Source organism: Rhizobium sp. P40RR-XXII, assembly GCF_012641405.1.
Lineage (GTDB): Bacteria > Pseudomonadota > Alphaproteobacteria > Rhizobiales > Rhizobiaceae > Rhizobium.
In genome coordinates, this window is record NZ_JABAII010000025.1 from 1 (window position 1) to 57,671 (window position 57,671).

General features: G+C 59.7%; 52 protein-coding genes and 3 tRNA genes (1 of these 55 running past the window's edge). 14 read left to right on the top strand and 41 right to left on the bottom strand.

Annotated elements, in window-relative coordinates; genetic code table 11:
- Positions 1–189 precede the first annotated feature (189 nt).
- Positions 190–3,684, bottom strand: a complete 3,495-nt coding sequence (gene dnaE, locus HGP16_RS30520) for a DNA polymerase III subunit alpha (protein WP_168843695.1) — start codon at positions 3,682–3,684, stop codon at positions 190–192.
- 356 nt (positions 3,685–4,040) lie between these two features.
- Here dnaE and HGP16_RS30525 point away from each other — a divergent pair, with 356 nt between their 5' ends.
- Positions 4,041–4,634, top strand: coding sequence for a hypothetical protein (locus tag HGP16_RS30525; protein WP_168843696.1), 594 nt, complete (start codon positions 4,041–4,043; stop codon positions 4,632–4,634).
- 78 nt (positions 4,635–4,712) lie between these two features.
- Positions 4,713–5,180 (top strand): DUF5680 domain-containing protein, encoded by a 468-nt coding sequence (locus tag HGP16_RS30530; RefSeq protein ID WP_168843697.1) that lies wholly within the window; start codon positions 4,713–4,715, stop codon positions 5,178–5,180.
- 108 nt (positions 5,181–5,288) lie between these two features.
- Here HGP16_RS30530 and HGP16_RS30535 read toward each other — a convergent pair whose 3' ends face one another.
- The 25 genes from HGP16_RS30535 to HGP16_RS30655 form a co-directional block, all read right to left on the bottom strand.
- Positions 5,289–5,972: an ABC transporter ATP-binding protein gene (locus HGP16_RS30535; protein ID WP_168843698.1), complete on the bottom strand. Its 684-nt coding sequence runs from the start codon at positions 5,970–5,972 to the stop codon at positions 5,289–5,291.
- A gap of 14 nt (positions 5,973–5,986) precedes the next feature.
- Positions 5,987–7,297, bottom strand: a complete 1,311-nt coding sequence (locus HGP16_RS30540) for a lipoprotein-releasing ABC transporter permease subunit (RefSeq protein WP_168843699.1) — start codon at positions 7,295–7,297, stop codon at positions 5,987–5,989.
- 137 nt (positions 7,298–7,434) lie between these two features.
- Positions 7,435–8,757 (bottom strand): proline--tRNA ligase, encoded by a 1,323-nt coding sequence (gene proS / locus HGP16_RS30545; protein ID WP_168843700.1) that lies wholly within the window; start codon positions 8,755–8,757, stop codon positions 7,435–7,437.
- A 624-nt stretch (positions 8,758–9,381) separates the two neighbouring features.
- Positions 9,382–9,657, bottom strand: a complete 276-nt coding sequence (locus HGP16_RS30550; protein WP_168843701.1) for a DUF1467 family protein — start codon at positions 9,655–9,657, stop codon at positions 9,382–9,384.
- A gap of 201 nt (positions 9,658–9,858) precedes the next feature.
- The gene (mce, locus tag HGP16_RS30555; RefSeq protein ID WP_168843702.1) at positions 9,859–10,263 is read right to left on the bottom strand and encodes a methylmalonyl-CoA epimerase; all 405 of its coding nucleotides are present in this window, start codon (positions 10,261–10,263) and stop codon (positions 9,859–9,861) included.
- 30 nt (positions 10,264–10,293) lie between these two features.
- Complete coding sequence (locus HGP16_RS30560; RefSeq protein ID WP_168843703.1) at positions 10,294–11,967, bottom strand: ribonuclease J; 1,674 nt, start codon at positions 11,965–11,967, stop codon at positions 10,294–10,296.
- A 14-nt stretch (positions 11,968–11,981) separates the two neighbouring features.
- Positions 11,982–12,746, bottom strand: coding sequence for a biotin--[acetyl-CoA-carboxylase] ligase (locus HGP16_RS30565; RefSeq protein ID WP_168843704.1), 765 nt, complete (start codon positions 12,744–12,746; stop codon positions 11,982–11,984).
- Positions 12,746–14,188, bottom strand: coding sequence for an NADH-quinone oxidoreductase subunit NuoN (nuoN, locus tag HGP16_RS30570; RefSeq protein ID WP_168843705.1), 1,443 nt, complete (start codon positions 14,186–14,188; stop codon positions 12,746–12,748). The genes HGP16_RS30565 and nuoN overlap by 1 nt, the downstream gene beginning before the upstream one ends.
- 18 nt (positions 14,189–14,206) lie before the next feature.
- Positions 14,207–15,718 (bottom strand): NADH-quinone oxidoreductase subunit M, encoded by a 1,512-nt coding sequence (locus HGP16_RS30575; RefSeq protein WP_168843706.1) that lies wholly within the window; start codon positions 15,716–15,718, stop codon positions 14,207–14,209.
- Entirely contained in the window at positions 15,718–17,712 is a 1,995-nt protein-coding gene (nuoL, locus tag HGP16_RS30580; RefSeq protein WP_168843707.1) for an NADH-quinone oxidoreductase subunit L, read from the bottom strand. Before nuoL ends, HGP16_RS30575 begins: the two co-directional genes overlap by 1 nt.
- Before the next feature lie 7 nt (positions 17,713–17,719).
- Entirely contained in the window at positions 17,720–18,028 is a 309-nt protein-coding gene (nuoK, locus tag HGP16_RS30585; protein ID WP_120703848.1) for an NADH-quinone oxidoreductase subunit NuoK, read from the bottom strand.
- 31 nt (positions 18,029–18,059) lie between these two features.
- Positions 18,060–18,674: an NADH-quinone oxidoreductase subunit J gene (locus HGP16_RS30590; protein ID WP_168843708.1), complete on the bottom strand. Its 615-nt coding sequence runs from the start codon at positions 18,672–18,674 to the stop codon at positions 18,060–18,062.
- A gap of 151 nt (positions 18,675–18,825) precedes the next feature.
- Positions 18,826–19,317 (bottom strand): NADH-quinone oxidoreductase subunit NuoI, encoded by a 492-nt coding sequence (nuoI, locus tag HGP16_RS30595; protein ID WP_112803099.1) that lies wholly within the window; start codon positions 19,315–19,317, stop codon positions 18,826–18,828.
- A 39-nt stretch (positions 19,318–19,356) separates the two neighbouring features.
- A complete protein-coding gene (gene nuoH / locus HGP16_RS30600; protein ID WP_168843709.1) occupies positions 19,357–20,400 on the bottom strand; it encodes an NADH-quinone oxidoreductase subunit NuoH in 1,044 nt (347 codons plus the stop codon).
- 12 nt (positions 20,401–20,412) lie between these two features.
- The gene (gene nuoG / locus HGP16_RS30605) at positions 20,413–22,494 is read right to left on the bottom strand and encodes an NADH-quinone oxidoreductase subunit NuoG (RefSeq protein ID WP_168843710.1); all 2,082 of its coding nucleotides are present in this window, start codon (positions 22,492–22,494) and stop codon (positions 20,413–20,415) included.
- A 241-nt stretch (positions 22,495–22,735) separates the two neighbouring features.
- Entirely contained in the window at positions 22,736–23,494 is a 759-nt protein-coding gene (locus HGP16_RS30610; protein WP_409526873.1) for a 5' DNA nuclease, read from the bottom strand.
- Between the two features lie 6 nt (positions 23,495–23,500).
- Positions 23,501–24,805, bottom strand: a complete 1,305-nt coding sequence (gene nuoF, locus HGP16_RS30615) for an NADH-quinone oxidoreductase subunit NuoF (RefSeq protein ID WP_149636600.1) — start codon at positions 24,803–24,805, stop codon at positions 23,501–23,503.
- Positions 24,806–24,815: 10 nt separating this feature from the next.
- Positions 24,816–25,952 carry an NADH-quinone oxidoreductase subunit E gene (locus HGP16_RS30620; RefSeq protein ID WP_168843711.1) on the bottom strand — a complete coding sequence of 379 codons (1,137 nt, stop codon included), beginning with the start codon at positions 25,950–25,952 and terminating at the stop codon, positions 24,816–24,818.
- Between the two features lie 15 nt (positions 25,953–25,967).
- Positions 25,968–26,285, bottom strand: a complete 318-nt coding sequence (locus HGP16_RS30625) for a hypothetical protein (protein ID WP_168843712.1) — start codon at positions 26,283–26,285, stop codon at positions 25,968–25,970.
- Positions 26,285–27,475 carry an NADH-quinone oxidoreductase subunit D gene (locus tag HGP16_RS30630; protein WP_168843713.1) on the bottom strand — a complete coding sequence of 397 codons (1,191 nt, stop codon included), beginning with the start codon at positions 27,473–27,475 and terminating at the stop codon, positions 26,285–26,287. The genes HGP16_RS30625 and HGP16_RS30630 overlap by 1 nt, the downstream gene beginning before the upstream one ends.
- Before the next feature lie 67 nt (positions 27,476–27,542).
- Entirely contained in the window at positions 27,543–28,145 is a 603-nt protein-coding gene (locus HGP16_RS30635) for an NADH-quinone oxidoreductase subunit C (protein WP_168843714.1), read from the bottom strand.
- An 18-nt stretch (positions 28,146–28,163) separates the two neighbouring features.
- On the bottom strand, positions 28,164–28,745 hold the full coding sequence (locus tag HGP16_RS30640; protein ID WP_168843715.1) for a NuoB/complex I 20 kDa subunit family protein: 582 nt from the start codon (positions 28,743–28,745) through the stop codon (positions 28,164–28,166).
- Complete coding sequence (locus HGP16_RS30645; RefSeq protein ID WP_112344271.1) at positions 28,736–29,101, bottom strand: NADH-quinone oxidoreductase subunit A; 366 nt, start codon at positions 29,099–29,101, stop codon at positions 28,736–28,738. The genes HGP16_RS30640 and HGP16_RS30645 overlap by 10 nt, the downstream gene beginning before the upstream one ends.
- Before the next feature lie 257 nt (positions 29,102–29,358).
- A tRNA-Asp gene (locus HGP16_RS30650) sits at positions 29,359–29,435 on the bottom strand.
- Between the two features lie 51 nt (positions 29,436–29,486).
- Positions 29,487–29,563: transfer RNA gene (locus tag HGP16_RS30655), tRNA-Asp, on the bottom strand.
- 392 nt (positions 29,564–29,955) lie between these two features.
- Between HGP16_RS30655 and HGP16_RS30660 the strand changes: the two genes are divergently transcribed.
- Positions 29,956–30,031: transfer RNA gene (locus HGP16_RS30660), tRNA-Val, on the top strand.
- Positions 30,032–30,374: 343 nt separating this feature from the next.
- Here HGP16_RS30660 and HGP16_RS30665 read toward each other — a convergent pair.
- Positions 30,375–31,016, bottom strand: a complete 642-nt coding sequence (locus HGP16_RS30665) for a hypothetical protein (RefSeq protein WP_246703602.1) — start codon at positions 31,014–31,016, stop codon at positions 30,375–30,377.
- Between HGP16_RS30665 and HGP16_RS30670 the strand changes: the two genes are divergently transcribed.
- Positions 31,009–31,431, top strand: a complete 423-nt coding sequence (locus HGP16_RS30670; RefSeq protein ID WP_246703603.1) for a glycosyltransferase family 2 protein — start codon at positions 31,009–31,011, stop codon at positions 31,429–31,431. The two genes, HGP16_RS30665 and HGP16_RS30670, sit on opposite strands and share 8 nt — an antisense overlap.
- Before the next feature lie 22 nt (positions 31,432–31,453).
- On the opposite strand, the gene HGP16_RS30675 is transcribed toward HGP16_RS30670, so the two are convergent.
- Together HGP16_RS30675 and HGP16_RS30680 are read right to left on the bottom strand one after the other, a co-directional pair.
- Complete coding sequence (locus tag HGP16_RS30675) at positions 31,454–34,909, bottom strand: YhaN family protein (protein WP_168843716.1); 3,456 nt, start codon at positions 34,907–34,909, stop codon at positions 31,454–31,456.
- Positions 34,910–34,911: 2 nt separating this feature from the next.
- Positions 34,912–36,147, bottom strand: a complete 1,236-nt coding sequence (locus HGP16_RS30680) for a DNA repair exonuclease (RefSeq protein ID WP_168843717.1) — start codon at positions 36,145–36,147, stop codon at positions 34,912–34,914.
- Between the two features lie 224 nt (positions 36,148–36,371).
- Here HGP16_RS30680 and HGP16_RS30685 point away from each other — a divergent pair, with 224 nt between their 5' ends.
- Positions 36,372–37,358 (top strand): aldo/keto reductase, encoded by a 987-nt coding sequence (locus HGP16_RS30685; protein WP_168843718.1) that lies wholly within the window; start codon positions 36,372–36,374, stop codon positions 37,356–37,358.
- Positions 37,359–37,432: 74 nt separating this feature from the next.
- Positions 37,433–38,170 carry an SDR family oxidoreductase gene (locus tag HGP16_RS30690; RefSeq protein WP_168843719.1) on the top strand — a complete coding sequence of 246 codons (738 nt, stop codon included), beginning with the start codon at positions 37,433–37,435 and terminating at the stop codon, positions 38,168–38,170.
- Between the two features lie 152 nt (positions 38,171–38,322).
- On the opposite strand, the gene HGP16_RS30695 is transcribed toward HGP16_RS30690, so the two are convergent.
- Positions 38,323–38,841, bottom strand: a complete 519-nt coding sequence (locus HGP16_RS30695; RefSeq protein ID WP_168843720.1) for a helix-turn-helix domain-containing protein — start codon at positions 38,839–38,841, stop codon at positions 38,323–38,325.
- Between the two features lie 89 nt (positions 38,842–38,930).
- On the opposite strand from HGP16_RS30695, the gene HGP16_RS30700 reads away from it, so the two are divergent.
- The gene (locus HGP16_RS30700) at positions 38,931–39,572 is read left to right on the top strand and encodes a dihydrofolate reductase family protein (protein WP_168843721.1); all 642 of its coding nucleotides are present in this window, start codon (positions 38,931–38,933) and stop codon (positions 39,570–39,572) included.
- Between the two features lie 169 nt (positions 39,573–39,741).
- Here the strand turns inward: HGP16_RS30700 and hupB are convergent, their stop codons facing one another.
- The 4 genes from hupB to clpP all read right to left on the bottom strand — a co-directional run bounded on the left by hupB (position 39,742) and on the right by clpP (position 45,266).
- Positions 39,742–40,017, bottom strand: coding sequence for a DNA-binding protein HupB (gene hupB, locus HGP16_RS30705; protein WP_015339480.1), 276 nt, complete (start codon positions 40,015–40,017; stop codon positions 39,742–39,744).
- Positions 40,018–40,219: 202 nt separating this feature from the next.
- Positions 40,220–42,640, bottom strand: coding sequence for an endopeptidase La (lon, locus tag HGP16_RS30710; protein WP_168843722.1), 2,421 nt, complete (start codon positions 42,638–42,640; stop codon positions 40,220–40,222).
- Positions 42,641–43,060: 420 nt separating this feature from the next.
- Positions 43,061–44,338, bottom strand: coding sequence for an ATP-dependent Clp protease ATP-binding subunit ClpX (gene clpX / locus HGP16_RS30715; RefSeq protein ID WP_015339478.1), 1,278 nt, complete (start codon positions 44,336–44,338; stop codon positions 43,061–43,063).
- Between the two features lie 295 nt (positions 44,339–44,633).
- Positions 44,634–45,266: an ATP-dependent Clp endopeptidase proteolytic subunit ClpP gene (clpP, locus tag HGP16_RS30720; RefSeq protein WP_120663582.1), complete on the bottom strand. Its 633-nt coding sequence runs from the start codon at positions 45,264–45,266 to the stop codon at positions 44,634–44,636.
- Between the two features lie 403 nt (positions 45,267–45,669).
- Here clpP and HGP16_RS30725 point away from each other — a divergent pair, with 403 nt between their 5' ends.
- On the top strand, positions 45,670–46,923 hold the full coding sequence (locus tag HGP16_RS30725) for a GGDEF domain-containing protein (RefSeq protein ID WP_312862957.1): 1,254 nt from the start codon (positions 45,670–45,672) through the stop codon (positions 46,921–46,923).
- Positions 46,924–47,049: 126 nt separating this feature from the next.
- Here the strand turns inward: HGP16_RS30725 and pstB are convergent, their stop codons facing one another.
- The 7 genes from pstB to HGP16_RS30760 form a co-directional block, all read right to left on the bottom strand.
- Complete coding sequence (gene pstB / locus HGP16_RS30730; RefSeq protein ID WP_205926741.1) at positions 47,050–47,808, bottom strand: phosphate ABC transporter ATP-binding protein PstB; 759 nt, start codon at positions 47,806–47,808, stop codon at positions 47,050–47,052.
- A 107-nt stretch (positions 47,809–47,915) separates the two neighbouring features.
- Positions 47,916–48,770: a phosphate ABC transporter permease PstA gene (gene pstA / locus HGP16_RS30735; RefSeq protein ID WP_168843725.1), complete on the bottom strand. Its 855-nt coding sequence runs from the start codon at positions 48,768–48,770 to the stop codon at positions 47,916–47,918.
- A gap of 10 nt (positions 48,771–48,780) precedes the next feature.
- Complete coding sequence (pstC, locus tag HGP16_RS30740; protein ID WP_168843726.1) at positions 48,781–49,752, bottom strand: phosphate ABC transporter permease subunit PstC; 972 nt, start codon at positions 49,750–49,752, stop codon at positions 48,781–48,783.
- 75 nt (positions 49,753–49,827) lie between these two features.
- Positions 49,828–50,853 (bottom strand): phosphate ABC transporter substrate-binding protein PstS, encoded by a 1,026-nt coding sequence (gene pstS / locus HGP16_RS30745; RefSeq protein ID WP_168843727.1) that lies wholly within the window; start codon positions 50,851–50,853, stop codon positions 49,828–49,830.
- Positions 50,854–51,108: 255 nt separating this feature from the next.
- Positions 51,109–51,453 carry a cupin domain-containing protein gene (locus tag HGP16_RS30750; protein ID WP_168843728.1) on the bottom strand — a complete coding sequence of 115 codons (345 nt, stop codon included), beginning with the start codon at positions 51,451–51,453 and terminating at the stop codon, positions 51,109–51,111.
- A 140-nt stretch (positions 51,454–51,593) separates the two neighbouring features.
- Positions 51,594–52,877: an O-acetylhomoserine aminocarboxypropyltransferase gene (locus HGP16_RS30755; RefSeq protein ID WP_168843729.1), complete on the bottom strand. Its 1,284-nt coding sequence runs from the start codon at positions 52,875–52,877 to the stop codon at positions 51,594–51,596.
- Between the two features lie 166 nt (positions 52,878–53,043).
- Complete coding sequence (locus HGP16_RS30760) at positions 53,044–53,472, bottom strand: CoA-binding protein (protein ID WP_112344184.1); 429 nt, start codon at positions 53,470–53,472, stop codon at positions 53,044–53,046.
- 111 nt (positions 53,473–53,583) lie between these two features.
- On the opposite strand from HGP16_RS30760, the gene HGP16_RS30765 reads away from it, so the two are divergent.
- The 6 genes from HGP16_RS30765 to speB form a co-directional block, all read left to right on the top strand.
- Positions 53,584–53,910 carry a hypothetical protein gene (locus HGP16_RS30765; RefSeq protein ID WP_168843730.1) on the top strand — a complete coding sequence of 109 codons (327 nt, stop codon included), beginning with the start codon at positions 53,584–53,586 and terminating at the stop codon, positions 53,908–53,910.
- 836 nt (positions 53,911–54,746) lie between these two features.
- Positions 54,747–55,583 carry an EamA family transporter gene (locus HGP16_RS30770; RefSeq protein WP_168843731.1) on the top strand — a complete coding sequence of 279 codons (837 nt, stop codon included), beginning with the start codon at positions 54,747–54,749 and terminating at the stop codon, positions 55,581–55,583.
- Between the two features lie 237 nt (positions 55,584–55,820).
- Positions 55,821–56,285 carry a 50S ribosomal protein L13 gene (gene rplM / locus HGP16_RS30775; protein ID WP_168843732.1) on the top strand — a complete coding sequence of 155 codons (465 nt, stop codon included), beginning with the start codon at positions 55,821–55,823 and terminating at the stop codon, positions 56,283–56,285.
- A 2-nt stretch (positions 56,286–56,287) separates the two neighbouring features.
- Positions 56,288–56,755: a 30S ribosomal protein S9 gene (rpsI, locus tag HGP16_RS30780; protein WP_168843733.1), complete on the top strand. Its 468-nt coding sequence runs from the start codon at positions 56,288–56,290 to the stop codon at positions 56,753–56,755.
- A 467-nt stretch (positions 56,756–57,222) separates the two neighbouring features.
- Entirely contained in the window at positions 57,223–57,600 is a 378-nt protein-coding gene (locus HGP16_RS30785) for an antibiotic biosynthesis monooxygenase (RefSeq protein WP_168843734.1), read from the top strand.
- Positions 57,581–57,671, top strand: the 5' end (the start) of a protein-coding gene (gene speB, locus HGP16_RS30790; protein WP_168843735.1) for an agmatinase. 863 nt of this gene lie beyond the right edge of the window; only the first 91 of its 954 coding nucleotides appear in the window; the start codon lies at positions 57,581–57,583; its stop codon lies beyond the right edge, outside the window. The genes HGP16_RS30785 and speB overlap by 20 nt, the downstream gene beginning before the upstream one ends.

Below are 57,671 nucleotides of genomic sequence, written 5' to 3' on the forward strand. Positions count from 1 at the left end.
TGCGCTATCCGCGCCCACTGTTCGTCCCGAAGGATCAGACGATCCAAAACACCCATGACTGCCTCCAAAAGACAGTCTTGAATCTGATTCGCTCAGCCTTGGAAACCCAAGAGTCCACACCTCCTAGAGCCTTTTTGTTTTTACGCAATTCCGGACGGAAAACCGCTATACACTTTTCCTGGAATTGCTTCAGACCAGCTCCACATCGATCACGCCCGGTGCCGTGCGCAAGGCGGCCGCGATCTCCGGCGTGATCCGATATTTCTCGGGCAGCGCCACCTCGACCTCGCGCAACCCTTCCTCCTTGATGACGATGAAGGAGACGAGGCCGTCGCCCCTGGCGTTCAGATGCGCGGCAACCGCCTTCAGCGGTCCGGAATCACGGACATAGACGCGCAGCGCCTTCTGCATCTGCAGTGACTTTTCCTCCAGCGACTGCGCCGTCTGCAGACGCAGGCTGATACCTTCCGGACGCTCATCCGCCTGGGCTGTGATGACGAAGGATTTTCCGACTTCGAGCACATCGCGATATTGGTTGAGCGTCTCCGAGAAGAGCACGGCTTCGAACTGTCCCGACGCATCGGAGAAAACGAAGATGCCCATCTTGTTGCCGGTGCGCGTCTTGCGCTCCTGCTTGGAGATTACCGTGCCGGCCAAACGCCCGTTGCTGGCGCCCTGTTTCACCGCAGCCGAGAAATCGGCGAAGGGCTGCACGCGCATCTTGTCGAGCACGCTCTTGTAGGTGTCGAGCGGATGCGCCGTCAGATAGAAGCCCAACACCTGGAATTCGCGCAACAGCCGCTCCGAAGCGAGCCAGGGCGTATAGGTCGGGAACACGATCTTCTCCGGGCCTGACGCAGCACTTCCGAACATGTCGTGCTGGCCGCTGCGCTTATTTTCCTGCGCCACCTGGGCATAGCCCATGACACGGTCCAGACCCGCGATCAGCTGCGCGCGATCGATCTCGAAGCAGTCGAAGGCGCCAGCGCAGATCAGGCTTTCCAGAACGCGGCGGTTGATCTGCTTGGGATCGATGCGCAGGCAGAAATCCTCGATACCGGCAAAGGGCTGGTCGCCGCGCACTTCGACGATATGGTCCACGGCGGATTCGCCGACGCCCTTGATTGCGGCCAGCGCATAATAGATGCGGTTGTCACCCGTCTCGAAATGACGGAACGAGGTCTGCACCGAGGGCGCGATGACCTCGATGCCCAAGCGCTTGGCATCCTGGCGGAAGTCGTTGACCTTTTCGGTGTTGGACATATCGAGCGTCATCGACGCTGCGAGGAACTCCACCGGATAATGCGCCTTCATATAGGCGGTCTGGTAAGAAACGATGGCGTAGGCGGCGGCGTGCGACTTGTTGAAGCCGTAATTGGCGAACTTGGCGAGCAGATCGAAAATGACATCGGCCTGCCCCTTCGACACGCCGTTCTTGATGGCGCCATCGACGAAGCGCTCACGCTGCTGGTCCATCTCCGCCTTGATCTTCTTGCCCATGGCGCGGCGCAGAAGATCGGCTTCGCCGAGCGAATAGCCAGAGAGCACCTGGGCGACCTGCATCACCTGCTCCTGGTAGACGATAACCCCTTGCGTCTCCTTCAGGAGGTAATCGATCTTCGGGTGGATCGATTCGATCTCCTCCTCGCCGTGCTTGCGGGCGTTATAGACCGGGATGTTCTCCATCGGGCCGGGACGATAGAGCGCAACCAGCGCGATGATGTCCTCGATGCAGTCCGGGCGCATGCCGATCAGCGCCTTGCGCATGCCCGCACTTTCCACCTGGAACACGCCGACCGTCTCGCCGCGCGAGAGCATGTCGTAGGTCGTCTTGTCGTCGAGCGGGATGCTGGCGAGATCGATCGAGATGCCGCGCTTGGCGACGAAATCGACGGCCGTCTTCAGGACTGTCAGCGTCTTGAGGCCAAGGAAGTCGAACTTCACCAGGCCGGCCTGCTCCACCCATTTCATGTTGAACTGCGTGACCGGCATGTCGGAACGCGGGTCGCGATACATCGGGACCAGCTTCGAAAGCGGGCGGTCGCCAATGACGATACCGGCGGCGTGCGTCGAGGCGTGACGATAGAGGCCTTCGATCTTCTGGGCGATGTCGAGAAGGCGGGCGACGACCGGCTCCTTGTCCGCCTCCTCCTGCAGGCGCGGCTCCTCCTCGATCGCCTTGCTGAGCGGCGTCGGATTGGCAGGATTGTTCGGCACGAGCTTGCAGATCTTGTCGACCTGGCCATAGGGCATTTCCAACACGCGGCCGACGTCGCGAAGCGCGGCGCGCGCTTGCAGAGAACCGAAGGTGATGATCTGCGCCACCTGCTCGCGGCCATATTTGGCCTGCACGTAGCGGATCACCTCTTCGCGCCGGTCCTGGCAGAAGTCGATATCGAAGTCCGGCATCGAGACGCGTTCCGGATTGAGGAAGCGCTCGAACAGCAGCGAGAAGCGCAGCGGATCGACGTCGGTGATCGTCAGCGCATAGGCGACCAGCGAGCCCGCGCCTGAACCACGGCCAGGGCCGACCGGGATATCATGGCGCTTGGCCCATTTGATGAAGTCGGCAACGATCAGGAAGTAGCCAGGGAACTTCATGCGCTCGATGACGCTGAGTTCGAATTCCAGCCGCTCGCGATATTCTTTCTCCTCGTAGCCCGGCGCCATGCCGAGAGAGGCGAGACGCTGGTCGAGCCCCTCGACCGCCTGGGCGCGCAGTTCCGCCGACTCGGCGCGCTCGGCCTCCTCCGCATCATCGGTAGCGCCGGTGAAACGCGGCAGGATCGGCTTGCGCGTATTCAGGATGAAGGAGCAGCGGCGGGCGATCTCGACCGTATTCTCCAGCGCCTCCGGAAGATTGGCGAAAAGCTTCGCCATGTCGGCGCGGCTCTTGAGATAATGGTCCGGCGTCAGGCGGAACCGCGTATCGTCCGAGACGATGGCGTTATGAGCCACTGCCATCAGCGCGTCATGTGCATCGTAATCGTCACGCGTCGGGAAAAAGGCTTCGTTGGTCGCAACCAGCGGAATCCCATGTTCGTAGGCGAGCGCGATCATCTTCTGCTCGTGGCGGCGATCATAGGTGCCATGGCGCTGCAATTCGAGATAGAGCCGGTCGCCGAACAGCCGCTTCAGGGTCAGCAGACGGGAGAGCGCCTGCGCGGCATGTCCCTCCTTCAGCGCCATATCGATCGGCCCGCTCAACGAGCCGGTGAGCGCGATGATGCCTTCCGTGCCGATCTCATCCAGCCATGAACTGGTGATGTGAACAGCGCTGTTGCCTTCGCCGCCGAGATAGGCGCGGCTAACGAGATCGACGAGCCGCTCATAGCCCCGCTCCGTGGCGGCAAGCAGCACGATGGACGGCAGCTTGGCGAGCGCCTGCTGCGGCCCTCGCCTCTCGCCCTCGCCGCCATCTTCCATGTCGATCGATACCTGGCAGCCGATGATCGGCTGCAGACCTTCGTCCATCGCCTTCTGCGAGAATTCGAGGGCAACAAAGAGATTGTTGGTATCGGTGATGGCGATGGCCGGTTGGCTGTCGCTGGCAGCCTTGGCCAATATCTTCTTGAGCGGCAGTGCGCCCTCTAGCAGGGAATAGGCGGAATGAACCCTGAGGTGCACGAATTCCGGCATTTCGCCGACCGGCGCTGCTGCGCCGCTGTCACCCATATCCGCCATCTCAAACCCTTCCGCATGCCCAAATGAATCGGTAGCATTTTCGGCATTGCGGATCGTAAAGTCCAGAAGTTGTCCCCATCAAATATGGGAACAGCATGTGCATATGAGGGATAAAACTTACATCGCCATCATGATGAGGGAAAAGCTGGCAACGAACATGACGATGGAGGTGAATGCTGCAACGTCTCGAATGATATCGGTCATTTACGCGCTCCTTACTCGTTATGTTTTCTTTTTGTTCTATTTTTGTTCGAGAGTCAATAGGAGCATCAATAAATTTCATCATGCGACTTTTTCGTTCTCCGATAGACGCCGGAAGAGCCCGGCGCTATTGAGATGCGAACAGGGAGACCACGATGAGATCACTTGCCTGCGTTCTCATTTTGCTTTCTCTTGCAGGCGCGGCCCGCGCCGAAGACGCCGCCGCTACCAGCCGCATCATCGATGCCGCGATCGGTGACTGGAACGAGGACGGCAAGCCGGATCTTGCCCTTCTGATGGCGCCCGCCTCGGGCGATCAGGCCGACAATCAGATCGGCATCGATATCTACCTGCGCGACGACGAACACTCCCTGCTGAAGCTCGCCGCAAGCGCCCCGAACAAGATATGGGGCAGCGTCGAGCCCGGCGGCACCGTCGGCCAGGAGCCCTCGATCTCAGCCTTGCCGAACGGTTCGATCGCGATCGTCTCGCAGAACGACGCCATCGGGCGTGATCGCTGGCAACAGACGCTGACGCTTGCCTATCGCAGCAACAACTTCGTCGTGGCCGGCTATACCTACGACTCCTTCGATACGCTCGAACCGGACAACAGTCACAGCTGTGACTATAACGTATTGACCGGCAAGGTGACGAAAGACGGGAAGACGCTGAAGGCCGAAGCAAGGACCGTCAGCATTCAGGACTGGCAGGATGATTTCGGCCAGAAGGCCTGCGAAAACGGCCATTAATCAAGTCTGTTCTCTATTTGTTCTTTACAAGCTGCGCGATAAATGGCATCGTGCCCGCTCACCAAAATGGAGAGGGTCATGCCGGATCTTGCCGAGCTGAACGATTTTATTGTCATCGCCAAGGCGGAGACCTATGTCGGCGATGGCGAGAGGCTGCCGTCCTGCCGTAGCGGCTCGCATGACATCGGCTACGCAAGCGGCCGCTGGCGCTATCTCGACAGCTATTTCGGCGGCACGGATTTCGCCGGACAGGAACTGGTCTGGCATGACGAGGAGCCAGTCTGGGCCATGAATTATTTCGGCCATATCGTCGAGCCTGATCTGATCGACGGCAGACGCGCCGGCATGGTGATCAAAGCGGCGCTGCTGCGTCTTTATCTGGATGAAAAGCGCTTTCTCGGCGGCTTCGTATTCGAGCACGCATTTGGTCGCTATATCGATCGCAGCACTGGCAGCTGCGACCATTTCATCGGCCATGAGGCGATCATGGTCGGGGAGCGCAAGGCTTATGAGCTGGACTATCGCGGCGGCCTGATCGTCCCTTAGAGCGGTTCGGCTTTTCACGGAATCGCTGAGCCGCTCTATCTCATTGTTTTACGCAACTCCGGACGGAAAACCGCTCTGCACTTTTCCTGGAATTGCTCCAACGAGCGATCAGACCTCGACCACCTTGCCTTCGCTCAGCGTGACGCGCCGATCCATACGGGCAGCGAGTTCGTGATTGTGCGTGGCGATCAGGGCCGCGAGGCCCGATTGGCGCACCAGCGCTTCCAATGCATCGAAGACATAATGCGCGGTCGCCGGATCAAGGTTGCCGGTGGGCTCATCCGCCAGCAGCACCAGCGGCGCGTTGGCGACGGCGCGGGCGATCGCGACACGCTGCTGCTCGCCACCGGACAGCTCGGCCGGGCGGTGATCGGCGCGGTGACCGATGCGCATGTAGTCGAGGAGCTGGGCGGCACGCTCGCTCGCATCCTTGCGCGAAAGCCCGGAAATGAGCTGAGGCATCATGATGTTCTCGAGCGCCGAGAATTCGGGTAAGAGGTGATGGAACTGATAGACGAAGCCGATCTCACCGCGGCGTACGGCCGTGCGCTTGTCGTCGGACAAGGCTTCACAAGCCTGGCCATTGACGACCACCTCACCGCCATCCGGGTGCTCAAGCAGGCCGGCGACATGCAGCAGCGTCGATTTGCCCGTGCCCGAAGGGGCAACCAGCGCGACGATCTCGCCGCTGCGCAAGGCGAAATCGGCCCCCTTCAGGATCGACAGCCGCGTCTCACCCTGCCCGTAATGACGCTCCACGCCCGAAAGCTGGAGAACGACGTTGCCTTTCATCAAATGCGGATTCCTTATTCGTAGCGCAGCGCCTGCACCGGATCGAGCCGAGAGGCACGCCAGGCCGGAAAGATCGTAGCAAGGAAGGAAAGCGTGAGCGCCATCACCACAACCGAGACGGTCTCGCCGAGATTCATCTGGGCCGGCAATTTGCTGAGGAAATAGACTTCCGGGTTGAAGATCACGGTGCCCGAAATCCAGGAGAAGAACTGACGGATGGACTCGATGTTCAGGCAAACCACAACGCCGAGGATCACACCCGCAAGCGTACCGACGACACCGATGGCCGCGCCCGTCATGAAAAAGATGCGCATGATGGCGCCGGACGTCGCACCCATGGTGCGCAGGATGGCGATATCGCTGCCCTTATCCTTCACAAGCATGATCAGGCCGGAAATGATGTTCAGGGCTGCGACGAGGACAATCAGCGTCAGGATCATGAACATGGTATTGCGCTCGACCTGCAACGCCGAGAAGAAGGTAGCGTTGACCTGCCGCCAGTCGGTCAAGAAGATTTGCCGCCCAGCCGCTTCCTCGATCTTTGGCCGCAACTGATCGACATCATCGGGATTGGCGATGAAGAGCTCGATCTTCTCGACGATGCCTTCCGCGTTGAAAAAGACCTGCGCCTCCTCCAGCGGCATGAAGACGACGGAGGAATCATATTCCGACATGCCGACTTCGAAGATACCCGCGATCGTGTATGCCTTGACACGTGGATTGACGCCGAAGGGTGTGACATCGCCGTCCGGCGCCGTCAGCGTGATCTGGTCGCCGACCGTCAGACCCAATTGCCGCGCGAGACGGCTGCCGACCAGCACGCCCTGCCCGGACGCGAAGCCGACCATGTCACCGGAAACGATGTGATCGGAAACGGATTTGAGCTTCGTCAGATCCTCCGCGCGGATGCCGCGCACCAGGGCGCCGGTGCCGGAGCCACCGCGTCCGGAAGCAAGCGTCTCCCCCTCGACGAGCGGCAGGGCCATGGTGACGCCGGGTACGACGGAAAACTTCTTTGCCAGCTCGGCATAATCATTCAGCGGCGAATCGATGGGCTGCACAACGACATGGCCGTTGAAGCCGAGAATCTGCTTGAAGAGTTCTGCACGGAAACCGTTCATGACGGCCATGACGATGATCAGTGCCGCGACGCCCAGCATGATGCCGACCAGCGAGAAGCCGGCAATGACCGAAATCGAGGCTTCCTTGCGCCGGGAGCGCAGATAGCGCCAGGCGACGAGCCGTTCGAAACCGGAAAACGGTCGAGACGATGGGCCGGCCTTGAACGAATTTTCCTGCTGTTCCACTGCCGCGCTCACCGCCATTCGCCTTCCATCCTATTTGTCGCTAGAGCCGGATGATTTTAGGTCGATCCGATCTGAAATCATCCGGCTCTACAATCAGAGAAGTAGAGCATGATGTCGTCCGAAAACCGCACACACTTTTCGGCATCATGCTCTAGTCAGTCGGCCAGCCGCTTGATCGCTGCCTCGACCGTCATCGTCTCGCGAGCGCCGGTCTTGCGGTCCTTCACTTCCACTTCGCCGCTCGCGATCGAACGCGGGCCGACGATGATCTGCACGGGCACGCCGATCAGATCGGCCGTCGCGAACTTCGTTCCGGCGCGCTCGTCGCGATCGTCGTAGAGCACGTCGCTGCCGGCCTTCGACAGCGCGGCATAGACCGTTTCGCAAGCGTCATCACAAGCTTGATCGCCGGCCTTCATGTTGATCACCACGACATCGAACGGCGCGACCGAATCCGGCCAGATGATTCCGTTCTCATCATGCGATGCTTCGATGATGGCGGGAACAAGGCGGGTCGGGCCGATACCGTAAGATCCCATGTGGACAGCATGTTCCTTGCCGTCCGGACCCTGCACCTTTGCCCCCATCGGCTCGGAATATTTCGTGCCGAAATAGAAGATATGACCGACCTCGATGCCGCGCGCGGAGAGGCGCTCGCCTTCGGGAATGGCATTGAAGGCGGCTTCGTCGTGCATTTCGGAGGTGGCCGCATAAAGCGAGGTCCACTTGTCGAAGATGCCCTTGAGGCCGGCAACATCATCGAAATTCGTATCTTCGCCGGGAATGTCGAAATTGACGAAATCCTTGTGGCAGAAGACTTCAGACTCGCCGGTGTCGGCGAGAATGATGAATTCGTGGCTGAGATTGCCGCCGATCGGGCCGGTATCGGCGCGCATCGGGATCGCCCTGAGACCGAGGCGATTGAAGGTGCGCAGATAGGCGGCGAACATCTTGTTATACGCGTGAACCGCGCCTTCCAGCGTCAGATCGAAGGAATAGGCATCCTTCATCATGAATTCGCGCGAGCGCATCGTGCCGAAACGTGGGCGGATTTCGTCACGGAACTTCAGCTGTATATGATAGAGGTTCAGCGGCAGGTCCTTGTAGGACTTGACGGAGGACCGGAAGATGTCGGTGATCATCTCCTCGTTGGTCGGGCCGTAGAGCATCGGACGGTCCTGCCGATCCTTGATGCGCAGCATCTCCTTGCCGTAAGCGTCGTAGCGGCCGCTTTCCTGCCAAAGCTCGGCGGATTGCAGCGTCGGCATCGACAGCTCGATGGCGCCGGCACGGTTCTGCTCCTCGCGGATGATCTTGTTGACCTTGTCCAGCACGCGCTTGCCCAATGGCAGCCAGGAATAGATGCCCTGCGACTGCTGACGGATCATGCCGGTGCGCAGCATGAGCCGATGGGAAACAATTTCAGCCTCCTTGGGGTTTTCCTTCAGAATGGGCATGAAGTAACGAGACAGACGCATGACGCTTGTTCCAGATGGTTTGACGTTCCGCTTCCCGCGGAATCGTTAGCAAATTATGTACTGGAGGCAGTTCATAACTGCTTCGGCGTTGGAAGGAAACCCGCATTCGCAATAGAAGAATTTGGCAAACGCCCGGAAATACAGGCGATACAGCCAATTTCCGATGTTTCGAAAAAGCGCACGTTTATAAGGATTTACGACGGAAATCTGTCAACAGAAAAATTCTGCGCGACTGTAGCAAAAAAGCAAAAAAAAGGATGACAAAGCTCAATCTTTGAGCTAATTTTAGCTCACAAAAGAGGCAGGAAGGCTAAATTCTTGTCGTTTCGCGGTCAAGTCTTGGGAGGATCAGATCTTAGGCGCGCTCGTTCGCTGCCCCGGTAACGGATAAGGATCACGCGATACTTTAAAACAAGGCTTATAGCCTTGTTTTTTTTTGCTTTCTCGGCCCGATCTTCTATCGACGGTGCCCGCTCGCGACGAAGGTTTTACCGGCCTTCAGCCGAGATGCCACAAGCGCGAGCCGAACCTCTTTGCTCCCCCCACATGACAGGCGTGTGACGAATTGATGGCGATTGCAGGGCGCCCGTCTCGGCGCAACTTTTACTCTACTATTTCTATAGATCACTTATAGCTTGGAACAATCTGGGGAATGGAATCTATACTCACCCCGAAGTAATGCGAGGCAACATACCAGGCGCCATAGATGAGAGCCGACACCAGTGTCGTGACGAGAACTACCCGCCAGGCACGAAATTTCGTCGGCGCGCTTTCGACAGTACCGAGAACTACATGCTCGTCCTCGGCCTGGGTGCGCAGGCCAAACGGCAGGACGGCGAAAAGCGTAATCCACCAGATGACGAAATAAATGGCGAAACTGGCGACGATCTGCTGGGCCATTGTACTCCCTTCGAGACGACTTACTCGTCTCCTCCTCTTCCAAGCTGCTTATAGGGGCAAAGCAATCGTCTTTCAAAGCGCCGATCGGGGTTTTACTGCATAGTTCCTTAGCTTCGGATTGGTTTAAGGAAAAATTATGCAGCAAATTTATGGCATTACAGGGCGTTCAACGCGTCGCATCCGACGCGCGGCGCTGTAATGTCACACCTGCTCAAGCTCAATGAGCGTGCCGAAGAAATCCTTCGGATGCAGGAAGAGTACCGGCTTGCCATGCGCACCGATTTTCGGCTCACCATTGCCGAGCACGCGCGCGCCCTGGGCAATCAGCCGATCGCGAGCCGCCAGAATATCGCCAACCTCGTAGCAGATGTGATGCATGCCGCCATCGGGGCTCTTCGCAAGAAAAGCGGCAATCGGCGAGGCCTCGCCCAGCGGTTCCAGCAATTCGACCTTGCTGTTCGGCAACTCGACGAAAACGACGGTCACCCCGTGCTCCGGCAGTGCCTGCGGCGCAGACACCGTCGCGCCCAGCATATCACGATAGGCTTTGGAAGCCTTTTCTATATCCGGAACGGCGAGCGCGACATGATTGATGCGTCCAAGCATGATACCTCCTCCCCGATCAGCCCGCGAGACTCAGCCGCCGGTGCGTGTGATGAACACGGTCACGAGAGGCTTCTTCCCCCAACCTTGATTGGCGGCAGCACGCACCGCACGACGCGTGGCCTCTTGCATCATGCCCAGATCCTTGCGGCGAGCACGGGGAATGCTCTCGATGGCACTGACGATGGCGTCGAAGAGCGTATCCTCCATCTCCTCGCCTTCGTCATCATAGGCAGGCAGGCCGATCGACACGAGATCGGGATCGCCGACGATATCATAACGGGCATCGAGCACGACGTTGACGGCGACATGGCCGACATAGGAAAGCTTTTTGCGCTCGCCGATGCCCATCTCGTCGAAATCGCCGATCAATATGCCGTCTTTGAAAATGCGACCATGCGGCGCCTCGCCGATCACTTCGACCGGACCCGGCGCAAGACGCACGACATCGCCGTTGCGCACGCGGGGCACGGTGGCAATGCCGCTTTGCTCAGCCAGCTCCTTATGCGCGGTCAGATGCGTCGCCTCGCCATGGACGGGGATGACGACCTTCGGGCGCGTCCATTCATACATCTTCTGCAATTCGTTGCGCCTGGGGTGGCCGGAGACATGCACGAGCGCTTCCGCGTCCGTCACCACATGCACACCCTGTTCGATCAGGCCGTTCTTGATGTCCTGGATCGCCTTCTCGTTGCCGGGAATGGCGCGCGAGGAGAAGACGACGATATCGCCTGATGCCAATGCGACATTGCGCATTTCGTCGCGTGAAAGTTTGGCAAGCGCGGCCCGCGGCTCGCCCTGGCTGCCGGTCAGGATCACCACGACCTTGTCGCGTGGGATATAGCCATATTCGTCTTCGGCGATGAAGGGCTTGATGCCTTCCATGATGCCGATATCGCGGGCGACATCGACGACACGCTTCAGCGAACTGCCGAGCAGCAGTATTTCGCGGCCGGCGGCTTCGGCGGCCTCGGCAATGGTGCGGATACGCCCGACGTTCGATGAGAAAGTCGTGATCGCCACCCTGCCCTCGGCGTCTTCGATGATCTTGCGCAGGCTTTCGGAGACATCCTTTTCCGAAGGCGAAACACCATCGCGCAGAGCGTTGGTGGAATCGCACATCAGTGCCAGCACGCCCTCTTCGCCAAGCTGGCGGAAACGGGTCTCGTCGGTCAGCGGCCCGAGCGAAGGCTCATGATCGATCTTCCAGTCGCCGGTGTGGACGACATTGCCGAGCGGCGTGCGGATCATCAGCGACATCGGCTCGGGGATTGAGTGGTTGACGGCCACGCCTTCGATCTCGAAGGGGCCGACATTGATACGATCGCCGGCCTTGAAGAGCGTCACGGGGATCTCGCCCATCGACTTCTCATAGTCGCGCTTGGCTTCGAGAAGCCCGGCGGTGAAGGCGGACGCATAGATCGGAACATTAAGGCCCGGCCAAAGGTCGTTCAGCGCGCCGTAGTGATCCTCGTGCGCATGGGTGATGATGATGCCCTTGAGGTTCTTGCGTTCCTTGGCGAGGAAGCGGATATCCGGCAAGACGAGGTCGACACCAGGCAGATCCGGCCCAGGGAACGTCACGCCGCAATCGACCATGATCCACTGGCGTTGCTCCGCAGGACCATAGCCGTAGAGGGCGAGATTCATGCCGATCTCGCCGACGCCGCCGAGAGGCAGAAACACCAATTCGTCTTGCTTCGCCATCTGATCCCCAACCATCATCTAAAAAAAACGTCGCCCGCGGCGATCGGCATGATCCTGCCGTCCTCGGTCTCGAGCATTAACAAGCCATTATCATCGATTCCGGAGAAATGGCCCGAAATCGAGCGATCCGGCAAGTTTACCGTGATCTTTTCCCCGATCCCGCATGCGACTTCGCGCCAGCGCGCGGTGATCTCGCGAATGCCCTTGCCGCGGTTCCAGACATCGAGCGCTTCGGACATAGCGGCATAAAGATGGGCAAACAATTCCTCCGGCGAAACTATCGAGCCCTGCTGCCTGAGGCAGGTGACGGGATACATCGGATTTTCAGGCATTACAGCGATATTGATGCCGATGCCGATGACGAGCGCGTAACGGCCGTCGGGCAAGGCCTCGCCTTCGATCAGGATACCGCAGGTCTTCTTGCGGCCGATCAGGATATCGTTCGGCCACTTGATCTCGACTGGCTCGGCAGCCAACGGCAGCACGCTACGAACGGCCTGATGCACGGCGACCGCGACCGCGAGTGGCAGGGAGCCGAGGCGGTCCATGGGAGCGGGATCGACCAGAAGGAGAGATGCATAAAGATTGCCCGGTTCCGACACCCAGGGGCGCCCGCGGCGGCCGCGGCCGCCCGTCTGGCGCTCGGCGGTTACCCAAAGGTTCCCGGGGTCGCCTGCGCGCGCACGTTCGAGGCACACGCTGTTTGTGGACGAAGTCTCTTGAAGGGCATCATGCCGGAAGTCGGCGAGCGACTTCCGGCTGTTCATGTCAGACGCCATCAAAACAGCGTCGCGGCGGCCAGATCGGCAGCCCCGCCGATTACGCCGCCGAAGAAGACATAGGTGATGACGAACAGGCCGGAAAGACCGAAGACGAGGCGCAGCGAGCCGGCGGTGCGCGTGAACTCGTCCGTGGCCTCATCGAACCACATCACCTTGATGACGCGCAGGTAGTAGTAAGCGCCGACGACGGAGGCCAGCACGCCGATAATGGCGAGTGCATAGAGATGCGCCTGGATGGCCGCGACGAAGACGAAATACTTTCCGAAGAAGCCGGCGAGCGGCGGAATGCCGGCCAGCGAGAACATCAGCGCCGTCAGCACGACCGCCATAAAGGGATTAGTCGTGGAAAGGCCGGCGAGATCGTCGACGTTCTCGACCTGACGGCCATCCTTGCGGCGCATCGCCATGATGATGGCGAAGGAGCCGAGCGTCATGACCATGTAGATGACCATATATAGCATGACGCCGGAGACGCCAGTCTTTGTGCCGGCGGCGAGGCCGACGAGCGCATAGCCCATGTGGCCGATCGAAGAGTAGGCCATCAGTCGCTTGAAATTGCGCTGGCCGATCGCGGCGAAGGCGCCGAGCAGCATCGAGGCGATCGAGATGAACACGATGATCTGCTGCCAGTCGGCAAGCACCGGATGGAAGGCGGTGACGACGATGCGCGTCAGGATCGCCATGGCGGCAACCTTGGGTGCCGCCGCGAAGAAGGCGGTGACCGGGGTCGGCGCACCTTCATAGACATCGGGCGTCCACATGTGGAACGGCACGGCGGAGATCTTGAACGCCAGACCGGCAAGCACGAAGACCAGACCGAAGACGAGGCCGAGCGAACGGGTCTCGGCGTTGAGCGCCGTCGCGATGGCGTCGAAGGTCGTGTGGCCGGTGAAGCCGTAGACCAGCGACATGCCGTACAGCAGCATACCGGAAGACAGCGCGCCAAGGACAAAGTACTTCAGGCCGGCTTCAGTCGACTTGACGCTATCGCGGTTGATGGCGGCGACGACGTAAAGCGCCAGCGACTGCAGTTCCAGCGACAAATAGAGCGAGATCAGGTCGTGCGCCGAGATCATCAGCAGGATGCCGAGGGTCGCGAGCACAAGCAGAACCGGGAACTCGAAGCGATCGAGCTGTTGCTCGCGCGCATGCCCCATGCTCATGAACATGGCGACGATCGAACCGACCAGCGCTACGATCTTCATGAAGCGGGAGAAGCCGTCGGCGAGATAGGCGCCGCCATAGGCCAGCCCCTCACCCGGCACGAAGATGATCCAGAGACCGGCCACCGCGAGAAGCGCGATGGCAAGACCGGTGACCATGGGTCCCGACCGTTCGCCCGAGAAGACGCCGATCATGAGCAGCGCAAGCGCACCGACCGCGAGGATAAGCTCCGGAATGGAAAGATGCAGGCTTGCAAGAATTGTGTCAGCAGTCATGTCGAATAAGTCCCGTCATCAATTCATCGACAGCGCAACATTCTGCGCAGCGTGCAGGGCAGCGGTATAGTTGTTCACCAGCAGATCCACCGAAGCGGCCGTGGCATCGAAGATCGGAGCCGGATAGACGCCGAAGAAGATCGTGAGCGCGATCAGCGGATAGAGGATCAGCTGTTCACGCGGCGACAGATCCAGAAGCTTCTTCAGGTTTTCCTTCTCCAGCGCGCCGAAAATGACGCGGCGGTAGAGCCAGAGCGCATAGGCGGCCGACAGGATCACGCCGGTCGCGGCGAAAAGCGCAACCCAGGTATTGGCGCGGAAAACGCCGATCAGGGTCAGGAATTCGCCGATGAAGCCGGAGGTGCCGGGCAGGCCGACATTGGCCATGGTGAAGACCATCATGGCGACGGCGTATTTCGGCATGTTGTTGACCAGGCCGCCATAGGCCGCGATCTCGCGGGTATGGGTACGGTCGTAGATCACGCCGACGCAGAGGAAGAGCGCGCCCGAGACGATGCCGTGCGACAGCATCTGGAAGATCGCGCCCTGGACGCCCTGCTGGTTGGCAGCGAAGATGCCCATGGTCACGTAGCCCATGTGGGCGACGGACGAATAGGCGATCAGTTTCTTGATGTCATCCTGCATCATCGCAACCAGCGAGGTGTAGATGATGGCGATGACCGAAAGCGCGAAGACGAGCGGCGCGAAATATTCCGAAGCGTTCGGGAACATGCCGAGCGAGAAACGGATGAGGCCGTAGCCGCCGAGCTTCAGAAGGATGCCCGCCAGGATGACCGAGCCGGCCGTCGGCGCCTGAACGTGCGCGTCGGGGAGCCATGTATGGACCGGCCACATCGGCATCTTCACCGCGAAAGAGGCGAAGAAGGCCAGCCAGAGCCATGTCTGCATCTGCGGCGGGAACTTGTACTGCAGCAGCGTCGGGATATCGGTCGTGCCGGACTGCCAGTACATCGCCATGATGGCGAGCAGCATCAGCACGGAGCCGAGCAGCGTGTAGAGGAAGAACTTGTAGCTGGCGTAGACGCGATCCTTGCCGCCCCAGACGCCGATGATCAGGAACATCGGAATGAGGCCGGCTTCGAAGAAGACGTAGAACAGCACGATATCCAGCGACGTGAACACGCCGACCATCATCGTCTCGAGGACGAGGAAGGCGATCATATAGTCCTTCAGCCGCTTTTCGACCGAGAGCCAGCTTGCCAGCACGCAGAAGGGCATCAGGAAGGTCGAGAGGATGACGAACAGCATGGAGATGCCGTCGACGCCCATGTGATAGCTGATGCCGCCGGTCAGCCACTCGTGCTTTTCGATCAGCTGGAAGCCCGGATTGGCATTGTCGAACCAGATCCAGACGAACAGCGACACGATGAAGGTGACGATGGTCGTCGCCAGCGAGATGTTCAGGATATTTCGGCGACCGTTGGCCCCGTTCTCCTGCGTGAACAGCAGGAGAAGGACACCGACCAGCGGCAGAAACGTGACCGTTGAAAGAATAGGCCAATCGGTCATCAGAGGGAACTCCCGAGCATCATCCAGGTAACGAGGGCGGCAATGCCGAGCAGCATCGCGAAGGCATAGTGATAGAGGTAGCCGGTCTGCAGGCGCACGACACGGTTGGTGACATCGACGACGCGCGCGGCGATGCCGTTCGGGCCGATGGTGTCGATGACCCCGATGTCGCCCTTCTTCCAGAGGAAGCGGCCAAGCGCCTTGGCGGAACGGACGAAGAGGAAGTCATAGAGCTCGTCGAAATACCACTTGTTCAAGAGGAACTCGTAAAGCACGCGCTGCTGCTGGGCGAGCCGGCGCGGCGTTTCCGGCGACTGGATGTAGAAATACCAGGCGGTGACGAGGCCGAGGAGCATGGCGATGAAGGGGCTGAGCTCAACCCACAAAGGCGCATGTTCCATCTCTTCGAGGATCTTGTTGTCCGGGAGCGTGAACAGCGCATGCTTCCAGAATTCCTCGTAGGCATGGCCGACGAAATCGGCGTTGAAATACATGCCGGCGAAGACGGCGCCGATCGCCAGCAGGTAGAGCGGGATCAGCATGACATTCGGCGATTCATGCACGTGATGCATGACCTCGTGCGAAGCGCGGGGCTTGCCGAAGAAGGTCATGAAGATCAGGCGCCAGGAATAGAAGCTAGTGAACATCGCGGCGATGACGAGCAGCGTGAAGGCGAAGCTTGCGGCTGCATTGTGCGAGGCGAAGGCCGCAAGGATGATCGCATCCTTCGAGATGAAGCCGGCAAAGCCGATATGCGTGAGCGGGATGCCGACGCCGGTGATGGCCAGCGTGCCGATAACCATCATCCAGAAGGTCTTCTGGATATGCGGGCGCAGGCCACCCATATGACGCATGTCCTGCTCGCCGTCGACGGCGTGGATGACCGAGCCGGCGCAGAGGAAGAGCAGAGCCTTGAAGAAGGCGTGGGTGAACAGATGGAAGATCGCGGCGCCGTAGGCGCCGACGCCGAGGGCGACGAACATGTAGCCGAGCTGCGAACAGGTCGAGTAGGCGATGACGCGCTTGATGTCGTTCTGCACGAGGCCGACGGTTGCGGCGAAGAAGGCCGTAATCGCGCCGATGATGGTGACGACGGTCAGCGCATCCTGCGACAGTTCGAAGATCGGCGACATGCGGGCGACGAGGAAGACGCCGGCGGTGACCATGGTTGCAGCATGGATGAGTGCGGAGACCGGCGTCGGCCCTTCCATGGCGTCCGGCAGCCAGGTGTGCAGCAGGAACTGCGCCGACTTGCCCATCGCGCCCATGAAGAGCAGCAGGCAGACGGCCGTCAGCGCATGGCCGCGATCGAGATGCATGCCCAAGAAATTGAGCACGATGTCGCCCGGCTGCCCGCCCTGCCCTGCGGCAAAGCTCTGTGCGTTGCCGAAGATGACATCGAAATTGATCGAGCCGAAGAGGACGAAGACGCCGGCAATGCCGAGCACGAAACCGAAGTCGCCGACGCGGTTGACGATGAAGGCCTTAATCGCCGCCGCGGAGGCGGACGGCTTCTTGAACCAGAAGCCGATCAGCAGATAGGAGGCCAGACCGACGCCTTCCCAGCCGAAGAACATCTGGGCGAGATTGTCGGAGGTCACCAGCATGAGCATGGCGAAGGTGAAGAGCGAGAGATAGGCGAAAAAGCGCGGACGATGCGGATCGTGATGCATGTATCCAATCGAATAGACGTGAACCAGGGTCGAAACCGAGTTCACGACGATCAGCATCACCGAGGTCAGCGTGTCGACGCGCAGCGACCAGGAGGCGTCGATGCCGCCGGACTGGATCCAGCGCAGCACCTCGACTTTGATAGCGCCGTCGGTATGGCCGAGGGCCACGGTGAAAAAGACGGCCCAGGAAAGAACCGCGGCGACGATCATCAGGCCGGTGGTAACATATTCCGAAGCCTTGGCGCCGATCGCGCGGCCGAAAAGGCCGGCGATGATCGCACCGATCAGGGGAAGAAAGACGATAGCCTTATATAAAAACATAGCTGTATCAGCCCTTCATCATGTTGACGTCTTCGACGGCGATGGAACCGCGGTTACGGTAGAAGACGACGAGAATTGCAAGACCGATGGCAGCCTCGGCGGCGGCGACGGTCAAAATGAACAGAGCGAAAACCTGGCCGACGATGTCGTTGAGGAACGACGAGAACGCGACCATGTTGATGTTGACCGCGAGCAATATGAGCTCGATGGACATCAGGATGATGATGACGTTCTTGCGGTTGAGAAAGATACCGAAAACGCCGAGCACGAAGAGGATGGCGCTGACCGTGAGGTAGTGGGAAAGTCCGATGACCATGTTCTTGTTCCTTTGATCCCCGTGCCTCGCCTCAGACGCCCTGCCCCGGCTTGACCTTGACCACCTCGACGGCGGTCGCGGGCGTGCGGGCGACCTGTTGGGAAATATTCTGGCGCTTGATATGCGTGCGATGCCTGAGCGTCAGCACGATCGCGCCGATCATCGCGACCAGCAGAACGAGGCCTGCGATCTCGAAGAAGTAAACGTAGTTGGTATAGAGCACGTCGCCGAGGGCGGCGGTGTTCGTCCGGGTCGCCGGCGCCGGAATCGGCATGGCGACGGATTTGGCGATAGTGGGCGAAATCACGCTGCCGCCGATGACGACGATCAGCTCGGCGGCGAGGATGATGCCGATCAGCGCTCCGATCGGGGCATATTCCAGAATGCCTGCCCTGAGCTCGGAGAAGTCGATGTCGAGCATCATGACGACGAAGAGGAAGAGAACCGCTACGGCGCCGACATAAACGACCAGCAGGATCATCGCCAGGAATTCAGCCCCCATCAGCAGGAAGAGGCCGGCCGCGTTGAAGAAAACCAGGATGAGGAACAGGACCGAATGGACCGGATTCCGCGCCGAGATGACCATGAACGCCGACGCCACAGCGACAAAGGCGAAGATATAGAAAAAAAGAGCCTGCAGACCCATGTTGGTGCCTTTTTCGTCTTCCCCCGGGCAGCCGGGAGTTTCCCTGCCCGATGGAGCTCGACCGGACGATAAGTCCGGCAAAGCCCCGGTCTAGTTTCAACCGCAACGGCGACAATCGTGGTCGCCTGTCACGGCATATTCAAAATTCCGCTCAGCGGTATGGCGAATCGATCGCGATGTTTCGCGCGATTTCGCGTTCCCAGCGGTCGCCATTGTCCAAAAGCCGCGCCTTGTCGAAGTAGAGTTCTTCGCGGGTCTCGGTGGCAAATTCGAAGTTCGGCCCTTCGACGATAGCGTCGACCGGGCATGCTTCCTGGCAGAAGCCGCAATAGATGCACTTCACCATGTCGATGTCATAACGCACCGTGCGGCGGGTACCGTCGTTGCGGCGCGGCCCGGCTTCGATGGTGATAGCCTGGGCAGGACAGATGGCCTCGCAGAGCTTGCAGGCGATGCAGCGCTCTTCGCCGTTGGGATACCGGCGCAGCGCATGTTCGCCGCGGAAGCGAGGGCTGACCGGCCCTTTTTCGAACGGATAATTGATCGTCGCCTTCTGCTTGAAAAAGTAACGCATCGACAAAAAGAATGCGCCGACGAATTCCTTGAGGAACAGCGAGCTGACGGCGTTGGACAAACCGGCCATCTTAACCTCCAAAACTGCCAGAAGCGGGGAAAGACATCATCACGCCCATCCCGTCAGCTTCAGCACGAATGCAACGATAACGACCATGGCGAGCGACAGCGGCAGGAAAACCTTCCAGCCAAGGCGCATGAGCTGGTCGTAGCGGTAGCGCGGCACGAAGGCCTTGACCATCGCGAACATGAAGAAAACCAAGCACGACTTCAGTAGGAACCAGATGATGCCCGGAACCCAGTTCAGGATCCAGATGTCGACCGGAGGCAACCAGCCGCCAAGGAAGAGGATCGTCGTCAGCGAGCACATCAGGACGACGGCCGCATATTCGCCGAGCATGAACATCATGTAGGGCGAAGAACCGTATTCGACCATGAAGCCGGCAACCAGCTCCGATTCCGCTTCAGGAAGGTCGAAGGGCGGACGGTTGGTTTCAGCCAACGCCGAGATGAAGAATACGATGAACATCGGGAACAGCGACAGCCAGTGCCAATCGAGGAACGAGGCCGGCAGGCCGAGCTTGGTGCCGAGGCCGGTCTGCTGCGAGAGCACGATATCCGTCAGGTTCAGCGAACCGACGCAGAGCAGCACCGTGACGATGACGAAGCCGATCGAGACTTCGTAGGACACCATCTGCGCTGCTGAGCGCAGCGCGCCGAGGAACGGATACTTCGAGTTCGAAGCCCAGCCGCCCATGATGATGCCGTAAACTTCCAGCGACGAGATCGCCAGAATGTAGAGGATGCCGACATTGATGTCGGCGATGACCCAGTGCTGCGCCACCGGCACGACGGCCCAGGTGGAGAGCGCCAGCACCACGGAAACCAGCGGCGCCAGCAGGAACACGGCCTTGTTGGCGCCGGCCGGGATGATCGGCTCCTTGAACATGAACTTGAGCAGGTCGGCGAAGGACTGGAACAGGCCGAAAGGGCCGACCACGTTCGGGCCACGGCGCAGCTGGACGGCTGCCCAGATCTTGCGGTCGGCAAGCAGGATGTAGGCGATGAAAATCAACAGGCAGACCAGGAGCAGCAGGGACTGGCCGATCATGATCAGCGCCGGCCAGAGATAGGTCGAAACGAATGAATCCATAGTTCTCTGCCCTTACTCTGCCGCAACGCGGAAATTGTTGCGGGCCAATGCCGAGCACTCGGCCATGACAGCCGATGCGCGCGTTATCGGGTTCGTCAAATAGAAGTCTTTGATCGGCGAAGCAAATGCCGATTTGCCCATTGCGCCGGCTTTTTTCGCAAGTGCGGCAATTTGGGCGCTATCAGCTTCGGCAATCTCGTCGATGCCGGCGAAATGCGGGAAGGCTGCATAGAGCTTCGCGCGCAATTCCCTCAGCGAATCAAAGGGAAGCTTCTTGCCGAGGACGTCGGAAAGAGCACGGATGATCGCCCAGTCCTCGCGGGCGTCGCCCGGTGCGAAACCGGCGCGATTGCCCATCTGAACGCGACCTTCTGTGTTGACCCAGGTGCCCGACTTTTCGGTGTAGGCGGCTGCCGGAAGGATGACGTCGGCGCTCTGTGCACCGTTGTCACCGTGCGAGCCGATATAGACCGTCAATTTCGCGCCCTTGCGGCTGAAATCCAGCTCATCGGCGCCCAGCAGGAAGAGGACGTCCATCGACGACAGCATCGCCGCAGCGTTGACGCCCTTTGCGCCCGGCACGAAGCCGAGATCGAGGCCGCCGACGCGCGAAGCCGCCGTATGCAGGACGGCAAAGCCGTTCCAGTCTTCCTTGACGACCCCGACGGCAGCGGCGAGCTTGGCGGCATTCGCCAGCACTTCGGCACCGTCTTCGCGGATCAGCGCTCCCTGGCCGATGATGATCATCGGCTTCTGGGCATTTTTCAGAACGTCCGCAAAGCTATGCGAGCCGCTGACGATATCGGCGAGCGTATCCGGGCCGGCGCCGAGATAATCATAGGAGTAGCGAAGGTCGGCAGCTTCGCCGATCACGCCGATCGGGAACTTGCCGCGGCGCCAGCGCTTGCGGATGCGCGAATTCATGACAGCCGCCTCGAAGCGCGGATTGGCGCCGACGATCAGCAGCGCATCGGCAGCTTCAATACCCTGGATGCTCGGGTTGAAGATGTAGCCTGCGCGGCCGAGCGACGGATCAAGCGCCGTCCCGTCCTGGCGACAGTCGAGATTTTCCGATCCGAGCGATTTCAGCAGTTCGCCGAGAGCATACATTTCCTCGACCGAAGCAAGATCGCCGGCGATGGCGCCGATCTTGTCGCCGCTGGTCGCCGAAACGGCCGACTTGATAGCGGCGAAAGCATCGCTCCAGGTTGCCGGCTGCAGGCGACCGTCCTTGCGGACATAGGGCTTATCGAGGCGCTGCGTCTTCAGGCCGTCCCAGATGAAGCGGGTCTTGTCGGAGATCCACTCTTCGTTGATCTGCTCGTTGACGCGCGGCAGCACGCGCATGACTTCGCGGCCGCGTGTGTCGACGCGGATCGCCGAGCCGAGGGCGTCCATGACGTCGATCGATTCGGTCTTGTTCAGTTCCCACGGACGAGCCGTGAAGGCGAAGGGCTTCGAGGTCAGCGCGCCGACCGGGCAAAGGTCGACAACGTTGCCCTGCAGCTCGGAGGTCATCGCCTGCTCGAGATAGGTCGTGATTTCGGCGTCTTCGCCACGGCCGATGAGGCCGAGTTCGGAGATACCGGCAACTTCCGTCGTGAAGCGGACGCAGCGCGTGCAGTGGATGCAGCGGTTCATCACCGTCTTGACGAGCGGGCCGATATATTTGTCCTCGACGGCGCGCTTGTCTTCCTGATAGCGCGAACTATCGATGCCGAAGGCCATGGCCTGGTCCTGTAGGTCGCATTCGCCACCCTGGTCGCAGATCGGGCAATCCAGCGGGTGGTTGATCAGCAGGAATTCCATCACGCCTTCGCGGGCCTTCTTGACCATCGGCGTGTTGGTGAAGACTTCCGGAAGCTCGCCGTTCGGGCCGCCGCGGATATCGCGAACGCCCATGGCGCAGGAAGCCTGCGGCTTCGGCGGACCGCCCTTTACCTCAACGAGGCACATGCGGCAATTGCCGGCCACCGACAGTCGTTCATGGAAGCAGAAGCGCGGGACTTCGGCGCCGGCTTCCTCGCACGCCTGGATAAGCGTGAAGTGATCCGGAACTTCGATCTCTTTACCGTCAATCTTCAGTTTTACCATCGTCCACTCAGTCCTATATCACGTCCTCAGCCCAACCTGGCCGCAGACAATTTCATGATCGCAAACCGGACTGCCAACGGCGCGGCATGAAACCGCGTGGCACCGGTTTGCTCACAATAAGCTTTGCCAAGCCTTGTCCCCACAAGACCAGCTTTGCGACCAAGCCACACGGATCATGCCCGCAGTGTCTCCGTCGCCGTCATTCACCCTCCCCGGCCGCCGATGCAGCCGAGGAATGATCTCAACCTCTGCCCTTCGGCAGCAGCGCCTTCGCCTGGCCGACCCAATCGTCGCGCCGGATGCGGCCGTCGAAGCCGAGCTCCACATCGACCCGCTCGATATCGGCATCGCTCCAGGCGGCGATATCGGCGAAGCGCTTGATGCCGCGTCCGTTCAGCACCTGCTCCAGCTTTGGGCCGATGCCGGAAATACGCTTGAGGTCGTCGACCTTCGCGGTGACCTTGCGGCTACGGGCAGGTACCGGCTGTACGGCAACCGGCGTGGGAATCTCGACTTTAGCCTTGCTCTTGGCAGGCGTCGTCACGATCGATGCAGCAGCAACCGGCTTCGGTTCTACCTTCTTTGCGACCGCGGGCTTTGGCTTGGCAGTCACAGGCTTCGACACGACCGGCGGCTTCGAAACAACCGGCTTGGCAGCGGGCGATGCCTTGACCGGCTTCGCCTCCTCTGCCCCTTCTTTTCTTGCTGCCGGCTTGGCGGCGGCAACGACATCATCCTCTTCGCCCGGCTCGGCGGCACGCTTGCTTGCCGCTTCGACCGCACCCTGCAGCGCGCCGAAGAATGCGCCGGCGATCTGCGATGTCACGCCGAAACCTATGGCCGCCGCGGCGGCAAACGCCGCCGCCGGATGCGCCATCAGCGGATGGATCGGCATGGCTGGCGAATTCCGCAGCATATCGGCGGCGACGCGGCCGAAATCCGCCGACGTGTGATCGGTCGCTCCGCTGCCCTGCCTGATATCCTTGGTCTTCGCCATCATCGGACCTTACTCGGCTGCTTCCAGCACCGCGCCGTGGCTCGTCGCATTGGCGGTGTACTGGTCGATGCGCTTTTCGATCTCCGGACGGAAATTGCGGATCAGGCCCTGCACCGGCCATGCGGCTGCGTCACCGAGCGCACAGATAGTATGGCCTTCGATCTGCTTCGTCACCTGGAACAGCATGTCGATCTCGCGCTTTTGAGCATTGCCGCGAGCCATACGCTCAAGAACGCGCCACATCCAGCCCGTGCCTTCGCGGCACGGCGTGCACTGGCCGCAGCTTTCATGCTTGAAGAAGGCCGAGATGCGGGCGATCGCCTTGATGATATCGGTCGACTTGTCCATGACGATCGCAGCCGCCGTACCAAAGGACGACTTGACTTCGCGCAGGCCGTCGAAATCCATTGGGCAGTCGATGATGTCGGCGGCCGGAACGACCGGGCACGATGCGCCGCCCGGGATGACGGCAAGCAGATTGTCCCAGCCGCCGCGAATACCGCCGCCATGCTTTTCGACCAGCTCGCGGAAGGTGATGCCCATCGTCTCCTCGACCGTGCAAGGACGGTTGACGTGACCGGAGAGCATGAACAGCTTCGTGCCGACATTGTTCGGACGGCCGAAGGAGGAGAACCAGCCGGCGCCGCGGCGCAGGATCGTCGGGGCAACGGCGATGGATTCGACGTTGTTGACGGTCGTCGGGCAGCCGTAGAGACCCATATTGGCCGGGAACGGCGGCTTCAGGCGCGGCTGGCCCTTCTTGCCTTCCAGGCTTTCGAGAAGTGCGGTTTCCTCGCCGCAGATGTAAGCACCAGCGCCGTGATGAACGTAAACATCAAAGTCCCAGCCGAGCTTATTGTTTTTACCGAGCAATCCAGCATCGTAGCATTCGTCGATTGCCGCCTGCAGGGCTTCGCGTTCGCGCATGTATTCGCCGCGAACGTAGATATAGGCGGCGTTTGCACCCATGGCGAAACCGGCAATGACGCAGCCTTCGATCAGCGTATGCGGATCGTGGCGCATGATGTCGCGGTCCTTGCAGGTGCCCGGCTCGGACTCGTCAGCGTTGACGACGAGATAGTGCGGACGGCCGTCGCTTTCCTTCGGCATGAAGGACCACTTCAGGCCCGTCGGGAAGCCTGCGCCGCCACGACCACGAAGGCCGGAAGCCTTCATCTCGTTGATGATCCAGTCACGACCCTTTTCGAGGATTTGCTTCGTGCCGTCCCAATGGCCGCGCGACATCGCGCCCTTCAGGGATTTGTCCTTGAGGCCGTAGATATTGGTAAAGATGCGATCCTGATCCTGTAACATGCTTCACCTCTTACCGCGGCTTCTTGCCGAAGACCTTGATATATTCCGCTTCGCCACCCTTAGCGAGTGCCTCCGCCTGCTTGATCCAGTCGTCACGTTCGATGCGGCCCCTGAAATTCAAGTAGCCATCGACCCATTCGCGCTCGGCCTTCTTCCAGCTCGCGACCTGCGCGAAGGTGAAGATGCCGATTTCATGCAGGATCGACTCGATCTTCGGACCGACGCCGGAAATCAACTGCAGATCATCCGGCTGCGCGGGCTTTTCGACCGCGGCGGGACGATCCTTGTCCGTCAGCGACGGCTTCTGAGCGCTGCCGGCCTTTTCCGATACCGCCGCAGATGCTGCGGTTCCCGAAAGCGGCTGCGTTTCAGCGGCCTTGGCATTCTTGGCTGCTTCCTTCGGCGCCGTTGCCGGCGTCTTCAGGCTCTGATTGGTTTCGGCATCCGTGCTCTTGGCGCGTCCGGCTTCGGACGGTGGGATCGAAACGGCCTCGGCAGCCGCCTTGGCCTTGCCTGCAGCGCTCTTTGCCTTCCCCTCATCCGACAGCAAACTCGTCAGACCACCTTCCGGAGCGGAGAAAACGCGATCGATCTGCGGGCCGGTCGGAACTTCGCTGCCCTTGCCTGCGGCGAATGCATCGATGATCTCTTCGAGACGTGCCGGCGTCAGATCCTCATAGGTATCCTTGCCGATCACCACCATCGGTGCATTGACGCAGGCGCCCTGACATTCGACCTCTTCCCAAGAAAGCGTGCCATCGGCATTGCGCTCGAAGGCGTGGTCATGGATCCGGCTCTTGCAGACCTTGATCAGCCCTTCTGCGCCGCGCAGCATGCAAGGCGTGGTTCCGCAAACCTGGACGTGGGCACGCGTGCCGACCGGATGCAGCTGGAACTGCGTGTAGAAGGTCGCGACCTCAAGCGCGCGAATATAGGCCATGTCGAGCATGTCCGCTATCGTTTCGATCGCGGCCTTGGTGACCCAACCTTCCTGCTCCTGCGCACGCATCATCAGCGGGATGATCGCGGACTGCTGGCGACCATCGGGATATTTCTTGATCGTCTTATCAGCCCAGACCGTATTCTCCTTGTTGAAGGCGAATGCGGCAGGCTGGAATTGATCTTCGGCAAGTCGACGAACGGACATCTTTCACGCCTTATCTCAGTTTAAGGACCCACACCGCGTATTCGTCAGGGACGAAAATTCGCAGGCATAAGCCGACTGGTCTTTCTGCATAAACACAACAAACTTGCCGCCGTTCGGCACAGCGGCCTTGATTTGGTAACCGCGGGAAAGGAGGTCGGCGATCGTGGAAGCCCCGCTCGCCTGTACCTCGTTTCCGCCTTTCGCAGACTTCCCGCCGATCGCGGTCGAACCCTGCATGTTGATGTTCGGCAGGGCCAGTGTATTGCCCGTCTGCTGCGCGGAAGCGCCACCGACAAACAGGATCACAGGAATAGCAACCTGCCAGGCTCGCATCAGCGATCCACCTCACCGAACACGATGTCGAGCGAACCAAGCACCGCCGCGACGTCGGCGAGCTGATGGCCGCGGCACATGAAATCCATGGCCTGCAGATGCGCATAGCCCGGCGCACGGATCTTGCAGCGATAAGGCTTGTTGGAGCCATCGGAGACGAGATAGACGCCGAATTCGCCCTTCGGCGCTTCGACGGCTGCGTAAACCTCGCCGGCCGGCACGTGATAACCTTCGGTGTAGAGCTTGAAGTGGTGGATCAGCGCTTCCATCGAGCGCTTCATCTCGCCACGCTTCGGCGGCACGACCTTGCCGTCGAGCGAGGAGACCGGCCCGACCTTGGCATCCCCCAGCAGGCGATTGACGCACTGCTTCATGATGCGGACGGATTCGCGCATTTCGATCATGCGGATGAGGTAACGGTCGTAGCAATCGCCGTTCTTGCCGATCGGAATGTCGAATTCGAGATCGGAATAGCATTCATAGGGCTGCGCCTTGCGCAGGTCCCAGGCGGCGCCGGAGCCGCGGACCATCACGCCCGAGAAGCCCCAGGCCCAACAGTCTTCCAGCGAAACCACGCCGATATCGACGTTACGCTGCTTGAAGATACGGTTGCCGGTCAGAAGATCGTCGATATCGTCGAGCGCCTTCAGGAAGGGATTGCACCAGTCGCCGATATCCTGAACGAGCTTTTCCGGCAGATCCTGGTGAACGCCGCCGGGACGGACATAGGCTGCGTGCATGCGCGAGCCGGAGGCGCGCTCGTAGAACACCATCAGCTTTTCACGCTCTTCGAAGCCCCAGAGCGGCGGCGTCAGCGCGCCAACGTCCATGGCCTGCGTCGTCACGTTCAGCAGATGCGAAAGGATACGGCCGATTTCCGAGTAGAGGACGCGGATCAGCTGGCCGCGGATCGGGATATCGATGCCGAGCAGCTTTTCGACCGCCAGCGCGTAGGCATGTTCCTGGTTCATCGGCGCCACGTAGTCGAGGCGGTCGAAATAAGGAACGGCCTGAAGGTAGGTCTTCGATTCGATCAGCTTTTCCGTGCCGCGATGTAGCAGGCCGATATGGGGATCGACGCGTTCCACAATTTCGCCGTCCAATTCGAGGACAAGACGCAAAACGCCGTGCGCAGCCGGATGCTGCGGACCAAAATTGATGTTGAAGTTGCGAACGTTATGTTCTGTCATGGCGGCGATGCTCGCGTTGTCAGATATTCAGAGAATGGCAGGCTGGAGCCCACCACACGCCCTCAAATTATGCCTTCGCCTTTTCGTCGCCCGGCAGCACGTAATCCGTGCCTTCCCAGGGAGACAGAAAGTCGAAGTTACGGAATTCCTGCTTCAGCTCCACAGGCTCATAGACGACGCGCTTGGCAGCATCGTCGTAGCGAACCTCGACGAAACCGGTCGTCGGGAAATCCTTGCGCAGCGGGTGACCCTCGAAACCATAATCGGTCAGGATACGGCGCAGATCCGGGTGTCCCGTGAAAAGAACGCCGTACATGTCCCAGGTTTCGCGCTCGAACCAATCGGCGCCGGGATAAAGGCCACAAGCGGAGGGAATAGGCTGATCCTCGCCGACAGGAACCTTGACGCGGATGCGCAGGTTCTTCTTCGGCGACAGAAGATGGTAGACGACATCGAAGCGCTCGGCGCGCTGCGGCCAGTCGACGCCACAGATATCCGTTATGTTGACGAAGCCGCACTTGGCGTCGTCACGCAGGAAGGTCAGCAGGGCGATAACGTTTTCGGCCGTCGTCGTCACATTCAGTTCACCGTACTTGATCTCGCTCGAGGAGATCAGGGCGCTGCGAACTTCCGTGAGATAAGCGGCGAGCTCGTTCAGGGCTTCACTCATGATACCTTGTCCCCTGCCTTACCGTTCGATCGTGCCGGTGCGCCGGATCTTCTTCTGCAGCAGAAGCACGCCGTAAAGCAGCGCCTCCGCCGTGGGAGGACAGCCCGGAATATAGATGTCGATCGGCACCACACGGTCGCAGCCGCGCACGACGGAATAGGAATAGTGATAATAGCCGCCGCCGTTGGCGCAGGAGCCCATCGAGATGACATAACGCGGCTCGGGCATCTGGTCGTAGACCTTGCGCAGAGCAGGCGCCATCTTGTTGGTGAGGGTGCCGGCGACGATCATGACATCCGACTGGCGCGGCGAGGCACGCGGCGCAAAGCCGAAGCGCTCGACGTCGTAACGCGGCATGGAAACCTGCATCATTTCAACGGCGCAGCAGGCGAGACCGAAGGTCATCCACATCAGGGAGCCGGTGCGGGCCCAGTTGATCAGCTCATCGGTGGAGGTGACCAGAAAACCCTTGTCGGCGAGTTCGTTGTTGATCTCGCCGAAGAACGGATCGTTGCTGCCGATCGGCTTGCCGGTCGCGGGATCGACGATCCCCTTCGGCTGCGGCGCCACGAGCGTCGTGTTGCTTGGGGCTACTCCCATTCCAGGGCTCCCTTCTTCCATTCATAAATAAAGCCAATGGTCAGCACCAGCAGGAACACCATCATCGACCAGAATCCGAACCAGCCGATCGCGCCGAAGGAGACGGCCCACGGGAAGAGGAAGGCGACTTCCAGATCGAAGATGATGAAGAGAATCGATACCAGGTAGAAGCGGATATCGAACTTCATGCGGGCGTCATCGAATGCATTGAAGCCGCATTCATAGGCCGACAGCTTTTCCGAGTCAGGCGCCTTGAAGGCTACGGCAAATGGCGTGATCAACAGCGCCAGGCCAATCACCAAGGCAATACCAATGAAAATCGCTATCGGAATATAGGAACTGAGCAGTCCAGTCATCATGTCCATCCCTGCTTGCGATCAGCGCCGGGGCGGCGCATTTGAGCAAATGCCCAGCAAGCGAAAGAGCGTTGCAACAAAGCCGTGGTTAGCGCAGGCGGAGCGCGCGCGCAAGCCTTTTGAATCTGTCGTTCGAGGTACTGTCGAGCGGTAGATATCAATGTGTTGCGACGGCAACGCGACAAATCAGCGCAAACGCGAAAGGGCTCGTTCGCAATCGCAATAAATTGACGTTTGATTGTAAGGGCTTGGAGAAATGGCGCGAGTGACGGGGCTCGAACCCGCGACCTCCGGCGTGACAGGCCGGCACTCTAACCGACTGAGCTACACCCGCGCATTGCTTGGCCTTTCGGCCGAGCGCAAGATCCGGAACTTGCCTTGAAAATGGCGCGAGTGACGGGGCTCGAACCCGCGACCTCCGGCGTGACAGGCCGGCACTCTAACCGACTGAGCTACACCCGCATTTCATTTCAAGCATTCCGGATGCTTTCGCACCCATCAAAGCGGCCCTCGCCGTTCGATGAGCGGCTAACTACGGGGTTCGTGTTTGGGTGTCAAGCAGGTTTGAATACAAATCGATGACAGAGTGCGAATTGTTATGGACAAGCCTGTCCGCAATTTTCCGTTCCGTCGATTTGGCATGGCAGGTTCCCGCCTCACGCATTTCATCGGCCTCTGATATGTACCGCGCCAATCGGCGCGTCTTGGCATTTGCGCATGTGGACGGCGTATGCCCCGGGATGCGCAAAATCCAAAAAAATCAAAAAATCTTCACAAACACTCTTGCGGTTTTTCCCTGTTCCGCATAGATCACGGCCACCGAATGCGGCGGGCCAATGACTCGCTTGGCTGAAGGGCGATTAGCTCAGTTGGTAGAGCGCCTCGTTTACACCGAGGATGTCGGGAGTTCGAGTCTCTCATCGCCCACCATTCTTTCCAGACTTAAAATGGTAGATTCTTAGGTAAGAGCGATGTTTTTCGTTCTCGACCGTCGGTTTTACGCGTCCGATACGCGCCCGTTCAATAATTGCCGAAAATAATGACCGCCAGGAGCACCACGGAAACAAGCACGAGGGCCGCGATGATCATCAGCAGCTCCTTCAGCATGAACCTTTCCATCTTGCTGTCATCCATGATGTTTGCTCCCGGCAAACCGTTATTCGCTTTCCTGGCATCGAATCGCTGCGCCAAGTTCAGCTATAGTCCACATGTAAGTCGCCATATTGTCAATTTCAGAGACCCTTCAAGCGACCGATTCCATTTTTCGCCGTGTTCACGGCACGTCAATCTTGGATGGCCGCCGTCGCGGGAGGTCAACATAGCCATCAGGCAGATTGACGGTTCGCGACAATAACCTCTCGGCAATCTCGGCGGCGGCGGCGCGCGCGCCCTCCCCGGAGCAGAAATTGCCGCGTACCTGTATGGCGGCAGCAAGCAACTTGAAGAATGCTTCGCGCAGCTCGGGCGATGGCGGCCTCGGCTCATGCCAGAATCGATCCAAGGTCCCCTGGTCGCTCAGGCCCACAATATCGTAGACCGCCGCCCCGAGCACTTTGACCGGCCTGCCGGCCCGCAGTGCCGCAAGTGCTGCCGTGGAATTGACCGTTACCATTCCCTGACTGGCGGCCATCAGCCGGTCGAGATCGCCGCCATCCGTGAAATGGACACGAGAGGACAATCCGCAGGAAGCGCCGATACCGTCAACATAGGCCCTCCAGTCCACGAGCCCGTTGTCGAGTGGATGGAGTTTCAGGACGATATGCGTTTCCGGCGCGGCATTTTCCGCGAAGGATCGGAGAATCAGCCTGATCGCATCTTGCTGCTGATGAAAGGGCGAGTGCGCCCGCAGCTGGAAACAGCATGCCGGCGTGGTGGTCGGTTTCGGCGGGCTAGCCGGCCATTGGTATATGAACAAGCCGAAGGAGTTCGGCGGGCCGATGAACCGGTTGCATGTCCGCAATGGCATGACCTGCGTGACCGGGGCAGTGATGCTGATTTCGGGCGATTGCCGGCGATCGATCGGCCTCTTCGACGAGGAGAATTTCGCGGTCGCCTATAATGACGTGGATTACTGCTTGCGGGCGCACAAGGCCGGCTATCGCATCGTCTGGACGCCGTTTGCCTGCCTCTATCACCATGAATCGCTTTCGCGCGGCTCGGACAAATCCGGCGAACGAAAGAAACGATTCGAGCAGGAAAAGCAGAATCTGCGCCGGCTGCACGCCACGCAGGATTTCATCGATCGCGCGCTCAACCCGGCTTACAGCCGCGACAAATCGGACCCGAAGATCGTGATACCGACGCGACTGCATATCCCATCGATGTCGTAACGCGATCCGCGGGCTATATCGGTCAGAGTTGAATAAAATCCAGATCCCCGCCAATCTCGCTTTTGGCGATGTCGACCACGCTCATCTCGTGGGTGAAGAGGATAGTCTGGAAGCGCTCGGCCGTTGCGGCCAGAACCTGCAGTCCGGCGCGGGCGCGCTCGTCGTCGAACGTCTGGAAGATATCGTCGACGATCAGCGGCGCCGGCTCGTTGCGCGCCGAATAATCTTCGAGAAATGCCAGTCGCAGAGCGAGATAGAGCTGGTCGCCCGTACCTTCGCTCAAGCCATCCAGTGGCACGCGTTCGCCCGCAGCACGTTCCGCCAGCAGCTGCAGCGCATCGTTTTCATCATGGGCTTCGACAAGGCGGGAGAAACGGCCGCCGGTCAGCTGCGAGAACAACTCCCCCGCCCGCCTGATGACGGGATCAGCCTGTTTTTCGCGATAGGCCTCCATCGAACCCGCCAGCATGCGCGCTGCGATCTTGAGGACGACCCATTGCCGCGCAAGGTCCTTTGCCTCCTGCTCGGCCGAGAGTTTTTCAAAAACGGCATATTCGGCACTCACGCCTGTTTCCAAAGCCTGCCGCTGGCGGCGGTTTTCCGCGAGCCGCGCCGAAAGCTCGCCATGCATGGCGAACTGCCGTTGATCTTCCTCGGTCAAGCGCTCGATTTCGAGATCGGCGGCGACCCGTTCGAAGCCGGCAAGTTCGGCGCGAAGCTCCTCTTCGGCCTTGCCGTCGGCTTGCTGGCGGAAGCGGTCGCGACTTTCGACGAGCCGTGCGGCGAGACGCGTGCGTTCGCGTAGCCGCGAAAGCAGTGCCGGCAGATCGTCGACACCGCCGAGATCCGCAGTCAGCTGGTCGAGATCGATAGCGATGGCGGCAAGCGCTGCCTCCTGGCGTGTCACGAGCGCTTCCCCGCGTTGCCGCTCCTCTTCGAGGCTGTCGCGCTTCTTCAGCTCGCCCCGCATGGCGTTGACGCGGGTATGCAGTGCCTCGGCGGCGGCATCCGGCGGCAGATGATCCAGTTCATAGCCGCTATTGGCGCCAAGGGTCGCCAGTCGCCGTTCGAAATCCGCCATGTCGCGCCGCATGCCATTGACGCGACGGAAGCGGTTTTCGCGCTCCGCCAGGACATCCGGCAGCTCCTGCCATGCCTTCAGGGCGGCGGCCGCCATCTCCAGGGTCGTGTCGGATGGCAGGCCGAGCAGTTCAACGGCCTTGGTAAATGCACCGCGCCAGTCGGCATGCTGCCGTTCCAACATCCGCTGCTGGTCCTCGAACCGTGTCAGCCGGTCGCGTGTCGCACCGATCTCCCCTTCCCGCGTGCGGCTTTCGCTCCAGCGTTCCGAAAGAAGGCGCAGATGCTTGCGCAAGCCTTCCGCAATCGCGGCCGGCGGAAGACGGCCGCTCTTGTAGCCGGTCGCCTCGACGATATCTTGCAAGGCGGGCAAGACGCGGCCCTCGGCCAGCGCATTCTCATCCCGTTCGTCCAGTAAATCCCGTAGCGCCTTGCGCTCGCGTCGCAGCAACTCCACCCCGCGCCGCCACTCCAGCATGGTCGAAGGATCGAGAGCATCGATACCGCAGGGTTCGAAAAGGGCGGAGAAGGTTGCCTGGGCATCCTTCAGGACCTTCTCACAGCCCTTGAGCCGACCGGAGGCCTCTTCGCGCTCCTGCAGCAGGCGCACCTGACGCAAGCGATAGTCGGCGTGGCGCGCGACACGATCCGCATCGCTCAAGGCGGCATCGGCCAGACGGTCCGCCTCGGCCAGCCCAACGGTCAATGCCGCTAGCAGCTTGGCTTCCGGAGCCGCACCGTCCGACCATCTTTGCTGGATGGAAGACCATTGCGCATCGCGTTCTTCACGCGCGGCGATGATCTGTTCGCGCGTGACGATCGGCCCGCTACGCTCGGCATCCGCGAGCGTTCGTTCTATCTCCGCCAGCTGCTCGTCATTGTTCTGCACTTTGCCGGCGGCTTCGCGCACCTTCGATCGCGCCGCGTCGATGGCGTCGCGATGTCCGGCAATCTCCGTCATTTCCGGCAGCGGCCCCGAGAACAGCATATCGATGTCACCGACCGGTGGCTGCAGCCGTACGGCGGCTTCATTGAGATCGGCTTCGATGCGGCGTATCTGCGTTTCCAGGCCATCAAGTCGACTCAAGGCCGAGAGGTCGCTAGACAGTGCCTCGAGCTGATCGATGTAGGGTCTCGGATCGATCAGCCGGCCCGTAAGACCATCCCTCTCAAGCGCCGCGAGCTGCCTGCGCTCGCTCTCGGCTTGCTCTGACAGAGACTGCATCTGCCGCGTAAGCCGCCCGCCCTCCTCCACCAGCTCGAACAGGCGCGCACGGTCGATATCGCTCGGCTGCTGCCGCTCCAGCTCGAGTTCGGCAAGGCCGAGACGGCGGGCAAGCTGCGAAAGCGTGGTGTCGTAACCGGCGAGCTCCTGATCGACGCGCGGCAGGTCGTGACGCTGGGCGCGGTAGTTGCCGGTATCGGCAAAGAGCTGCATGATATCGCCCGACATCTGCAGCAGCGCTTCATCCACATGGACGCGCGAAAGGTCTTCCTCGGCGCGCAGAACGGCCTGCCGCGCCCGTCGCAGTTCCTCTTCGCTCGCGTGTTTATCGCGCAATCTCTGTTCAAGCCCGTCGGCAAAGCCATCCGGTATGGCGGCGAGATCGGAAAGGCCATCGAGTGCAAGGGCTTCCGCATCGATTTCTGATAGCAAGGGCTGCAAGGTCTTCAGCCGCTTGAGCTGATCCAGCGCCTCGCGCGTACCGCGACGCTCTGCCTGCAAGCGCCCCAGTTCCGTCTCCAGCTCGGCCGCCTCGGCAAGGAGCTTCTTCCAGTCGCCGGATTTCAGCTCGTTTTCCCGTTCTGTCTTACGGGCATCTTCGTAGCGGTCGAGGGCCTGGTAGAAGCCGCGATCCTTGGAGCGTCTGGCTGCGTAGATGCCGTCGGCCTCGGCGTCGAGCGACTGGCGCAGTCGCGACAGGCCTGTCAGACCGGAAGCGGCCGAAAACAGCAGGCTGCCGATCTCGCCGCCGCTGCGCAGCATTGCGATCGCACCTTGCCGCAGCCGTTGCGAGTCGAGACCGAAGGCGCGCTCGAAGACATCACGGCTCAAATTACCAAGGAAGGGCGCGAGAGCATCCTCGGCCAGCGACGTTTCCTTATCATCCGGAGCTAGAAGCGTTCCCTTGCGTCCGCGTCGGCGACGAAAGCTCAGCTTTGCGCCATCGCGCGCGCTGATATCGGCACCGATCCGCAAGGTCCCGGGTTCATGCAGGAAACTCTGCTCGGCCGCCGTTGGAAAACCGAAAAGAAGATCGGAGATCGCGCTCAGAGCCGAGGATTTACCCGCCTCGTTCGGACCATAAATCACGTGCAATCGCGCACCGGGGCGAAAATCGAGCGTGCGATCGGTCAGTGCGCCGTAGCGGAGAATATCGAGCCGGGTAAAGCGCATGGTCAGTCCGCCCTCTGCCCGCGCGTCAGCAGCAATTGCCGCGCCTCCTCGATAAGCGCCTCCAAGCTTTCGTCCAGCGGCTGCTCCGCCGCGCCGAGGCCACCTGGCAGGCGCACGGCAATCTCGTCGATCAGGCGGCCCGCTTCCGCCGCGATATCGGCATCACCGACATGTTCGGCCAAGAGCTGGCGCAGATCGAGCGCGCCGTCCGCATCCGCCAGTTTCTCGGGCGGCGGTTCCAGCCGCAGTTCCAGCTTTTCCAGCCAGATATCCTCATGCACCCGGTGGCAGGCGGCTTCCACTTCGTCTCGCCATTGCTGGCGGCTGGCGGCGATCGCGCCGTGCAGGGGCGTCACACCGGAAAGCCGGACGCGCAGCGCGGTCATGCGTCCGGACGTCTCGTCGGCCAAAGGCTGCACCGCGTGCTCCACGCGACGAAGGATCGCCGCCTGATCGTCCTCTGGACCAACAAGGATATCGGCCTGCGCGAAACGCGCCTCGTCGACGATGATGCGCTCATGTTCGATCCGCCCGTCTTCGACCGTCACCAGCACCGCGCCCTTGGCACCGCGCTCGCGAATATTGCGACCCTGCAGATTGCCGGGAAAGATGACGAGCGGGTCCTGCGCCACCACTTCGAAATCATGCACATGGCCCAGCGCCCAGTAGTCATAGCCGCGCGAGCGCAGATCATCGACCGAGCACGGCGCATAGGGCGCATGCGGCTCGCGGCCGGTCAGCGAGGTGTGGAGAATGCCGATGTTGAACCAGCCGGAGACGGGAGCGGGATAGGTAACCGCCAGATTGTCATTGGCGGAGCGTTCGGCGAAGCCCTGGCCATGCAGCGCCACTTGCAGCGCCTCCAGCCTGACGCTGCCCGGCTTGCCGGTCGGGAATTCATGGACGTTTGGCGGCAATGTGATGGTCTTGGTGATGACGCTTGCCGCATCGTGATTACCGCGCAGCAGGTAGACCGGAATGCCCGCCCGCTCCAGCCGCGCCATCTCGCGATTGAAGAAGAGGCCGATCTTGTTGTCCTTCCAGTCGCCATCATAGACATCGCCGGCAATGACAAAGAAATCGACGCTCTTCTCGATCGCCAAGCCCACAAGCGTCGAGAAGGCCTTGCGGCTGGCTTCGACGAAGACCGCGGCGACGGCGGCATCCTTTAGAGCCAGGCCCTGAAATGGGCTGCCAAGGTGCAGATCGGCGGCGTGAATGAAGCTGAAAGAAGGCATGGGCTCCGATAGCAGTCAGATGTCCGGTCTTTCCTTTGTAAGGAAATGGAGGCGCTGTGAATACCGCGCCAGTGGCTTCATCCAATGGTTTCGTAAGTCAGGCCGAGCCTGTCATGTTTCTCAGTCACGCGATTGCGATCCTCGATCGCCGATGTGCGCTTGTGGCCCTGTCGGACGGCTGCTACTGCGCTATCATTCTACCAGCAAAAGCGAGGAGACATCTCATGAGACATCATGCTTTCGGACGAACGCCCTTTATCGTGACGGATGTCGGCTTCGGGGCCTGGCAGATCGGCGGTGCATGGGGTGATGTCAGCGAGGCCGACGGCCGCGCAGCGCTGAACGCCGCTCTCGATGCCGGCATGACCTTCATCGATACCGCCGACGTCTACGGCGACGGCCGCTCGGAAAAGATCATCGCCGACGTCCTGAAGGCGCGCGGCGGCGAGCGCCCGATGGTGGCGACGAAAGCCGGCCGCCGGCTGAACCCGCATGTGGCCGACGGCTACACCAAGGCCAACCTCGAAGGTTTCATCGATCGCAGCCTGAAGAACCTCGGCGTCGAAAGCCTGGATCTCGTACAGCTTCATTGCCCGCCGACCGAAGTCCTCTATCGGCCCGAAGTTTTCGCCGGTCTCGACGAACTGCAGAAGGCCGGCAAGATTAGGGGATACGGCGTCAGTGTCGCGCTGGTCGAGGAGGCGCTGAAGGCGATCGAATATCCGGGTGTGCTGAGCATCCAGATCATCTACAACATCTTCCGCCAGCGTCCCGACCACCTGTTCTTCAAGGAAGCCAAGCGCAAGAACGTGGCCGTCATCGCCCGCGTCCCCCTCGCCTCCGGCCTGCTTTCCGGCAAGATCACCCGTGACACTCAGTTTGCCAGCGACGACCACCGCAACTTCAATCGTCATGGCGAGGCCTTCGATGTCGGCGAGACCTTTGCCGGCGTCCCATTCGAAGTCGGCCTCCAGGCCGTCGAAGAGGTGCGCAAGCTGGTACCATCAGGCGCCAGCATGGCGGCCTTCGCGCTGCGCTGGATCCTGATGAACGACGCCGTCACCGTCGTCATTCCCGGTGCCCGCAATGCCGAGCAGGCAAAGGCCAATGCCGCCGCAGCCGACCTTGCTCCGCTTTCGGCCGACGTCATGGCGGCGACGCGCGAGATCTACGAGCGGCTGATCGCGCCGCACGTCCATCATCGCTGGTAAGAGCAACGGGCGTCCGGAAAACTGATGGCCGGGTACAGACCCGGCCACGAAAAGAGACCCTGCAGGAGAATTCAATGAAAGTGGCTCTTGTGACGGGCGCGTCCCGCGGACTTGGTGCGGTCATCGCGCGCGAACTGGCCGAGGCGGATTGGGCCGTAGCGGTCAATTATTCGAACGATACGGCTGGAGCGGACGCGGTGGTTGAAGCGATCCGACAGCGGGGCGGCCAAGCCTATGCGGCGAAATTCAGCGTAATCGACAAGGCTCGGCTGACCGAGGGTTTGGATGCAATCAGGAGCGAGCTCGGTCCGGTCGACCTGATCGTCAACAACGCAACGGGTCCACAACCGAGCATGCCATTGATGGAGCAATCCTGGCGAACCTATCTCGATCAGCTTGAGTTCTTCGTGAAAGCACCCCTCGAACTGCTTCAGGCGGTGCTGCCGGATTGGCGCGCACGCAAGTCGGGAAGAATAGTCAACATCGGCTCAGAAATAGCAGAGCTCGGCAATCCCGGTGTCGGAAACTATGCGTCGGCAAAAGGCGCCATGCTTTCCATGACCCGCTCCTGGGCCAGGGAATTGGCACCCGAAGGTATCACGGTCAATCTGGTCGCACCTGGCTGGATTCCCGTCGAACGCCATGCCGGGGCGTCTCAGCGGTCGATCGATGACTATCTCTCTCAAACCCCGCTTGGACATTTCGGAACGCCAGAGGATATAGCCCACATGGTGGTATTCCTCGCCTCGAACAAGGCGGACTTCCTGACGGGTCAAAAATTCGCGGTCAACGGCGGGCGCACGCTTCTCTGAGATCATCAAAGCCGCGAAAACGGATCGATAACAGACTACTCGCACCGAGACGATGGTGCCTGCTGCTATCTTGTACCATTGGCAGACATTACGGTTTCTTGCGCGCAGTCACCGAACCGAAACATTCCTGTCGTTATCGGCACAAAATGATCTTACTCTTTGCGTTGCATTCTTGCGCGGACCTCGAGAAAGGCGTTGGTAAGATTTATCAAGACAGGCGATCTGACACTGCCATTTGCTCCGCCGATCGGGTCCACAATGTGAATGTTTCTAAGATCGTTCATGAAGTCGTCCCAAAGAGCCGGGCCGCCATTCTCAAGCAGTTCGGCGCGGATGCTCAGGTCCTCGCTGACAGGCAGATGCCGCCGGCCCCAGGCGCCGATCATGGCGATCATCGGCACAAGCTGGATCGCCGGTTCTGTCAGACTGTAAATCGCTTTTTGGGCGTGAGTGGGATCGTCCAGCTTGGTGATCAGGTCGAGGGAGACGAGACGTTTTAGGCGTGCGGCGAGTATGTTGGAGGCAATCCCCTCCTCGGACCGATTGAGCAACTCGCGAAAATGCCGGCGATTGCCGAACATGATGTCCCGGATGACGACCAGGCTCCACCGGTCCCCCAACACCTCCATCGTCAGATTGATCGGGCATCCCGACCGCCGTTCGATATCCATATTCACGTCCTTCAATGAATCAATTGCAATGTAGGATCTGGCGTGTTAATACGCAACCAGTTGCAAATTGCAATTAGATGGAGAAAATCATGTCGAAAGTTCGCGTTGCAGGATTCTCGCTCTCCATAGATGGTTTCGGAGCCGGAGTGGAGCAAAGCCTGAATAACCCCTTAGGCAAGCGCGGTCCGGAATTGTTTGAGTGGTTTTTCCCGACCCAGACATTCCAGGCGATGTTCGGCAAGGAGGGAGAATCGGAAGGTGCCGACGCGAAATACGCGGCGTCTGGAAATACCGGTTTTGGCGCATTCATCCTCGGCCGTAACATGTTCGGCCCTATTCGCGACGAATGGCCCGATGAAAACTGGAAAGGCTGGTGGGGTGACAATCCGCCCTATCATGCACCGACCTTCATCCTGACGCACTATCCGCGCGAGCCAATCGTCATGGAAGGCGGCACAACTTTCCATTTCGTCACAGGCGGGATTGAGGAGGCGCTCGTGCGGGCCAAGGCCGTCGCTGGAGGCAAAGATATCAAGATCGGAGGCGGTGTCAGCACGGTGCGCCAGTATCTTCAAGCGAACTTGGTCGATGAGATACACTATGCCATTTCGCCAGTTGTGCTCGGAAAAGGCGAAGCGATGTTTGCCGGCATCGATCTGCCTTCGCTCGGCTTTCGGGTCGCTGCCCATGAGGCAACGGAGAAGGCTGCTCACATCGTTTTGAGGAAATGAGGTCCGGTGAAGCCCGGCCTTGCCGTCATTTGTGGCCGTTGAGCGATCCGAGAGCCACACATGAACCTTCCGCACACAATTACTGTATGAGACCATAAAAAGGGCCCGCAAAAGCGGGCCCCAATGTATCCACCCGCTAGGCAAAAGCCTCGCGGCGGGTGAAAACGAATTAGCTGTTGACCGAGTCCTTCAGGCCCTTGCCGGGCGTGAACTTCGGTACGTTACGAGCAGGAATATCGACCTCAGCGCCGGTGGACGGGTTACGGCCCTTCGTGGCTGCACGGTGGGAAACGGTGAAGCTGCCGAAACCGGCGAGGCGAATGTCGCCGCCCTTCTTCAGTTCAGCCTGGACAGTATCGAAAACAGCGTCAACAGCGGAAGCAGCGTCAGCCTTCGTGATACCGGCCTTCTCGGCCACTGCGGACACGAGCTCATTCTTGTTCATGTTTCCACCCCTTTCTTTGGTATGAAACGACTTATCAGTAAGCGGGGCGCAAAATAGGAATGCTCTTACCCGCCGCAACCCCAAAAGCCCTGCAAATCAAGGAAAAGCAAGCGCCGCCGTGCGCTTTTCACAAAAAAAGACCGGCAAAATTGCCGGTCTTTTCGCCTTTTGGATCAATTCGACAGAATTGAGGCGAAGAGCTTCAATGAGCGATAGTCGAGCCCACGTCGTCAACACCTTCAACTGTAGCAATTACAGGCGTTTCCACGGTGCCATCCCACTCGATCGGCTCGGGCCGGCGAACAAGCGCATGCTTGATCACCTCGCCCATGCGAGACACGGGGATGATTTCCATGCTGTTCTTCACGTTGTCCGGAATCTCCGCCAGATCCTTGGCGTTTTCTTCCGGGATCAGCACCTTCTTGATGCCGCCGCGAAGCGCTGCAAGCAGCTTTTCCTTCAGGCCGCCGATCGGCAGCACGCGGCCACGCAGCGTGATTTCACCCGTCATGGCCACATCCTTGGAAACCGGGATGCCGGTCATGATCGAGACGATCGCGGTTGCCATGGCGACACCAGCCGACGGACCATCCTTCGGCGTCGCGCCTTCCGGCAGATGCACGTGGATGTCGCTCTTGTCGAAGCGCGGCGGCTCGATGCCGAAATCGACAGCGCGCGAACGAACGTAAGACGCCGCCGCCGAAATCGATTCCTTCATGACTTCCTTCAGGTTGCCGGTGACCGTCATGCGGCCCTTGCCCGGCATCATCACGCCTTCGATCGTCAGCAGCTCGCCGCCGACCTCGGTCCAGGCGAGACCGGTCACGACACCGACCTGATCCTCGCGTTCGGCTTCGCCATGGCGGAAGCGCGGAACGCCCAGATATTCGTCGATATTCGCAGCGGTGACCGCAACGGACTTGGTCTTGCCCTTGATGATCTCGGTGACCGCCTTGCGGGCGAGCTTCATCAATTCGCGCTCGAAGTTACGCACACCGGCTTCGCGGGTGTATTGCTGGCTGATGGCCATCAGGGCGTCGTCGCTGACCGAAAATTCATTCGGCTGCAGCGCATGTTCCTTGATGGCCTTCGGCAGCAGGTGCCGCTTGGCGATTTCGCGCTTCTCGTCTTCGGTGTAGCCGGCGATACGGATGATCTCCATGCGGTCCATCAGAGGTGCCGGGATATTCAGCGTGTTCGCCGTCGTAATGAACATCACGTCCGACAGGTCATATTCGACCTCCAGGTAGTGATCCATGAAGGTCGAGTTCTGCGCCGGGTCCAGCACCTCAAGCAGGGCCGAAGACGGATCGCCGCGATAATCCTGGCCCAGCTTGTCGATTTCGTCGAGCAGGAAGAGTGGATTGGACTTCTTGGCCTTCTTCATCGACTGGATGACCTTGCCGGGCATCGAGCCGATATAGGTGCGGCGGTGACCGCGGATTTCGGCTTCGTCACGAACGCCGCCAAGCGCCATGCGGACATACTCGCGGCCGGTCGCCTTGGCGATCGACTGGGCGAGCGAGGTCTTGCCGACGCCCGGAGGGCCGACGAGGCACAGGATCGGTCCCTTGATCTTGGTGGCGCGTGCCTGGACGGCCAGATATTCGACGATGCGCTCCTTGACCTTCTCCAGGCCGAAATGATCCGCTTCAAGAATCTTCTCGGCATTGTTCAGATCGGCCTTGATCTTCGACTTCTTGTGCCAGGGAATACCCAGCAGCCAGTCGAGATAGTTGCGCACGACGGTGGCTTCCGCCGACATCGGGCTCATCTGACGCAGCTTCTTCAGCTCCGCATCGGCCTTTTCCTTGGCTTCCTTGGAGAGCTTGGTCTTGGAGATGCGCTCTTCCAGTTCGGCCATCTCATCGCGGCCTTCCTCGCCGTCGCCGAGCTCCTTCTGGATCGCCTTCATCTGCTCATTCAGGTAGTATTCGCGCTGCGTCTTCTCCATCTGGCGCTTGACGCGCGAGCGGATGCGCTTCTCGACCTGGAGAACCGAAATCTCGCCTTCCATGAAGCCGAGCGCCTTTTCGAGGCGAGCCTTGACGCTGGTGGTCTCCAGCATTTCCTGCTTTTCGGTGATCTTGATCGACAGGTGCGAGGCGACAGTGTCGGCCAGCTTCGAATAATCGTCGATCTGGCTGGCGGCGCCAACCACTTCCGGCGAGATCTTCTTGTTGAGCTTCACATAGCTCTCGAATTCCGAGACGACCGAGCGGCTCAGCGCTTCCAGTTCGACCTGGTCTTCCTCGGGCTCGTGCAGCACATGGCCGAGGGCTTCATAGAAATCCTCGCGGCCGGTGTAGTCGTCGATCTCTGCGCGCGCACGGCCTTCGACCAGCACCTTCACGGTGCCGTCAGGCAGTTTCAACAGCTGCAGAACGTTGGCAACGGTACCGACCTTGTGGATGGCGTCCGGCGCGGGATCATCATCGCTGGCATTGATCTGGGTGACCAGCATGATCTGCTTGTCCGAACCCATAACCTCTTCGAGCGCCCGAATGGATTTCTCCCGTCCGACGAACAGAGGCACGATCATGTGGGGGAAAACCACGATGTCGCGCAACGGCAATACCGGATAGGCAATGCTCTCGTGTGCCGCAGACGTTTTCTTACTCATCTTATTTCCTTTCCGTCGTCCCGTTCCCGGGCTCTCTGCCGGCTGGGAGGGATTAGCCGGCTTTCTCACTTGGTAAACAAGTGGAGCTTCACACTACCTATTTCAAGTCACGCGGGACGCGCCGCCGTCAGACAGCAGCCCCGTCTATTCACGAGGAGGAACGCAACAACAAACACCGAAGCCCGGCCACTCAAACAAATGCCGGCGAAGCGGAATCCGAAGAAAAACACCGGGCTCGTGCCCAACTCGCCAGATGCTCCAGAATCACTCCATGATGGCTGCAGCAGGGGCTCTTCACAACCGGTTTCGACCGCGTTCCCATAAGCTTATCCAAGACTTTATCAGCAAACTGCACGATTTTTCAAACAGAAAGGGGCCCGTCGACGACGAGCCCCCGATTCGTGATCGCAGATACGGACATCAGGCCGTTGCGTTGGCCTTTTCTTCCTGCCGATCGGCATAGATGTAAAGCGGGCGGGCAGAGCCGCGGACCACTTCCTCGGAAATGACCACTTCGCGCACGCCTTCCAGCGCCGGCAGCTCGAACATGGTGTCGAGCAGGATCTTCTCCATGATCGAGCGTAGACCGCGAGCGCCCGTCTTGCGGACGATCGCCCGGCGGGCGATCTCGCGCAGCGCATCCTCGTGGAAGGTCAGCTCGACGTCTTCCATCTCGAACAGACGCTGGTACTGCTTGACGAGCGCGTTCTTCGGCTCCGACAGGATCTGGATCAGTGCATCCGCATCCAGGTCTTCGAGCGTCGCCAGAACGGGTAGACGGCCGATGAATTCCGGGATCAGGCCGAACTTCACCAGATCTTCCGGCTCCAGCTCGCGCAGCACTTCACCGACGCGACGATCGTCCGGCGCCTTGACGGTCGCGCCGAAGCCGATCGAGGTCTTCTCGCCGCGGGCGGAGATGATCTTGTCGAGGCCTGCGAAGGCGCCGCCGCAGATGAAGAGGATGTTGGTCGTATCCACCTGCAGGAATTCCTGCTGCGGATGCTTGCGACCGCCCTGCGGGGGAACAGAAGCCACGGTACCTTCCATGATCTTCAGGAGCGCCTGCTGCACGCCCTCGCCCGAAACGTCGCGCGTGATCGACGGATTGTCCGACTTGCGGGAAATCTTGTCGACTTCGTCGATGTAGACGATGCCGCGCTGTGCGCGCTCAACGTTGTAATCGGCGGCCTGCAGCAGCTTGAGGATGATGTTTTCGACGTCTTCGCCGACGTAGCCCGCTTCGGTCAGCGTCGTCGCGTCGGCCATGGTGAAGGGCACGTCGATGATGCGCGCGAGCGTCTGAGCCAGATAGGTCTTGCCGCAACCGGTCGGGCCGACGAGCATGATGTTCGACTTCGCCAGCTCGACGTCGCCGTTCTTCGATGCGTGTGCGAGACGCTTGTAATGGTTGTGAACGGCAACGGAGAGGATCTTCTTCGCCTGCCGCTGGCCGATGACGTATTCGTCGAGAACCTTGATGATGTCCTGCGGAGTCGGAACGCCGTCACGGGACTTGACCATCGAGGATTTGTTTTCCTCGCGGATGATGTCCATGCATAGCTCGACGCACTCGTCGCAGATGAAGACGGTCGGTCCGGCAATCAGCTTCCGGACTTCATGCTGGCTCTTACCGCAGAACGAACAATAAAGCGTGTTCTTGGAGTCGCCGCCGTTGCTGCCGCTGACTTTGCTCATATCACTTTCCTTCCAGCACGCCGCCAATTTCCAGATCGAAATCGCGGTCCACTCAATGCGCCCGCCGGACCTGCCCCTCGTTTGCAGATCGCGGCGCCCTTCAGGGTACTGAACGCAGACCAGTCAACGACCGGAACTGCGTGGCAACGATCCCCCTTCGAATGCCGAATGCCATGTCACAAAAACGCTACATAGCATGAATCTTACTATTACCGCGTTCCGCTCCACATTAAACCCCTATTCGATCACAAATGGGATAGAACTGTGGCGTAGAAGTCACCGCCTCGTGGATAAATCACGAGGCGCTTTCACCTTCCATTTCGGTACGCGACGTCAGCACCTTGTCGATAAGACCCCATTCCTTGGCCTCGTCGGAGGACATGAAATGGTCACGATCGAGCGTCTGCTCGACTTCCTCGTAGGTCCGACCGCAATGCTTGACATAAACTTCGTTCAGGCGGCGCTTCATCTTGATGATGTCGCGCGCATGGCGCTCGATATCCGAAGCCTGGCCCTGGAACCCGCCCGAGGGCTGGTGAACCATGATGCGGGAATTCGGCGTTGCGAAACGCATGTCCTTGTCGCCGGCAGCAAGCAGCAGCGAGCCCATGGACGCCGCCTGGCCGATGCAAAGCGTCGAAACGGCCGGCTTGATGAACTGCATCGTATCGTAGATCGCCATTCCGGCGGTCACGACACCGCCCGGCGAATTGATGTAGAGCGCGATTTCCTTCTTCGGGTTTTCGGCCTCGAGGAAGAGAAGCTGGGCGCACACCAACGTCGCCATATGGTCTTCAACCGGCCCGGTCAGGAAAATGATGCGTTCCTTCAGCAGGCGGGAATAGATGTCGTAAGACCGTTCCCCACGGTTGGTCTGCTCAACAACCATCGGCACCAGAGCCATAGCTGTATCGACTGGATTTCTCATGTGCGTCCTTTATCAAACTTGCCCCGGCGACGGAAACGCCGGGAATCGGAGTAAAAATCCTTTACTCCTACATAGAGTGTCCCTGCCCTTCACTTCAAGACGCGCAAAAGCATATCGTCAAAAAGCAGTAATGCCCGAGGAGGCGTTGACAAAGCATTTCTAAACACCGCGCCTGGAATGCCAAGACGCCATGGCGTCGCGCCATTGGCTACCCACTGCATTTCCCACCCGCAAGGTGAAGGAAGCATGAAAGCCATGGCGATCAGGCGGAGATCGGAGACACAAGCAAAATTTACCAACTCATTTAACGAACTTACCATCTTATTCGGCGAGGATGGACCAATCGCGAAAATCGTTGCGCTGTCTATGCCGACGGTCCGAAGGCAGCGGAGAAACACCCATCGTGCTGAACATGACCACGGGTCTGACCATCTGGTGCTCGGAAGCCATCACCCTGGCGACCGTATTGCTTTTCGCCTGGAGGCACGATCGCAAGTCGCCCGCCTACCTGATCTGGGCCATCGGATTTACCGTCAGCGCGGTCGGGTTTGCCCTGGTGGCGGCTCGCGGCGTCGTTCCCGACATATGGTCGATCCGGATCGGCAATGCCGTGGCGCTGCTCGGCGAAAGCGCATGGATCGCCGGGTTCCGCCTGATGGACAAGCGCAAGCTGGAATGGTCCGCACTCCTGCCCCCTGCCATATGGGTGATCGGTGTCAGCCTGCCATGGGTCGGCGGCAACTTTGCCAATCGCATCATCGTCTACGATCTTGCCGGTGCCGTCGGCGCGACCTTGCTCGCCTTTGCGGTCCATCCGGCCGATGGCCGCCGCGAACCGGCGCGCGGGCAGCTCGGCATCGTCTTCGTGGCACTCGCCTGTTTCTGTTTCGGCTCGGCTATTTGGATGGTGCTCGTAGGCCCCTCGCTGGAAGAGGCCATGATCTATCGCGGCTACATGGCGCTCGGCTATGGACTGCTCATCATCGTCGCCGTCGTTCTGAACGGCAAGTTGCTGATGGAGCGCGCCGAGCGTCGCTGGCGGGCGATTTCCATCACCGACACGCTGACGGGAGTTCTGAACCGCCGCGGGTTACAGGAAAGCTATGACATCCTTGCGGGAGAAGGACAGCAGCAGCCGCAGAAACTCGCCGCGCTGCTGTTCGACCTCGACCACTTCAAGAAGATCAACGATCGTCACGGTCACCAGACGGGCGATGCTGTTCTGGTCGAATTTGCCCGTATCGCCCGTCAATTCGTGCCACGCAGCGGCGCGTTCGGCCGGATGGGCGGGGAAGAGTTCGTCGCCTTCGTTCCCATAGACGATCAATCCCAGGCGGAAGCGCTGGCGGAAACCATCCGCGCCGATTTCTGCCGTGTGCCGCTACTTGCCGGACGCACGTTGGTGCCGGCAACCGTCAGCATCGGCGTTTCGATCATGCCGCGCGACACCGTCAGCTGGGATCGCCTGGTCTCGTTCGCGGATCGCGCGCTTTATGCCGCCAAGCGCGCCGGCCGGAACCGCACCATCGTCTTCAACGAACTGGAAACTGCGAAGGAGGTCGAAACAGCGCCGGGCGCCGACGACGGCGAACTCGTACCGACCCTCGACGATCAGATATACGCGCTGAGACGCATGGGCACGCTCGCCAGGATGTGAACGGCTTACCCGGTACGGTTCCATTCGACAGGCTTTTGGTATGACCCGATCGCACCGTCCTCCAGCAAAGCAGCTACCGTCAAACGCAGCGCGCCTTCACAAATTGTGCGGCTATCTCCGGCCGTATCAGCCGTAACGACCGGTGATATAGTCTTCCGTGCGCTTGACCTTCGGCGCCTGGAAGATCTGCTCGGTCGCGCCGTATTCGATCAGTTCGCCAAGATACATGAAGGCGGTGCTGTCGGAGATGCGGCTTGCCTGCTGCATGTTGTGCGTGACGATGACGATCGTGAAATCGCCCTTCAGCTGCGAGACCAGCTCCTCGACCTTGGCGGTCGAGATCGGGTCCAGAGCCGAGGTCGGCTCGTCAAGCAGCAGGACTTCGGGGCGAATGGCAATGGCGCGGGCAATACAGAGGCGCTGCTGCTGGCCGCCGGAAAGGCCAAGTCCGCTCTGGTGCAGCTTTTCCTTCACTTCGCTCCACAGAGCTGTTTCCGTCAGCGCCGCTTCGACACGGACGTCCATTTCCGCCTTGGAAATCTTCTCATAGAGGCGAATGCCGAAAGCGACGTTTTCATAGATCGACATCGGGAACGGCGTGGGCTTCTGGAACACCATGCCAACCTTGGCGCGCAAATCGTTCAGATCGACGTCCTTGGTGAGAATATTGCGGCCGTCCAGCAGAATCTCGCCCGCAACCGTCTGGCCCGGATAGAGATCATACATCCGGTTGAAGGTACGCAACAGCGTGGACTTGCCGCAACCCGAAGGGCCGATGAAGGCGGTGACCGCATTTTTGCGGATGTTCATATTCACACTCTTCAGAACGCGATGGCCGTTCTGATAGGTAAAATCGAGGTTCTTCACCTCAAGTTTCGCGAGCATGCCGAGATCTGACTGGGAAACGGCGTCTTTCCCCGGCTGTGCGTTGACGCTCTGGAAATTGTTGTCGCTCATGTTCATGGTCTCATTCCTATCGTTCGGCGGCTGCGTCACTGGTGGCGGCGCCCACTCAAGACACGGGCAAGGATGTTGAGGGCAAGGATGGCAACGGTGATGATCAGCGCGCCGGCCCAGGCCAGTTGTTTGAGATCCTCGCCTGCATCGGCTGCGAGCGTGTTGATGGCAACCGGCAGCGTGGCGATTGGACCGGTCAGGCTCGTATTCATGAATTTGCTATAACCGGCCGTGAAGAGAAGCGGCGCGGTTTCGCCGCTGATACGGGCGATGGCCAGCAGTATGCCGGTCAGGATGCCCGTCCAGGCGGAGCGATAGATCACCATCGTCATGGACTTCCAGCGCGGCGCGCCGAGCGCGGCGGTCGCCTCGCGAAGTGCGTTTGGCACCAGCAACAGCATATCCTGCGTCGTGCGGTTGACGACCGGAAGGGCGATCAGCGCCAGCGCGAGAATGCCGGCAATGGCAGAGTTACCGTGCATGGGCACGACCACGGCGCCGTAGACGAACACGCCGACGATGATCGAAGGTGCGGACAGCAGGATATCGTTGATGAATTTGGCAGCCTCGGCAAGCTTGGTGCCGTTCGCATATTCCACCAGATAGGTGGCGGCGAGAATGCCGATTGGAGCGGCGATCACAATGGCAAGGCCGGTAACCAGAAGGGTGCCGTAGATTGCGTTGATCAGGCCACCGCGCGAGCCCTGGGCCGGGATCGACATGGTGAACACGTCGAGGCTGAGCGCCGTCACACCGCGATAAAGCAGGGTCACGAGGATCACACTGAGAAAGAATATGCCGAGGATGGCCGCAATGAAGGACAAGGCCATCATTACCCGGTTCTTCGTATAGCGCCTCGAGACGAGATTCTGACGAATTGCATTTTCCATGGTTTTTTCCTCAGAGCGAGTCGCCGCGGCCGATCATCCAGCGCGCCGCTGCAAGCACGCAGAAGGAAAGGACGAACAGAAGCAGGCCGAGCGCAATTAGGCTCGACAATTGCAGACCGTCGGCATCGCCGAAGTTGTTCGCGATCTGAGCGGAAATGGTGGTGGACGGTGAGATGATCGACGATTGCAGGCGGCTCACCGAGCCTACGACGAAGGTGACGGCCATGGTTTCGCCAAGCGCGCGGCCGAGGCCGAGCATGATACCGCCGACGAGGCCGCGACGCGTATAGGGGATCAGGATGTGACGGGCCACTTCCCATGTGGTCATGCCCATGCCGTAAGCGGATTCACGCAACATCGGCGGCACGGTGCTGAACACGTCGCGGGAGATCGCGGTGATGAACGGCAGGATCATGACGGCGAGCACGAGGCTTGCCGTCAACAGGCCGACGCCCGGCGCCGGCGGCTGGAACAGCAGGCCGATCAACGGCACCTGGCCGATCGTCATGATAAGGAAGGGCAGGATATAGGTCTGCATCAGCGGCACGAGAATGAACAGACCGACGATGCCGTAAATAATAGAGGGAACGCCGGCCAGAAGCTCGATGGCGGTACTGATCGGCCGCCGCAGGCTGCCGGGGCAAAGTTCCGTGAGGAAGATGGCGATGCCGATGCCCAAGGGAATGGCAATCAGCATGGCGATGAACGAGCTCACCAGCGTGCCGACCACGGCAGGAATAGCACCATAGATATCGGCGGGAGCACTCCATTTCGTGCCCCAGAGGAACGAAAACCCGAAAGTCTGGAAGGTGGGCAAGGCATCAATGACAAGAACCGCAAGGATTGCCAGCAGCAGAAGCACGACGAGAGTGGCCGAGCCAAGCGTCATAAAATAGAAAATCCGATCCTGTGTCCGGAATTTTCTGGTCATGGCGGTGGTATCCACAGCCTGGAAGCCAGCCGTCTGGGTCGCGTCAGCCATCGATTTCCCCTTGTCCTGTCACGAAAGGCGGACAGGGCCATACCCTGTCCGCCGCAACTTTTCATTCAGCACAAATTACTTCGTACCAAAGTCCTTCTTCCAGGACTTCTCGACAACCTCGGCAACATTTTCCGGGATCGCGAGATACGACAGAGCGGTCGCGTCCTTCTGACCGTGCTCATAGGACCACTTGAAGAACTTCAGCGCTTCTTCGTTCTTAGCAGCATCGGCAGGCTTCTTGTAGAGCAGAACCCAGGTCGAAGCTGCAATCGGCCAGCTCTTTTCGCCCGGCTGATTGGTGATGATCAGGTTGAAGTTCTTGGCATTGGCCCAATCGGCGTTGGAAGCTGCAGCCTTGAACGTCTCGAGGCTCGGCTCGATAACCTTGCCTGCGGCGTTCTTCATCTTCGCGAAACCGATGTGGTTGGCGACGACGTAGGAATATTCAACGTAGGAGATCGAACCAGCCGTCTGGTTGACGGTGGTGGAAACGCCTTCGGAACCCTTGGCACCGAAGCCGACCGGCCATTCAACTGCCGTGTTCGAACCAACCTTTTCCTTCCACTCCGGCGAAACCTTCGCCAGGTAATCGGTGAAGTTGAAGGTCGTGCCCGAGCTGTCGGCGCGATAAACGACGGAGATGGGCGTGGAAGGCAGCTTCACGTCGGCGTTCAGCGCCTTGATGGCAGCGTCGTCCCACTTGGTGATCTTGCCGAGGAAGATGTCGGACAGAGTCTTGCCGTCGAGAACGAGTTCGCCCGGCTTTACGCCTTCGATGTTATAGGAAACGACGATGCCGCCGGAGATCATCGGGAACTGGGCAATGCCGTTCTTCTCGAGGTCAGCGTCGCTCATCGGCTTGTCCGAAGCGCCGAATACGATGGTCTTGTCGAGGAGCTGCTTGATGCCGGCGCCCGAACCGACCGACTGATAGTTGACGACATTGTTCGTCGCAGCCTTGTAGCCTTCGGCCCACTTGGACAGAACCGGCGCAATGAAGCTCGAGCCGGCGCCCGTAATGTCGGCAGCCGAGGCCGAAGCAGCCATGGCGGCAACCAGGCCGGCGGTCAGGCAAAGGGAACGGATTTTCAGGTTAAGCATAATAGACTCACTTCCTCAAGTGAATGAAAGGATGGCGAGCAGAAGATCGGCACGAGGTACCCATGCTAAATGACCCCCCAATCTCCTGGCGACAGTGATGGCTCTAATGCCGCATTGTTTCAGTTTGATGACAGTTTAATGAAGCGGCAGTGACACAACCTGTGGCAATCATCGCGGTCATTGCGGAACCGCATGGAACGGGCCGCTCCGGGCAGCAGGCGAACGCGAACTTCATGTTTTGATTCAACAACGTCGTCAGAGACGGATCACATAGTCCTTGCGAGTCGTTTCAATGACTTCCCAGGTACCCTTGAAGCCCGGCTTTAAGATGAGGCGGTCGCCTGCGCGCAGATGAAAGACCTCACCGTCGTCGGCTGTCACAATGGAATAGCCGGAGAGGATGTGGAAGTACTCCCATTCGTCATAGACGATCCTCCATTTGCCCGGTGTCGCTTCCCAGACACCGGCATAAAGGCCGCCATCGGCCTCGTCGAGGTTCCAGGTTTGGAAAATCGGGGCTCCCGAAATGAGACGATCCGCTGCGGGCGCGCCTGCCTCGGGCTCGACGCCATCGACATTCAGTTGCAGATAGGTTGCCACTTAAGTCCCCCGTCGAACGCGCTTCGCCAACGAAAAAAAATCCGCGACCACTCTTTGGCGATCGCGGACCGAGACAAGCATGAAATGCGCTGCTATCAAAGAGGCCGATGAGCTTTTTCGGCTTCCTGCCGGTCCGGCCTTCAGACGTTTGCCAGGGCCTGCTCCAGGTCGGCAATGATGTCCTTCACATCTTCGATGCCGATGGACAGGCGCACGACATCCGGACCGGCGCCGGCCGCGACCTTCTGCTCGTCTGTCAGCTGCTTATGCGTCGTCGAGGCGGGATGAATGACGAGCGAACGCGTGTCGCCGATATTGGCGAGATGCGAGAAGAGTTCCAGCCCCTCCACCAGCCCCTTGCCCGCTTCGTATCCGCCCTTCAGGCCGAAGGTGAAGACGGAGCCGGCTCCCTTTGGCGAATAGCGCTGCTGCAGGACATGGTTCGGATCATCCTCCACACCGGCATAATTGACCCAGGCTACCTTCTCTTGGCCCTTTAGCCAGCGCGCGACGGCAAGCGCATTATCGGAGTGGCGCTGCATGCGCAGCGGCAACGTCTCGATCCCCGTGAGAATCAGAAAGGCGTTGAACGGCGAGATCGCCGGACCGAGATCGCGCAGACCGAGGACGCGGCAGGCGATCGCGAAAGCGAAATTGCCGAAGGTCGCATGCAGCACGATGCCGTTATATTCCGGCCGCGGCGAGGACAGCATGGGATAATTGCCCGAGGCGGACCAATCGAACGTACCGCCATCGACGATGATGCCGCCCATGGAATTGCCATGGCCGCCGAGGAATTTCGTCAGCGAATGCACGACGATATCGGCGCCATGCTCCAGCGGCCGGATGAGATAGGGGCTTGCCATGGTGTTGTCGACGATCAGCGGCAGGCCATGCTTGTGGGCAATGGCCGCGATCGCGGCAATGTCGACGAAGGTGCCGCCCGGATTGGCAAGGCTTTCGATGAAGACGGCGCGGGTGCGCCCGTCGATCTGCGCCTCGAAGGTGGCGGGATCCGCGGGATCGGCCCAGCGAACGCGCCAGTCGAAATTCTTGAAGGATTGGCCGAACTGATTGACCGAACCGCCGTAAAGCCGCTTGGCGGCGACGAAATTGTCGCCCGGCTGCATGATGGCGTGGAAGACCAGCAACTGCGCCGCGTGACCCGAGGCAACCGCAAGGGCTGCCGTTCCGCCTTCGAGAGCCGCCACCCGCTCTTCGAGCACCGCCTGCGTCGGGTTCATGATCCGGGTATAGATATTGCCGAATTGCTGCAATCCGAACAGAGCAGCCGCGTGATCCGCATCCTGAAAGACAAAGGATGTCGTCTGGTAGATCGGCGTCGCGCGGGCGCCGGTCGTCGGATCCGGCTGCGCGCCCGCATGGATTGCCAGCGTGTCAAAGCCAGGATTGTTCGTCGGCATGATCTTCCCTCCCACCAAAGCCTATTCTGATGGGACGATCATAGCGGCGGGGATATGAAAGTTAACCGCGAACTTTGCCGTGCTTTCCGGCTCGCGGAAAAAACTTGCCATATTTCAGTGAGTTCGCGCGATAATCGGCCGAATGGCGGCAGCCGCCCTTGCCCGATCAGGCGACCAGACGCGGGTATTCGATGGCCGGGCAACGGTCCATCACGACCCTGAGGCCCGCCGCCTCGGCTCTTGCCGCCGCCGCGTCGTCGCGCACGCCGAGCTGTCCCCAGATGACCGGAGGCCGGGGGTCGATCATGATGGCTTCCTCGACCACGGACCGGAGATATTCGGGCGCCCGGAAAACGTCGACCATATCGACGGGCTCCGGAATGTCGGCCAGATGCGCATAGACCCATTGCCCGAGGATTTCCTTGCCTGCCTGCCCGGGATTGACCGGGATGACGCGATAGCCCCTGTTCAAAAGATAGGCCATCACGCCGTTGCTTGGGCGCGCAGGATTGGGCGAAGCGCCGACAAGCGCAATGGTCCTAACGGACAGAAGGATATCGGCAATGTAGGAATCGTCATAATTGTCGTGGTTCATCACGAAGCCTCCCACTTCGATCACACTTGCGTTTTCTCGCAAATATGGAAACCGCAGCGACCATATCCGCGTATATACTGTATTATAACAACTTTAGGGAGGATTGCTCCGATGAAAAAAATCGTGCTGCTGGGCCTGGCAATTGCTTCCGTCGCCACCCCGGCTCTCGCCATTTCTCGATATAATTCCATGTCCATGACCTGCGCCGAAGCGCGAGCCGTCATCAACCGCGAGCGTGCGGTCATTATGCGCTATCCGGCCAGAAGGACACCCAACATGACGCTTTATGATCGTTATGTCTCAAACGCCGACTCATGCGATGTCGGCTACTATGCCTATCAGGATTACCTTCCTACCAAGGACCGAGCCTCCTGCCCTGTCTTTACATGCCGTCCGAGCACCGACCTCGATGACGACGAGTTGATTTTCCGACGTTGATCGCAGCCTCATGGCTGGTTATCGAAGACGATTGAGGCCGCTCGATACGACTACTGATTGTCCGAGGCATGGCATGCTATCGACATCGCGGCCTTGCGCGTCCTGTCATGCGCTTCCATTTGAGGCCGTTTTCAAAGCGCTTGCATGGATTTCGCCTATACCACGAAGTTGCGTTCTCTGGAAATGCAATCTTTGTTCTCTATTTATTCGCATATAAATTAGAAATGACTTATGGATTGAGGTCTGAAATGAGAACCGATTGTGAACATGAAAAATATGATATTTCATAAATTTTCCACAGAATAACTTGCACGATCGCGCGGAGATATACCCGGAAATTCGTCTTCTTTACGGCTCTATACTTGGGGCACCGGAGAGTTTTTCCATACTTCGCCCTGCATTCAGGGCGATTTCAGATTGAAATATTTTTCCCTATTTGCAGAATTATCCACTATATTCGGCGATCTGATCGACGGTATGTGAGGCTTTTGGCCGCGATTTTCTGCCGCACGGCTCCCTCAAGCTTTCCGCCAGCGGAGCGCGCTGTCGTTTTTAAGTAAGTGATGTCTAATGCTACTCCCGCGTTCACAGGACATGCGATATTTGTTCGCGCTTCATACCCCAATAAATTAGCTATTTATAATGCGCAAAAGCAGGATTTGGAACATAGAAAGAACCCATTCCAAATGCCGACTGCGCGTATTTCGCCAAATGAGGCAAGTCTCCATGACAGAGTATATTTCGTTGCTTTTTGATGTATTGCGGATCATATGAAAGCCTGACTCCCACAAAATGCCAAGCATCCGGGCCTGATCCGCCATTTCTTGAGGTTTTCCGTGTCTTTCGACGTTATCGCGCTCGTCCTTTTTGGCGCCTTGCTGCATGCGACGTGGAATGCGATCATCAAGGCCGGAACCGATAAATCGCTCGATGCGGCGCTGGTCTCGGCCGGAGGCGCGGTTGCGGCCCTGCCCTTGCTGCCGTTCCTTCCATTGCCGGCCGCTCCCGCTTGGCCGTTCATCGGCGCTTCCGCTATCCTCCAATTTGCCTATTTCCAGCTTGTCGCCGCCGCCTATCGCGCTGGGGACATCGGGCTCGTCTATCCGCTGATGCGCGGCGTGGCGCCGCTCATCATTGTCTCGACAAGCAGCTTCATCCTCAAGGAGACGCTCTCGGGCGGCGCGCTGATCGGTACGATGACGATCTGCGCCGGCATATTGACGCTGGCCTTCGAGGCACGAAAGGGTGGACGGAGGGCCATCATTCTTGCGCTTGCCAATGCCGTCGTCATCGCGACCTATACCTATGTCGACGGTATCGGCGCACGGATTTCAGGCAATTCGGTCTCATATACGCTGTGGATGGCGCTTCTGCCGCCGGTCCTTCTGTTTATCTGGGCGATCTCGCAACGCGGCATCGGGCCGGTCGCCGCCCATATCCGTTATAACTGGTGGCGCGGTCTTATCGGCGGCGGCGGCTCGATCGCCTCGTATGGACTGGCATTGTGGGCGATGACGAAGGCGCCGGTGGCAATGGTTGCCGCCCTGCGCGAGTCGTCGATCCTCTTTGCGCTGGTCATATCCGTCGTCGTCTTGAAGGAGCGATCCAGCGTCTGGCGCTATATTGCCGGCGCAATTATCGCCGCCGGAGTGCTGGTTTTGCGGCTGGGTTGACGGCAAAATGTGTGGTTTTATTATACCACATAAGTAAACTATTGATTTTTATCGCTATTTTTTTAAGGCATCCAATTCTGCAATATTGACCCTCGCGATTAATCACTCTATAAGCCGCCACAGATCGCAGCCTCACCGGGCTGCTTTCTTTTTGGCACGCATCCATGCGCGTCAAACCAAGCAACAAGAAACGCCCATACGCCTTCGGGCCAAGGGTTCCAAAAGAGAGTATGCAACATGGCAACCTTCTCCCAGAAGCCTGCAGAGGTGGAGAAGAAGTGGGTTCTCATCGACGCCGAAGGGCTGGTCGTTGGCCGTCTCGCTTCTATCATCGCAATGCGTCTGCGCGGCAAGCATAAGGCTACCTTCACGCCGCACGTCGACGACGGCGACAACGTCATCGTCATCAATGCCGATAAGGTCGTCTTCACCGGCAAGAAGTATGAAGACAAAGTTTACTACTGGCACACCGGTTACGCCGGCGGCATCAAGGAGCGCACGGCTCGCCAGATCATCGAAGGCCGCTTCCCGGAGCGCGTCGTTGAAAAGGCCGTCGAGCGCATGGTTCCCCGCGGCCCGCTCGGCCGTCGCCAGATGAAGAACCTGCGTGTCTACGCCGGCTCGAACCATCCCCACGAAGCCCAGCAGCCCGCCGTCCTCGACGTCGCCAAGCTGAACAAGAAGAACGTAAGGAGCGCCTGATAATGGCTGACCTCTCCTCCCTGAAGGATCTCGGCACGTCTGAAGCAGTTGCTGCTCCGGTTCACGTCCGCAAGGTCGACTCGTTCGGCCGCTCCTACGCGACCGGCAAGCGCAAGGACGCCGTCGCCCGCGTATGGCTCAAGGCCGGCTCCGGCAAGATCATCGTCAACGGCAAGGACTACACGGCTTACTTCGCCCGTCCGGTTCTGCAGATGATCCTGCGTCAGCCGATCGTCGCTGCTGCCCGTGACGGCCAGTTCGACATCATCGCAACCGTTGCCGGCGGCGGCCTTTCCGGCCAGGCCGGTGCCGTTCGCCACGGCCTGTCCAAGGCGCTGACCTACTTCGAACCGGGCCTGCGCTCGATCCTGAAGAAGGGCGGCTTCCTGACGCGTGACAGCCGCGTCGTCGAACGTAAGAAGTACGGCCGCGCAAAGGCACGTCGTTCGTTCCAGTTCTCCAAGCGTTAATCGCTTATCCGAGATCGGACATTGGAAAGGCCGGGGTTTCCCGGCCTTTTTCTTTTGCAATTTTGGAAAAAGATGCAGTTCCGCCAAGGCAAGAGGCATGTTTTGTGGCAAAGTCCGACCACAAGCATCGGGGGAATTCCATGCATAGATTCATCTTTTCGCTTCTGCTCTTGATCGTCAGCGTCTCGCCGGTTCTATGCGACGATGCCAAACCGGCCGAGCCAGCCGAAAGGGCGGCGGATATGCAGAGCATGAAGGATTTTCTTCAGGCGAACCCGAATTGCCGAGAGTTCAATGACAGCTGCTCTTATTGTGTCGTGACGGACGGGCGAGCCGATTGCTCGACACCGCAGATCGCCTGCGTGAAAAAGGCATATCAATGCACCGCCACATCGGGCAAATAAGCATCAACGCACTTGTCTGCGATTCATAGAATCGGAGTTCCGTTCGCTCCCCTGAGGCACGCCATGAACACGCACAGAGCATCTCCTTTTGCGGTCACTCCCGAGCCGCCCTACTACATCGTTTCCTTCGCTTCGATCCGAACGGAGGGAGACAATGGTTACGGCGCCATGGGCGAGCGCATGGAAGCGTTGGCGCTGGCGCAAGACGGCTGTCTCGGGCTTGAGAGCGCAAGAGGCGCCGATGGCTTCGGCATCACCAACTCCTTCTGGCGGGACGAGGAGAGCATCCTTGCCTGGAAGAACGTCGTCGCGCATCTGGCCGCCCAAAAACTCGGGCGCGAACGTTGGTACGAACAATATAAGGTTCGCATAGCACGGGTAGAACGAGACTATGACTTTCAGGCAAGCAAAGGAGATACTCTTGCCGAGCACGTCGATTGATCATGCCTTTACGGCGACCAGCCTGACTTCGGCCGCCAGCGACCCGACCTTCGCAGGCGCCCTCTCCTTCA

Bases quoted from the DNA above. Each gene is read 5' to 3' on its own strand.
- dnaE (WP_168843695.1), bottom strand. From the start codon at position 3,684: ATGGCGGATATGGGTGACAGCGGCGCAGCAGCGCCGGTCGGCGAAATG.
- HGP16_RS30525 (WP_168843696.1), top strand. From the start codon at position 4,041: ATGAGATCACTTGCCTGCGTTCTCATTTTGCTTTCTCTTGCAGGCGCG.
- HGP16_RS30530 (WP_168843697.1), top strand. From the start codon at position 4,713: ATGCCGGATCTTGCCGAGCTGAACGATTTTATTGTCATCGCCAAGGCG.
- HGP16_RS30535 (WP_168843698.1), bottom strand. From the start codon at position 5,972: ATGAAAGGCAACGTCGTTCTCCAGCTTTCGGGCGTGGAGCGTCATTAC.
- HGP16_RS30540 (WP_168843699.1), bottom strand. From the start codon at position 7,297: ATGGCGGTGAGCGCGGCAGTGGAACAGCAGGAAAATTCGTTCAAGGCC.
- proS (WP_168843700.1), bottom strand. From the start codon at position 8,757: ATGCGTCTGTCTCGTTACTTCATGCCCATTCTGAAGGAAAACCCCAAG.
- HGP16_RS30550 (WP_168843701.1), bottom strand. From the start codon at position 9,657: ATGGCCCAGCAGATCGTCGCCAGTTTCGCCATTTATTTCGTCATCTGG.
- mce (WP_168843702.1), bottom strand. From the start codon at position 10,263: ATGCTTGGACGCATCAATCATGTCGCGCTCGCCGTTCCGGATATAGAA.
- HGP16_RS30560 (WP_168843703.1), bottom strand. From the start codon at position 11,967: ATGGCGAAGCAAGACGAATTGGTGTTTCTGCCTCTCGGCGGCGTCGGC.
- HGP16_RS30565 (WP_168843704.1), bottom strand. From the start codon at position 12,746: ATGGCGTCTGACATGAACAGCCGGAAGTCGCTCGCCGACTTCCGGCAT.
- nuoN (WP_168843705.1), bottom strand. From the start codon at position 14,188: ATGACTGCTGACACAATTCTTGCAAGCCTGCATCTTTCCATTCCGGAG.
- HGP16_RS30575 (WP_168843706.1), bottom strand. From the start codon at position 15,718: ATGACCGATTGGCCTATTCTTTCAACGGTCACGTTTCTGCCGCTGGTC.
- nuoL (WP_168843707.1), bottom strand. From the start codon at position 17,712: ATGTTTTTATATAAGGCTATCGTCTTTCTTCCCCTGATCGGTGCGATC.
- nuoK (WP_120703848.1), bottom strand. From the start codon at position 18,028: ATGGTCATCGGACTTTCCCACTACCTCACGGTCAGCGCCATCCTCTTC.
- HGP16_RS30590 (WP_168843708.1), bottom strand. From the start codon at position 18,674: ATGGGTCTGCAGGCTCTTTTTTTCTATATCTTCGCCTTTGTCGCTGTG.
- nuoI (WP_112803099.1), bottom strand. From the start codon at position 19,317: ATGGCCGGTTTGTCCAACGCCGTCAGCTCGCTGTTCCTCAAGGAATTC.
- nuoH (WP_168843709.1), bottom strand. From the start codon at position 20,400: ATGGATTCATTCGTTTCGACCTATCTCTGGCCGGCGCTGATCATGATC.
- nuoG (WP_168843710.1), bottom strand. From the start codon at position 22,494: ATGGTAAAACTGAAGATTGACGGTAAAGAGATCGAAGTTCCGGATCAC.
- HGP16_RS30610 (WP_409526873.1), bottom strand. From the start codon at position 23,494: ATGATGGCGAAGACCAAGGATATCAGGCAGGGCAGCGGAGCGACCGAT.
- nuoF (WP_149636600.1), bottom strand. From the start codon at position 24,805: ATGTTACAGGATCAGGATCGCATCTTTACCAATATCTACGGCCTCAAG.
- HGP16_RS30620 (WP_168843711.1), bottom strand. From the start codon at position 25,952: ATGTCCGTTCGTCGACTTGCCGAAGATCAATTCCAGCCTGCCGCATTC.
- HGP16_RS30625 (WP_168843712.1), bottom strand. From the start codon at position 26,285: ATGCGAGCCTGGCAGGTTGCTATTCCTGTGATCCTGTTTGTCGGTGGC.
- HGP16_RS30630 (WP_168843713.1), bottom strand. From the start codon at position 27,475: ATGACAGAACATAACGTTCGCAACTTCAACATCAATTTTGGTCCGCAG.
- HGP16_RS30635 (WP_168843714.1), bottom strand. From the start codon at position 28,145: ATGAGTGAAGCCCTGAACGAGCTCGCCGCTTATCTCACGGAAGTTCGC.
- HGP16_RS30640 (WP_168843715.1), bottom strand. From the start codon at position 28,745: ATGGGAGTAGCCCCAAGCAACACGACGCTCGTGGCGCCGCAGCCGAAG.
- HGP16_RS30645 (WP_112344271.1), bottom strand. From the start codon at position 29,101: ATGACTGGACTGCTCAGTTCCTATATTCCGATAGCGATTTTCATTGGT.
- HGP16_RS30670 (WP_246703603.1), top strand. From the start codon at position 31,009: ATGAACAAGCCGAAGGAGTTCGGCGGGCCGATGAACCGGTTGCATGTC.
- HGP16_RS30675 (WP_168843716.1), bottom strand. From the start codon at position 34,909: ATGCGCTTTACCCGGCTCGATATTCTCCGCTACGGCGCACTGACCGAT.
- HGP16_RS30680 (WP_168843717.1), bottom strand. From the start codon at position 36,147: ATGCCTTCTTTCAGCTTCATTCACGCCGCCGATCTGCACCTTGGCAGC.
- HGP16_RS30685 (WP_168843718.1), top strand. From the start codon at position 36,372: ATGAGACATCATGCTTTCGGACGAACGCCCTTTATCGTGACGGATGTC.
- HGP16_RS30690 (WP_168843719.1), top strand. From the start codon at position 37,433: ATGAAAGTGGCTCTTGTGACGGGCGCGTCCCGCGGACTTGGTGCGGTC.
- HGP16_RS30695 (WP_168843720.1), bottom strand. From the start codon at position 38,841: ATGGATATCGAACGGCGGTCGGGATGCCCGATCAATCTGACGATGGAG.
- HGP16_RS30700 (WP_168843721.1), top strand. From the start codon at position 38,931: ATGTCGAAAGTTCGCGTTGCAGGATTCTCGCTCTCCATAGATGGTTTC.
- hupB (WP_015339480.1), bottom strand. From the start codon at position 40,017: ATGAACAAGAATGAGCTCGTGTCCGCAGTGGCCGAGAAGGCCGGTATC.
- lon (WP_168843722.1), bottom strand. From the start codon at position 42,640: ATGAGTAAGAAAACGTCTGCGGCACACGAGAGCATTGCCTATCCGGTA.
- clpX (WP_015339478.1), bottom strand. From the start codon at position 44,338: ATGAGCAAAGTCAGCGGCAGCAACGGCGGCGACTCCAAGAACACGCTT.
- clpP (WP_120663582.1), bottom strand. From the start codon at position 45,266: ATGAGAAATCCAGTCGATACAGCTATGGCTCTGGTGCCGATGGTTGTT.
- pstB (WP_205926741.1), bottom strand. From the start codon at position 47,808: ATGCTCGCGAAACTTGAGGTGAAGAACCTCGATTTTACCTATCAGAAC.
- pstA (WP_168843725.1), bottom strand. From the start codon at position 48,770: ATGGAAAATGCAATTCGTCAGAATCTCGTCTCGAGGCGCTATACGAAG.
- pstC (WP_168843726.1), bottom strand. From the start codon at position 49,752: ATGGCTGACGCGACCCAGACGGCTGGCTTCCAGGCTGTGGATACCACC.
- pstS (WP_168843727.1), bottom strand. From the start codon at position 50,853: ATGCTTAACCTGAAAATCCGTTCCCTTTGCCTGACCGCCGGCCTGGTT.
- HGP16_RS30755 (WP_168843729.1), bottom strand. From the start codon at position 52,877: ATGCCGACGAACAATCCTGGCTTTGACACGCTGGCAATCCATGCGGGC.
- HGP16_RS30760 (WP_112344184.1), bottom strand. From the start codon at position 53,472: ATGAACCACGACAATTATGACGATTCCTACATTGCCGATATCCTTCTG.
- HGP16_RS30765 (WP_168843730.1), top strand. From the start codon at position 53,584: ATGAAAAAAATCGTGCTGCTGGGCCTGGCAATTGCTTCCGTCGCCACC.
- rplM (WP_168843732.1), top strand. From the start codon at position 55,821: ATGGCAACCTTCTCCCAGAAGCCTGCAGAGGTGGAGAAGAAGTGGGTT.
- rpsI (WP_168843733.1), top strand. From the start codon at position 56,288: ATGGCTGACCTCTCCTCCCTGAAGGATCTCGGCACGTCTGAAGCAGTT.
- HGP16_RS30785 (WP_168843734.1), top strand. From the start codon at position 57,223: ATGAACACGCACAGAGCATCTCCTTTTGCGGTCACTCCCGAGCCGCCC.